The following is a 48428-nucleotide window of genomic DNA, read 5'->3' as shown; positions in this document are numbered from 1 at the left end:
CCCACTTCAAGCAAAAAATAACTGAAATGGGTATGAACAATTGCTCAATCTTGTTTATAATGTGCCGCTTGCTGCCCGGGTGGTGAAATTGGTAGACACAAGGGACTTAAAATCCCTCGGCTTTGCGGCTGTGCCGGTTCGACTCCGGCCCCGGGCACCATCAGAATACAAAAAGCCTCGATACGGAAACGTTTCGAGGCTTTTTTGTTTGCATAAAATTGGCATCAATAGCATTTCGAGTTATCTATAATATTTATTGATATTTAAATTATTGGGTTTTAAACGGGGATCTCATCGGGTTTTGGGGGGTAAATAGTAGGTAGCAATTTTGTTTTAATATATTCGATTAACGATATGGCATTTCCATTAACATCTTTATAGTAATCTGTTGCTTGATTAACTAACTGATTTAGTACCGTGGTCTCTAATTGAATTTTCCCAGTCGCTATCCCCATTAGCAAATCTACAGCGGCATTTTCTTTTCCAGATGAATTTTCATCTATTAATCTCTCTAGAATACTCGAAAATTCTTCGCTCAATACCCTATCACTGCGGTAATCCATCTCTCGGGCGTTTGAGGCTCTCCATAAACAGCTTTGTAATAGTGCATCAGTAAATCTAGTAAAGTTCTCAGGTGCTATAACTGAATGCTGGTATACATAACTAAACAAAGAGTCTTTGTCATTTTCTAAATATGGCCGCTCTCTTAAGCCTTGCAATATAGAAGAAATCGTTAAGTATACAGCCTCTGGATTTATGGCTTCTGGTTGATACACGCCCCCTTCAGACCGAAGTTCTGAGCTCTTAAAACATCCGCTCTGTCCCGCCAAAATTCCGATTCAGCTTCGAGGTTTTCAACAACAACAAGCTCTCTTTGCCAGCTATTAGCATTATCAGAATGACCTATAAAAACACATTTCCAAGCATGAAATGAATACTTCATTCCATTAGGACCATAAACCAGGCTGCTATGAAATTGCTCATAGGAAGTTTTACTTGAGGCCACTACAAAAGGTGAAATAAAGATACGATTACCTACGTGTCCAGAAATTCTGAGGTTTCTATTTAGCTTGAGCAAGGTTTGTCCACTTCCTGTTACAGGCATCACAACTACAACAGACTCATCGCCTTTAATCTCTTTTCTTGCATTATCGATGTCAATTTTTTCGAAATTATTTATTCCGTTTTGTTTTAATAGATCTTCTACTCTTTGTACCAAGGTAGTGCTTGCTTGATCGATACTTTGATAAACAAGCCAACCAACTTTTGGTGGAACGTACCAATCAACTATGTTCTTTAACCAATCATTGAACTTGTCATCATTCGAAAAATAATCATTGGAATCGATGTAAACAGAGGAAACAGGGTAATCAGAATTAATTTTTTTATTGCAGAGTATTAAATTACTACTTTTATTTGGAAATATCAGAGATGTAACAGCATTTGTTTTGTGTGCAGCCTTTATGTATACACGATTCGGTTTTTCAACTTCAGCAGTAAAATTCTCACCCCAAACTTTAACTTTTATTACAGATCCCTCAGATAAAACTTTTTTTGCTGCTCTCGATAAAGTGGCGATATTTACTAACGTTTCATCTCCAACTTTATCTTCGAGAGTTTCTGCATAGGATAACAAGGTCAGAACTTGATCATTCTCTAAAGACCACTCCTGAGCAATCTTAACTCCAAGGCTATTCGTGGTTGAAGCAGATATCAGAACCCAGACATCTTCTGTTAATTCAGGTTTTGGCCAGTTGTTTTCTATTCCTTCGTAGGAACCATAACTTTGATAAATAGCAGTTCTGCACTCAGAATTGGAAAACCTCATCCAGTAGAACAACAGTGCTTCAACAAAGGAAGAAATACTGTTTGTATCTATGTATATTCTTTTGATCGTTCTTTTTCGAGGCGCTTTTGACAGTAAACAAAATGCAATGAATTGATTCTCTGCATACCCTATCGCCAACTCACTAGCCTTAATGAACTCCTCAAATTCGTGTTTTGAGGGTTTTATGAAAACTGTACCTGATGGCGCCTGAAGAATAACCTGATCTTTTCTAGCTTTGGCTAGATTGTACAATCCTCGATCAACTATCTGTTTTCGTAATTCAATAAGATCATCACAGACCGCTGATGTTGCATTTACTGCATAAGATTTAAACTCGCCTGACTTATCAAATGCTAGGAAGGTTACTGGGATATGCTTCCCGTAACGAATAATATTTGCGTAGCACTTTCCATCGACTTTAAAAAAATCTTTGATAAGTTCATCTATATAACTTGGATATACAAATAAAACCTCCTCAGGTTTATTTGAAAAGTTTCTGAGGTTTTTTTCTAAAAGCTCGGAATAAACAATTGTGTCGCCTTCTAGTTGTCCTGAGAATATAACTAGTACTTCTTTTTCGGATTCCCCCAACTCACCTATTTTTATTGAAGATTCAAATAAATACATTATTTGTCTCCTCGCAGGCTTCTTAATGGAATAACTATGTTAAAGGTGGCTCCATCCATAAAAACGTCCCTAGTCTTAATATCCTTATTTTCGATGATAGTGTTGCCTTCTCGATGGAAAAATGACTTTTCAACAAGGGTTCTGCCTGTCCTTAGTCGAAACCAACCTTTTAAGCTTTTGAGATCAGATAGAACATTTGACAGGCCAGAACCAGATGAATCAGCTTTATCCGTTGATTTGTGTTTAGTAAAACATTCGATAATGGCTTCTTTCTCTTGCTCGATAGTGAGTTTGTCTTTATCAAGTTTGTGCCATCTGCGGGCAAACCCAGGGCCAGAGTCAACAATAGTTATATCAATGGCATGAAATTTTTGATTTCCTTCAGGTAACCATTCTGCAAAAAACTTCGTCAAAGGCCCCCCACCAGATTTCGATATTTCCTCTAATCTTTCTTTCTCTAAAGTAAGAGAATTAAAAATTAGTCCTCGAAAGTTTTTACTTATCGGGTTCCCATAAACATCTGTTCTTGCATGACGATGAGTGTTGGTAAACAGTTCCCGCAATATCTCAGATATATGAGTTATCAAGGTTGGGTCTATATCAGATAAATTTGGCTCAATAACCTGTAGGGCTTCCATGGTTAAATGATGGAATTTTTGAGCCCCAACTACTTCATGATTGTTATAAAGCGGATTATCGAACTCTCTGTCGTGGCTTCCTTTAACTAAAGCTGCTTTGATTGAGGGGATAGTCAAATACATACCTTTAAAAGCATTTTTGAAATTTTCTGCGCGTAGTTCTTTAAAAATAGGTATCGCAGGTTTCAAAGCTGTAACTAAATCAACTTCTTGCTTATTTGATAACAAAACAGAGTCAGATAAACGTAAGGCACAGAGGCCAAAAAGGTGATTGCAAAGATCACTAAAATTATCCGAGGCAGAGTTTTGTACAGAGGTATGAATAATATGATTCTCTGAATTTCTTAACCAAGTCGCAAAGAGCTGTAATACAGCACCTTCCAGGCCAAAACCTCCAGAGTGTGAAAGTTTATTTGGTATCTGCATCTTTGAAGGTTTATCAGAAATTATTTTTTTTGCTAGGTTCTCAATGTCAGAAAAATTAACATTCTTGTTAATTCTTATGTTGGTTAATTCTTCCATTCGATTGCATCCCTACTTTTTCTAAAAATAAATCATTTAATATTTTTATATCTGAGCTCTCTATTCCATTAGTGTATATAGTTTAGTCAAAATGCAAGATAAATTGATCTTTATCTAGTCCTCTCGACACTAAATTGGATAGTAAATACTAATATTAAATATCGAGCGAAATTTATAAATCAAAAGGTCTTTATTCTTGAACGCCTACTCACTCTGCGACCTGATCTGTTAATCGATAGCTAGTACTACGACCACCGCCAGCATTTTGTACAAATATACCTCTTGTCACCAGATCCTGAATATCGCGTAAAGCCGTGTCATTAGAGCATTTCGCCAGCTTGGCATACTTGGAGGTATTCATATGGCCTTCAAAGCCCTCTTTCAGCAAGCTATAACCTCAAAAACAAACTTATTCACTGCATTTTATGCGGCGAATAAAGTCATTATTCACCGCATGTGATCTTCTAATAGTTTAAAAAGCTTAAAAACACCACTTCTGATTTACCTCTGAGGTGAGTACCAACCTGCTGGACTTCAGCACACAATATTTAGTATTTAATCACTGGTCAGATATGAATCTTGAAATCCTCATGCAAAGAGATCCAATGCTCTCGTAACTTAGCTTTATGTTCATCGTCCATTGGCAAATCACTCAAAGCCTGAGGCCATGAAGCTCTTGCTTTTTCCATCACATCACCGAGATGCGGTTTTATCGTTCGCCATGGAATACCTGCTTTCGTCGCCCAATCTTCAAAATGCGCTAACGATACTTTGTACCACTCTTTTGTTTTGCCAAGGTTTAATGCAAATTTCACTTCGTCTTCCATATAAACGTTGGTGGTGACAATGTCATAAGCGGGTGAAAGCCGTGGCGTTTTTTTATCAGGGTAATAAAGGCTCCAATTCTTGAGGTGTGCATCACCGTTAGCCAGCAATATATTGACTAATAAACGCCGGGCGAATTGTTGTACATCTGTCATACCATCGCCGGAGAAACCATAGATAATCCTTCCTAGCTGCTCATAATTCGCTGATTTATATTTTTCGTGAGGATATTTCACTAATATCTGTGCAAAATCTTCCATATGAATGCGCTTATCTGTAGCCCGATCAAAGCGTTTAATTGCAAAAGCGTATTTTTCATCGGGCAATTTTATTTGGGGCAGATTATCAAGCTTATTCATTTCAACCAGTTTGATTTCTGGAATATCTAAACCCACTATCTGGGCCAGAGACATGGCGGTAAACTCATTTAATGGAACATTTTTGTGTTTTGTTGAAGGCGTTTTGATGATCCAGTCGCCAAGCTCTCCACCTTTTGTGAGGTTATAGCGTCCATCCTTCTCTTTCATGGAGAACTTTATTTGAACGCCTGCCAATGAAAACTTGTTCTCGCCTTCTTCGGTGTTAAATCCAATCGCTTTTGTTTTGCCATGCTTGTTTAGAATGCTTTCTGGAACACGATCAGGCTCCATTGGTTTGGCCACAATCGCACCGGGTAAATCATGTCCCAGAGACGAGAAAAGATGAAATTCATCATCAATATGGATTTTTTTGTTCTGTGTAATTAACTCTCTTAACGCACCTTCCGGTAACAGGTTTGATAGGGTTGGATGCAATCTTTGATGCTTGACCCACGGTTCTGAGAGGATTTTTTCAGCTGTCGGAAAAGCAGGGTGTGTAATCAAACTGAATGTTGAGCGGTTAGGGTTATGACTAAAACTATCTGCAAACGTTAATACATTTCGGCCATTTTGAAATCCGGCCAAATAACCAACAAGTTCATCATGTAAAGATAATTCCAAAACCTGAACTTCATTTACTTGATCTGACGCTCTCATAGCTCATCATCCTCAAGCAATCCTTTCCATGGATCGTCAGCAAAGGTATTGGTTTCTTTCTTTGCTGATGATTGATTGGCAACAAAGTCCTTTTCATTTTCCAGAATTGCTCTCACAGCATTGAGCTTTTCCTGCGGAATCAGCATCAATTCGCTATTGAGTCCTTTTGCGATTAGCTCCAGGGTATCTAAACGCGGATTACCTTTTGTTTCTAGGCGGTTATATTGCTGTCGGGACATTCCAACACGAAGAATCATGTCTTTCTGTTTCAGGCCGAGCGTAATCCGTCGCTGTTTAAGTTGTTTAAGTAATGCGTTCATGAGAAACACTTAAGTTGCTTTTTTAAAATATAGAAGCATATTAGTTTCTTCTTACACTAATAGCAACAGATAAGTTTCTAATCAGTTTAAAAGAAACATATTTGACTCTTTATTGTTAAGTTATACCAATAAAGCAATACATATGATTCTTTTATTTTAGATAAATTGTTGAAGTGATTGCTCATTAATACTGTTGCAAAATCTACAGCCACAAAAAAGCCCCCTTTCGGGGGCTTCTTGTTTTGCGTTATTTCAAATCTTAACGATTGCAGATGTACATCGTTACTTCGAAACCGAAACGCATGTCTGAATATTCTGGTTTAGTCCACATGATCATCACCTCTTGGTTGTTTGATTTGCTTACGGTTCCCATAATACGCCGACGCATTAAATTCCCATAAGGTGAAATGCTTGTTGGGGCTCAGGATTTTGCTTGATGTCTAGGCTTCAATAGCGACCTTTAATACCCCGTCACGCTGATGCGAAAACAAATCATAGGCCTCGGTGATATTTTCCAGTTTGTAACGGTGCGTCACCATGGCACTTAAATCCAGTCTGCCGTGAGAGATAACATCCATCAGACGGCGCATCCGTTCCTTACCACCGGGGCACAATGAGGTGATGATTTTATGATCGCCTAACCCTGCGGCAAATGCGCCCAGTGGAATTGTCAGATCCGATGAATAAACGCCAAGACTGGATAAAGTACCGCCAGGTTTCAAAACACGAAGCGCAGCTTCAAAAGTGCTTTGTTGCCCCAGTGCTTCAATGGCAACATCAACACCACGCCCACCGGTCAATTTCAATATTTCGGCGACAATATCATCCTTGCGATAATCCAAGGTCACGTCTGCGCCCATTTGTTTTGAGATCGCCAGCCGTTCATCTACACCATCCACCGCAATAATCAGACTGGCACCTTTTAAGCGTGCGCCTGCTGTTGCACATAACCCGATTGGACCTTGGGCAAACACGGCTACGATGTCACCAATTTTGATATTGCCAGCTTCAGCTCCAGCAAATCCGGTGGACATAATATCGGGACACATCAGGACCTGTTCGTCCGTTAGATTATCCGGAACAGGGGATAAATTCGCTTGCGCATCGGGGACCAGAAGATATTCCGCCTGGGCACCATCAATAGTGTTACCAAACCGCCAGCCGCCCATTGGCTTGTAGCCATGAGAATGTGAGCCGCCATCCTGTGCTGAGCAACCATCCTGACAGGCATAGGAAGTAAAGCTGGGACAAATTGCCCCCGCAATGACTCGCTGCCCTTCATGATAGCCCTGAACATTTTTGCCAAGCTTTTCAATAACGCCTACGGGTTCATGGCCAATCGTCAGGCCTTTTTCAACGGGATACTCCCCTTTGAGAATATGGACATCGGTTCCACAAATGGTGGTTGTAGTAATTTTGATAAGTGCATCGTTGTCGCCAATATCAGGGATGGGTTTATCATCGATCTCGATTCGGCCGGGCTCTACAAAAATCGCTGCTTTCATCATCGTTGCCATGATTCTTCTCCTCATAAATGCTTATGACGCTCTCATAGCTGCCATGAAAATGAGAGCAATGGGACCAGCATAGCCCCTTTAAGAGCATTAAACATTGACCCAAATCATTCCAAGTGAACTTGTTACTCAGAGAATCAGGTTCGGCTAGAGAATATTTATGACGGCAGATAAAAAATGTCAGGCCTGAGCCTGACAAAAAGACAACGAGAGAGATACTGAATTAACTAACAGAAGCTTCCTTCTGTTAAGTTCACTTATCCGCCTAAATCAACGGAAAAACCGTGAATCATTTCTGATATTTATTCATATCATTGTCGAACAAACTAAATAATGTTTGGCGTTTCACAGATTTATCAGCTCGCCTATTCAACCTGCCCTGTAGATTGCCCGCTGAACTGAATTGTTTTATCGCTACGTAGTGAACATATCTCACGCTTCATTTTGGTGCGTTCGCACCTTCTTCGACCGCAGAATGAGTCACTTTAGATCCTCTTCAGCCCCCAGTAGTCTGGGGATCATTGGTGTGTTCATGTTTTGCTGAATATTACGTTTTCTATGATAATTGGACTGCTTATTGCTTATGACTGTGGTTGGACAAAAAGAACTTATTGATCGTGTTCTGTTACGTCGCTCTACTCATGATCAATCTTTACCGAATTAAGCTTCTTTTAGTGTGTTCATAAAAATAAACACGAATTAAACAATCACCTCATAAAGGATATCGAAATGAGTGGAAACGAATCGCGCCTGACAGCCATTTCACAAATCACCAACCGCGAAAAAATCGCTGTTAAGACTCCTGAATCGTTAGATAAGATTTGGGCAACAGATGTATTCAATCTGGCCACCATGGAACAGGCATTGAATAAATCGGCCTTCAAAGCGGTTAAACAAACTGTACAAACTGGTGCCCCGCTTGCGCCAGCAGTGGCAGATGTCGTAGCAGCAGCGATGAAAAGCTGGGCTTTATCTAAAGGCGTTAAGTTCTTTTCACACATTTTCTATCCAATGACCAATATCACCGCCGAAAAACATGACGGTTTTATTGTGACCAACTCTGATGGCAACGCCATCACCGAATTCTCTGGCAGCTTGTTGATTAAAGGTGAACCGGATGGTTCATCATTCCCGAACGGTAGCCTGCGCATGACCAATGCTGCACGTGGTTACACAGCATGGGATCCAACCAGCCCAGCGTTCATCATGCATACCGAAAACGGTTCAACATTGATGATTCCAAGTGTCTTTATGTCATGGACTGGTGAAGCACTGGATAAGAAAATTCCATTACTGCGTTCTAATGCAGCGATGGATAAAGCGGCTCGCAAAGTGCTGAAATTAATGGGTGAAGAAGAAATCGCCACTCTGAATTCAAGCTGTGGCGCTGAACAGGAATATTTTCTGGTCGACAGTAACTTTGCCAATGCCCGCCCTGACTTATTGTTAGCCGGTCGTACCTTGTTTGGCGCACCGCCAGCCAAAGGTCAGCAATTTGATGATCATTACTTTGGTGCTATTCCAGAACGCGTACAGATCTTTATGCAGGATTTCGAAGACCAGCTTTATCGCCTGGGCATCCCTGCTAAAACACATCACAACGAAGTGGCTCCAGGCCAGTTCGAAATTGCCCCGTATTTTGAATCTGCCAATGTTGCTGCCGACCACCAGCAGTTAATGATGACATTGATGAAAAGCACGGCCAAAAAACATGGCTTTATGCTGCTGTTACATGAAAAACCGTTCGCTGGCGTCAATGGTTCAGGCAAACACGTTAACTGGTCTGTCGGTAATGCCACGCAAGGTAACTTACTGGATCCAGGCAGCACACCGCACGATAACCTCAACTTCTTATTGTTCTGTGGTGCCGTTATCCGTGGTGTGCATAAATTTGGTCCATTACTACGTGCGGTTATTGCTTCTGCCTCAAATGACCACCGTTTAGGTGCTAATGAAGCGCCTCCGGCCATCTTGTCTGTGTACCTTGGCGACCAACTGGAAAAAGTCTTCCAGGATATTAAAGAAGGCAAAATCGCTACATCGTCTAAGGGCGGCGAAATGGACTTAGGGTTGTCACAAATCCTGAAATTCGAACGTGATCCTGGTGATCGTAACCGTACTTCTCCATTTGCTTTCACTGGCAACCGTTTTGAATTCCGTGCTGTGGGTTCATCACAGTCCGTTTCGGGTCCATTAGTCGCGATGAACACCATCCTGGCTGATTCATTGGATTGGATTGCTGAAAAACTGGAAGCTGAACTGTCCAGTGGCAAAACTAAAACAGAAGCAGTGTTAGCAGCCTTAAAAACACTGATGGAAGAGCACGGTAACGTGGTATTTGGTGGTGATGGTTACTCTGCCGAATGGCACAGAGTCGCGGTTGAAGAACGTGGCTTGAAAAATCTGCCAACCTCAGCCGACGCACTGCCATACCTGCGTGACGAGTCTATTCGTGAGCTGTTTTCAAGAACCGGCGTGTTATCACCCGTCGAATTGGAAAGCCGCTTCGAAGTGTATGCCGAGCAGTATATTTTATCGATTGAAGTCGAAGCCAAACTGGTTATCGAAATGGCCAAAACCATGATTTACCCAGCCGCAACCCAATATCTGGCTGAGTTATCAATGGCCAATAACGGCATGGCAGAACTGGGCATTGAAATGGATAACGCCATCGCCTTATCAATCGCCAACGAAACCAACGCCATGATTGCAGCAGTCGCCGAACTTTCTTCGGCCATTAAGCAACATGACTTTGATTCAGTCGAAGCTCACATGAACTACTGCGCCCATGAAATAAGAGGGTTAATGGTGAAAGTACGTACTCACGTTGATGCTTTGGAAGTGGAAGTAGCCGATGATTTATGGCCACTGCCGAAATACCGTGAGATGCTGTTTATCAAATAAACCGCAATCTAAGTTACACGCAACAAAAAAGGGCCAGAGAATTTTCTCTGGCCCTTTTGTTTGTCATGTTGAAACAAGCTGTTTTCGCCTTTCAACCCTTTCTACAAGGTTCCACGCAATACCCCCAACGCCAATACCACTGACGTAGCAAAGGCAATAGAAAAACCGATCCACAAGAAAGACTGACAATGCATGAAAGGTTTGCCATCATTCTTTTGAAACATTTCACCATACAGCCATTGATTCCATAAAATTGGGCATAACGTAGCAAAGATAATTCCAATCATCGACGTTATTGACGGCACTGAATCAGTGTACCCAAGCGAAATTAAAGCTATGCAGAACAGTAGCTTTGTTACGGATAAATTATTTTTATATTTAGAAATTTTATGCGGTTCTAAATTCATGGGCAAACATTGAAACCTATAGAACTTGTCAGACTTGATTTGTTTCTTTAGCAGCTTCAGCCTTTAGACGTTCAACTAACCAGACTTTTATAATCGATTGCCGTGTAACACCTATGCGTGCCGCTTCACGATCCAGGGATTCGACCACCCAGGATGGAAAATCGACATTGATACGCTTTTGCACTTGGTTGATGCGACGACCACGCGAAAGATCAAGATCGTCAATAATATCTTCCTCACCCTCATCAAATTTTTTATCAAAATCTTTAGCTTTCATATAGTTCTACCTCTTTTGGTCGAGAACGCCTGACAGAGATCAAACGGACTCTTTCGTTTCTGTACGTGACCACCGCCGACCAGTGCTTAGTCGCGATACGACCAATAACAAGAAATCGGGGTTCATTGTCGGATTTGGCAGGGAATTCCAGAAGATCTGGGTCATCCCAAAGTTCCTTAGCCGCTTCGAAGTCAATCTCATGCTTTTCTAAATTGGCCTGACTCTTATGGTCATCGTACTCAAAGTCTTTCATGAGTATAAATTATTCCTTTTTTACTCATTTTTCAAGGTAGAAAATTGGATATTGAAAAGCATTAAAGAGTTTTCTCTGGCGCTTTTGTTTGTTTACTCCCTCGCTTAAATCCCTCCCATTTTTCACTGCACTGATCCCTAGCCGAAATGGCACAAATTCTGCTCATTGAAGACCTAACGACACTCTATACGACGCAGGCTGGCGCTTTATATCCAGCGAAAGCAAAGCTCTCGCACCGATAGAGTGCCGACACCTTCTTCGGAGACTAGTCAATGCCAGATATGAGTGCGTTAGATGCCTTATGGTTGTTAATTGCAGCAATGCTGGTTCTGATTATGCAGGGTGGATTCCTTTGTCTGGAGTCGGGTCTGACCCGCAGCAAAAATGCGATTAACGTAGCGCTTAAAAACGCTTTTGATTTGATCGTTACCGCCATGCTGTTCTGGCTGTTTGGTTTTGGCATCATGTTTGGTGCCCATGATGGTCTGCAACTCGATACCCACTGGTTTCTTGCCGATTTTTCCAGAGACGAATTCTGGCATGCGAGTTTTTTCTTTTTTCAATTAACCTTTTGTGCCACCGCCGCCACCATAGTCTCGGGTGCCATCGCTGAACGCAGTCGCTTTGTGGTTTATATCATCATTACCGCGCTTATCAGCCTGTTGCTCTACCCCGTGTTTGGTCATTGGGTCTGGAGTAGCGCTGTTAATGAATCTCCTGGCTGGTTGGAAGCCATGGGATTCACCGACTTTGCTGGCAGCACGGTAGTACACAGTGTTGGTGGCTGGGTAGCATTGGCCGCCGTGATTGTTGTCGGTCCTCGAAGCGGACGTTTCATTCGAGGCAAAGTACAATCCATTCCGGGTAGCAATTTGCCACTGGCGATACTTGGCATGCTGTTTTTTATGATCGGTTGGATCGGTTTCAATGGTGGCAGTACGCTGGCTTTTACCACCGCTATTGCTGGCATCATCGTCAACACCATCATCGCAGCAGCTGCCGGTGGGATCACCGCTATCCTGCTATCTAAAACGCAACCCGATAATAGCCAAACCACCTCACTCACCATTAATGGCACCCTGGCCGGATTAGTTGCGATCACTGCAGGTGCCCATGTGGTTTCAACACCGCAAGCAGCAATGATTGGCAGCCTTGGCGCGTTGGTCATGTTTCTTGCTGAAAAACAGATGCATCGACTGCAACTGGATGATGCCATTTCGGCGGTGCCGGTACATTTGGCTGCCGGTATCTGGGGCACTTTGGCAGTTGCTATTTTTGGTGATTTGCAACTGCTCGATACCGGCTTAAGCCGCGCTGGCCAATTACAGGTACAGCTGCTTGGCATATTCGCCTGTGCCATGTTTATTTTCCCGCTGTCACTAACCTTTCTCGTGTTGCTGAATCGTTACATCCCATTACGTGTCAGTTTTGAAGCCGAGCAGCAGGGGCTGAATGTTTCAGAACATGGTGCGAAAACAGAACTGAGTGACCTGCTTTCAGCCATGCAAACTCAGGAACGTAGTGGTGATCTGAAGCAGCGGGTACCGGTTGAGCCGTTTACCGAAGTCGGTCAGATAGCATCCCAGTACAACCGGGTTATTGCTAACTTGAACCGTATGGTGACACGCACCCGATTAATTGTGCGTGATATGCGTGACGGGGTTATCACCTTCTCCAGTCAGGGCATTGTGACCAGTGCCAATCCAGGGGCGGAAATTCTGTTCGGCCGACCTGCACACCAGTTGGTGGGGCAGCCAACGGACGTGTTACTCCATGAACAAAACAAACAAACTTTTACGGGCACATTACCGGAGCATTTGTTTGTCACCCTGGCCAGCAGCCAACAGCCTGGGCCTTATGAGATTGTCGCCAAAAACAGTAAGGGTAACGCCTTCACACTGGAGGTCACCACCACCGCCAGTCCAACCGATGAAGGCGTGCAATACAGCGCCATGCTCAGGGATATCAGCGAAAGAAAAAAGATGGAGGCTCGTCTGCATCGCCATTCTGAGCTTGCACAAGTCACACTGGAAGCAATCACCGAAGCAGTAGTCACCTGTGATGCTGCACATAACATCGTCTACCTTAACCCAATGGCTAGCGAACTGCTGGGACAGACATCTGAGCAGGCATTTGGGCAACCTATTGACGATGTTATTCAGATTGAAGACAGCGAAGCGACTCAAACGAAAATTACGACATTGTGTCTCGAATACTCCGAAAAATCGCCTAACTCCAGTCAAAAGCGTCTATTTGTGCTGAAAAACAAGCAAGGTGATGAGTTTGAAGTACAGCTGAATTGTGCTCCCTTACTGGATACCAACCGCCAAAATATAGGCTGGGTTGTGGCACTACAAGACATTACCCAAAACAGTCGTTTGCAAAAGATGCTGACCTTTCAGGCAGTGCACGACACTCTGACTGGCCTGATCAACCGACGTGAATTTGAAAAGCGTCTCGAATCGCTGATCTATGAAGCTCACCATGATAAAGCCGAACATCTGCTCTGCTATCTGGATCTGGATCAGTTCAAACTGGTGAATGACACCTGCGGCCATAGAGCCGGTGACGTTCTATTGAAACAACTCTCAAATCTACTGAAACCTGTACTGCGTCAGAGCGATACCCTGGCACGACTGGGGGGTGATGAATTCGGGGTGTTGCTCAGCCATTGTCCAATTGAAAAAGGCCGGGATATTGCCGAGGCACTGCGAAAAACGGTTACCGCTTTTCGTTTTTCCTGGGATGGTCAGGTGTTTTCCGTAGGTGTCAGTATCGGCCTGGTCAGTATTACAGAGGCCAGTGGCAGCCTGGATGAAGTGTTAAGTCATGCTGATGCCGCTTGCTATGCAGCCAAAGATCTAGGGCGTAACAGGGTTCATCTGTTCCAGCCGGATGACATTCAGGCACAGGAGCGCCAAGGTCAAATTCAGTGGGCAAGTCGGCTACAGGAAGCGCTCGATAAAGACCTTTTCCGGCTCTATTTTCAGACGATTGTTCCACTGGAAAACAGCGAAAGCACCATGCCGCATTATGAAATTCTTGCTCGCATGATCGGTCCACAGGGAGAAATCATTCCGCCAGGTGCCTTTATTCCGGCTGCCGAACGTTTTGGGCTGATGCCCAAGATCGATCAGTGGGTGATTCGCAACACGCTGGCCTGGATGGGCGATCAACTTCGCCAGAACAAACAGCCTGTGTTTTGCTCAATTAACCTGTCCGGTGCCTCCATTGGTCGCGAAGACTGCCTGCAGTTAATTCGGGAACAACTGGAGAAACGCAAGGTTCCAGCAAACAATATTTGCTTTGAAATCACCGAAACCGCCGCCATCGCTGATCCAGCCAATGCCAGTCGCTTCATTACCGAACTGAAACGCCTGGGCTGCCAGTTTGCGCTTGATGATTTTGGCAGTGGCCTCTCTTCATTCGGTTATCTGAAACAATTACCCGTTGATTACTTGAAAATTGACGGCTTTTTCATCCAGGAACTAGCCAATAATCGCATTGACCAGGCCATGGTCGCTTCGATTAACAACATCGGCCATATTATGGGGTTAAAGACCATTGCCGAATTTGTTGAAGATGCGGCAACGCTGGATATCCTGCGTCAGATTGGGGTGGATTATGTTCAAGGCTTTTACCTGTCACGGCCAGAACCTTTGGAATCACTCACCAGTGTTCGGGTAATGCCACGTTAAATGCAGGATTTAAGATCAAAGTCTGCCCCTTTACCTATAGATAAATACCTGGTTCCCACGGTCCTCCGTGGGAATCATGTTTATCATATCGAGTCTGACCTTCTGGTCCCGGCACCTTTGTTCAGAACTTAGTTACATACCGTAAAAATATCGTTGACATAGCGACTGTACATATTCGGTTTTTTAGGAACTTCTATTTGCAGATCATTCTCGTATAAATAGCTTTCATATTGGCTTCGCGTCATGGGCCCAGTGACTGATAGAGTTAAATCATTCAAAACCCAAAACTCCATTACGTCTCGATAAACCGAACCTTCGTTACGCTGACCGTTAATCTTTGGGCAATCTATAATTGAAACAACCATCCTAGCCACATATAAATTACCACCTTCGCGGTGTACGGAAAAAACTCCATGTGGAACAATCATTTTGTTGTTAGTCTTAGAATCGCTCTCTAAAACTATGTAACTGTAAAAATCGTCCGTCTCAATGTAACGAAATGGAGAGTTGTTTTCTTTCAACCCTAAATATATAAGTAGACCTAGAGCTACAATTATAAAAAAGAATACTGAATATGATTTTCTAAATTTGGTCATTGGCTCAAAGGGTCAGCCACTGACCGAGCTGCTAAATACATAACTTTTAGTTGCCATCTGGACAAATTTCTTGCCATAACCAAAGATGATTTTCATCAAGGATTGATTTAACGTAAGCGTCATCCTGCTCCCTCCACTGGATATCTTGGCGGCACAATTCAACACCTTTAATTTCTCCACAATGACCATCAATCACATCAAATGTTATTCCCGCACTAGTTAAAATATTTATTACTTCAGGGTTGCGATCTGACAGAAAAACCTCGTCTTTCACTTGCCCTACACTTCTCCAAGACTTTCGACAACACTTTTCTGAGCATGGAATCGTTCTGAGTTCAGAGCGTATTTTGTCAGCTTTATCTTTATCATCTTCTTTCACGCAAATCCAGGTATGTCGCGGATCAGAATTGGGATGGAAAAGTTGCTTGAATTTCCTGTCACCTTTTTTGGGAACTATATAATCAATTTTCTGAACCTCGAATTCGGACATTATTAGGTCATTTTTTAGGTCCGTTGCAACACAGTTTTCCCAGCCAATATCAGGATTACACCCCATTAATAAAGTAGCTAAAACAAAAGTAAAGACGACCTTCTCTTTTTTATAAAACATATAACACCTTCTTATGGAGGCTGAGCCTTTTTTACGAAGCCAGCTTTGCCTAGAGAAGTAAATATTAGTAGTTTTCTGGATTATTGATGAGATAAAACTTCTAATTTCCATATCAGTTCAAGCCATCAGTCCCTTTTATAAATCTTTATATTTAAGGGCAGTACCTGTCGGATCCCCACAAATGATCAAACATTACGGCCTGGCTCCCCCCGGTCCTGTGTGGGAATCAAGTGAGTAGTTCCCACGTAGAGCGCTGTCTTTTGCATTACAAGATTTTAATTGGCTTCGTTATACGTTGACTTTGTACTTGAGATCATTAACTTCGTCACCAGTCATACCGCGAAAACCCCATTGATAGGGCTGTTGCTCTTTAATGACAATTTCAATATCTACTGGCGAGATTGATAGCTTACTTTCAATCTCTTGAAACAGAGCGTGAATGAGCTTTTTCTGGGTATCAACGTGACGGCCAGCCATCATGTTAATTTCAATCACCGTGTAAGCATCTGTGCGTCCGCCCGGGTAGTAGAAATCTTCTCTTTCCATTGGGATAAACCGATGTGCTCTCTTGTCTTCCGGCATACCAAGAACCGACTGCATACACCCATGAATGACGTCAGATAACTGCGCCTTTATCGGATTTAACTCATCCTTTATTCCAAAAATCACAATCATTTTGATTCCTTACTTATGTATAACGCCTTGCTTCACTCGCAATTTTCCGGTGAGCAACAACTTGTTATACATTTACCGCTATGACAGTTGTGTTGAACCCTTCATCCGGCATGGGTGCAACAAAGTACTTTGTAACCAGCTCAAACATCTCTTCCGTATCAGTTGCCGCTCTTTCTGGTTGTTCTATGCGCCTTTTTGCGATCTGCTCTAAGCAAATCTCATTTGGCTGGTCGAGGTAGATTAGCTCATGGCGAGCCTGAATCTCTGAAAAAATGCCTTTAAACCACTCTCTTTGAGTAACCGTATTTGCCGGAAAATCCATTACCACATCAGTTCCTGTAGCCAAGATTGATTGCACCAGTCTCTTCATTTGGGGTTTAAGCCGACCAGAATATTTAATGTAATCCTCCAAGGACTCAATACTATTCGGATAGATTGATTCTAACCACTCGTCTTCAGAAAGTAGTACGGCATTTCGTTTCTGGGCAATTTCACGAGCTTTTGTAGTTTTCCCTGCTCCCATTTTTCCACAGAAAAACGTCAATACTCCTTTGTTCATTTCTTACCTCTTATTGCATAACAACAAGCAAAATATGGTCCCGCTGCATTGGATTGTTAGCTGCTCTCCTCAAAGTTGAGTAAGGCAAAAACGCTCGTGCTTCTCATTGTGTAAGTAGTCATTAATAATGACAATAGCCAAATTTGGAAAGCGAACAAGGGGGCAGCCACTGACCAACCCTCACGAAAAGATGTGGTTATACAATAGATTAAGTTGATAAATGAAGGAACTCACATGGCATTAACCGATCTGATCTATAACCTTTTTTGTAAAGTTTTCCCACATTTTAGCTTCATCCAGTTCTAGCTTAATTCTTTCAGACTCAATTCTTTTTCGCTCTTCAGCAAGCTGATCAATATAGTCCTCCAATTTTGCAATAGCTGATTTTGGAATTACAAAACGCCGAAGATCTTCTTCTGTAACAGCCGTTTGACCAGACGCTCCAGACTCGAACCTTTGAAATTGTAGTTGGCCGATTGGAGAAGCTAATAGAAAAACTAAAGCTTTTGGTGAAATTCCTCTTGGCCTCAATATAGCAACATGACTATCAACAGTGTACTCACCTTCTAATTCAAATAGTACAGACTTTCCAATGGATGTACCTCCGTCCATCGTTAAAAGAACATCGTTCTTTTTTAATACCCTGTTTGGACTCAAACTATTAAAATCCTCCTCCGAAATATATCTACAATCACCCACATTGATAGACATTTTTTGTATGCTAAGGGTATTAATAACAGGGATTCCTTCGCCTTCTTGTAAATAAACAGGTTGAGCGCCTTTCACTAACGGGTCTGGCAAAAACTCGCCCAAATAAACTGTTTCTTTGTTTTTCAGATGGTTATCTAGTTCAACGAATCTCTTCTCTGCCTGCTTGCTATCACAACGCAATGAATGCGAACGAGAAACCTCAACCAGACTTGATCGACCAACCATTGGGTATTTCTGTTTTTCAAACATTTTTAGCTCCAAACCACGTCACGCTTTATGAAATCCAGTACAACTTCTGGACTTGATGGCGAGACTTCAACCTTGTAATCCTCTTCACATAAGTGAAGGTTTTGAATCGTATCTCCAGATAAAGACACGAATCTAACGAGTTGATTTGGTCTCGGCTTTTCTTTTCTCTTGCTCAGTTTAAAGCCGACCTCATTAACGATATAGGTATGGTGCTCAGTATTGAATTTAGTTGCTGTTTTTGTGAATGCATAGCGTGCAATGTACTTTGATAGACCGGAAGAATTTAGTACCGAGTTATAATGACTCGCCGCATCCTCAACTGAGGAAAAACTTCGATCAGGGGTCATCTGTAATACCTCTGCATTCTTACCCTTTTTGTAGACCCAATCGTTCGGCTTAATAATGTTTTCCAGAGTTTTAGAAATTTTCTCTTGCAGATCTTCAGAGTTTTTAAATTTTTTAACTCCATTCTTATTCAGCGCCATTTTTGCCTTTTTTATTAACTCATTGGCACTTGTCTCATGCTTTTGCCATTCTTCATCCCATCTACTAATTTCTTCACCACTCTTTTTTTGTGCAAAAAGCAAGCTTGTAAGTGTTGGGGTGTCAATGAAAACATTTCGAGGTAGTGACACTATCGCTTTTACATGAAACATCCTATAGATAAAAATCCTTACAGACATAAGATCTACAGCATTAAAAATTGACTCCGGCAAAACTACACCCAGCCGTCCACCTGGCTTGAGAAGTTGAAATGCTCTTTCGATGAATAGCCCATCGGATGGAGTTTTATGTGAAAGCGAAAATGTTTTCGATAATGTTCTTTTTGTATCAGTTGAAAGAGTTACGCCGAAAGGCGGATTTGATAAAACGGCATCAAAAGTCTCGCAGACATCCTTATCATAAATGCTTCTTGGAATACTTCGCTCCTTATCGCCAGAAGGTCTTAGCTTCGTATCATTGTATGAGGAAAATGGTTTAAACGCGTCATACTTAAACATGTGGGCAGAGCCATCACCATGCAGCACCATATTAACTTTTGAAGTAATTGCCATAATGAATTTTGGATCGAAGCCATAAATGAAGTTTTCAGCCCAATAGTTTGGCATTTCGTCACTCATACGCGCTTTATAAAACTGAGTTTCCTCGAAATCTGAAACAAGTATGCTCGACGCCTCTTTAATTGATGACGTTATTTTGTTCATGGCATGCAACAAAAACGCACCAGACCCACATGCTGGATCAATAACATAAGGAAGCCTATTTTCAGGGTGGGTGGCATTTTTCCACGTCTTTTTAGTTAATCCTTCTAGATCCAAAGCTTCAATCATGAATCGAACCAAATTGGAGTGTGTGAAATACATGCCTTTATCTTGTTTGAATCCGGATCTAAGGATTTCTTCAAAAAAAGCACCTATCACGTCACCATGTAAAGCTGCCCCTTTTGTAATTGACAAAGACTCTAAAGCCAATACTACTGACTTTACCTTTTCCTTAGAAAATTCCTTTGGATCTATTTCATCCGGCACCCCCCCTTTTTCTATATACCTAGAGTAAGCCTCTTTATATTGATTATTAACATACTCAAATACAGATGAGGATTTTTCAGGCTTTCCATTCTTATACTTAACCTGAAAACTATACTCATCCCCTTTTTTTGTTGTTCGTTCATCATATATTTTTGCAAGCAAACATTTTACTAAATTAATAAAGAGTGCGTTATCTGGGTGTTCGCCAAAAAATTCGTTGTGAAAACTGTTGGCTACAGCTCTAAAGTCTGCTTGAGTTGTGCTTATTTTTAGATCTCGTGCACCACCATTTACAAATGGAACGTAGTTTAAATCTTGGTAGTCCTTTGGAAATGCTGTTGAATATGGTTTCCCCGCTTCTTCCCAACTTTCATATGATTTGTACTTAACATAATCTATGCACTTTAGCTCGAAATGTACTCTATCGGTATTAGGATGCACTGTCCCATAGACCAATAATTTTGGAGATCCTATTAAAGGAGCCGTGCCAAAAAGCTGAAATTTAATAGCCTTATCTTCATCTACTGAATATTTTGCAGACGATTTAAACTCCATCACAGCATATGGCAGATCATCTTCATCATATAGAATTAGATCGACCTCATCAGAGAGCGAACCAATACTGCCATGAGCGAAATACTGTTCGTGATAAAGCCTCTTAACATCGTATTCATATTCCTTACTACACAGCAAATTGATAATAGTTGCATGCACTAGTTCTTCTGGCTCGAAGGACTTCACATTAGATTCATCTGACCTTAGTTCACTTGGATAGGTTATGACTTTGTTAGATTCGTCAGCTCTTGTTAATTTTGCCTCAGAAGACAGGTTGTTGATATTTTTCACATACCACTGTATTGATTTATCGTCTAAAGACATATGCTTCCTAAATTTTCCTATTTAAAATCGTGGCCTAAGATGCAGCTAAGCCCCAGGCAATCAAGCAGCAATCAATGGTTCTGCCAACTTGATTTGCTTATTAGCCATTGAATAATGGAAAAACCACATTATTAATGAAGTTTGCCCCATTCTCTGTATGAAGCCAAAACAACCCAGCTAAATTTAGCAGAACGGTTACCCAATAAACATTTATAAATGCTTTCTTACTCGATTTATGGCGTAATTTCTTCTGGGCAACGGAGGCACCTGGCCAACCACCCATTAGAGAAATTAAATGCAGTGTGTCTTCTGGGATTCGCCATCGGCCATCTTGAGCTGCAGATTTATCCATCGCGTAAGCGATAAACGCAATTAGGCTCATTAATAGATACAAACCGACAATAACTAAAGGCAACTTTCCACTTAAGACTGAGACCAACAGTCCAATGAAAAAGATAATCGTAAAGACGCCACCAAAGCCTCTTTGGCTTTTTACTTTGTCTCGTTTTTTTGACTTAGAAATGTCACGAGCAAATTGAATATTTTCAGCCTTGTAACGATTGTTATTATCGTGAGCTATTTCATAGATAATGACTTCACCATTCACTGGTCTACGGGATGGTGGGTTAAAGGCTTTAATATGAACAAAAGCACGCTCTCCACCACCATTTGGCTCGACAAAACCAAAGCCTCGATCATCATTCCAATTTGAAATTTTCCCTTGAAGCTTCATGCCTTCCCTTGATTTCTTAGCTGCTAACATGTCTTAGCAATAACCAAATTCTTTTGCGAATATTGTTGTCCCGCACACTCCGTGGGTATTTTTGATTATCCCCAATGAGTGCCCGGGAATATCCCTTAGATTTTTCCACCATGAAGTAATTGACTTCCTTAGAGGGCAGAGAGTGTTTATAGCGCTGAAGGTTTCAATATCAAATATCTTCCAGCCGATTAGCTGACTGTGACATCACCATAATTTCATGCTCTTCAAAAGATCTGAGTTCTTCCATCAACTCTTTTGCCGGATCTATATCCGCACGATCATGCAGGTAACGATAAAGGTCAATGATCTGCTGATGTTGATGAATGATTACTTGCATAATGTCGGTGGTCGATAATTCCGCAAATGGTGCATCGCAATGATGATGTTGCACGATGGGGTTTTTATCAAAGTACTCATAGCACCAGGTATTTAATGCATGTTCGTTCCCTGTGACTTCGAATTGGTGTACAGCATGTCCGAGCTTTTCTTCATGCTCTGACAAATAGTTAAGAAGCATTTGTGCTCGCGTATTTTCAGTTTTATCGGCACCACGTTTCAAACATTCTGTCAGGTGTTGATGGAACTCGCTTGTCCAATGAAGGACATCTCTTAACGTTTCAACTTTCATAATAATTTCCAGTATTTTTGTTTGCTGCTGTTATTGGAGTAGCTTAAAAGATCAAAAGAACAGCCTCTATTCCTCGCCGATATCTTCGTTCCAGATTTCAGGATTTTGAGCAATGAAATCGCCAAGCATTTGGATACATTCCTGCGAATTAAGATCGATGACCTCTACGCCATTTTCGCGGAGCCAATCAAGGCCGCCGTCGAAATTTACTGATTCACCAACCACCACCGTGCCGAAGTTAAATTGACGCGCCAGTCCGCTGCAATACCAGCAGGGTGCAAGAGTTGTGACCATGATTTTGTCGCGATAGGTTTTTTGTCTTCCGGTCTTTCGAAAGGCATCAGTCTCGGCATGAACTGAAGGATCATTTTCCTGAATTCTGCGGTTATGGCCTGCACCAAGTAGCTCGCCATTTTTATTGAAAACCGCAGCACCGATAGGGATGCCACCCTCAGCTAAGCCCTGTCGGGCTTCATTAATCGCCACTTCCAGCATTGCCTTGTAGTCTATGGGTGTCATGCCTGTAATCCTTTCTCTGGATGTGTCCATACGATACACGATCAAAGGGATCAAAAAATATCTCTGGCCTTTTTACTTTTGACGTTCTTACGGCTTACTCAAAACGCTTGTTCAGAGAGTTCCCAAATCAAATTTCATGTTCAGCCAACCATCATCCGATTTAGTGGAAACGCTGCCTGTGGTTTGCAGTTGGTCATTGTTTAATTCACCGTTTTGTTTGATGAATTCGATCACTGCTTGCTGTCTTTGCTGAGCTAATTGCTGCAATTGAGCATCGCTGACGGATTCTGCTTCAATCAAATGTTTTTTGAGACTGTCGTTATAAGCCAGCACATCCAGTTCGCTTTCGGTCTGTTCCTCGACATTATCATTAGTCGAAAATTCTTGCTGGAGGCTTTGTAAATCAGCGCTCAGACCGGCTTCGCTATAGAGTTGTTCGAGTATTTTTTGACGTTTTACGTCCAGTGGATCGGCTGAAGCGGTTTCACTCAAACGGTTTTCAATACGTTGTTCAACTGCTGTTTTTTGCAACGATTGTCGATCGGCGGTTTCATCAAATGGAGCGGGGATCTGTAGGGCCAGTTGTGGGCGTTGCGATAAGGCTTCAACCAGCTTGTTCAGCTTTTCCTGTTCGGGTGGGGCCAAATCACTGCGCCCGGCACGAAAGCGAATTTCGTCAATCTCTTCATCGCCACTACCAATACCAATCAGGCTGCCGAGAAAGCGGAAAGGTGCGGACACAATATTACGCAGTGCATTGCCGATAGCGCCACGAATCACCGGGCCCATCGCGAATTGCGGGTCATTCACATTGCCACTGACAGGGATATTCAGTTCAATCACGCCATCACTGTTTTTGAGTAATGACACGGCCAGATCCAATGGCAGATCCAATGCATCTGGCGATTCAACACGTTCGCCTAAACGGATATCGCGGATCACAATTTTGTTGGATGCCGATAATTCGCTGTCGATAACCGCATAAGTCAGGTCAATATCACCTTTTCCTTCTGCGATCTGTCGTCCGGCAAATTTGACGGTGTAAGGACTCATTGCAGGTAAATCGAGATTACTGAATGCGAGTTTGATGGTGGTTTGACCGGTGACATTCAATGGATTCATCGCACCATTAATTTCTACCATGCCAAATTCATCAACCTGACCTTCCAGCGCGATATCTACCGGTTGTTTTGAGCTGGTCGAAAAGCCACTGATTTCGCCATTCAGTTTCTGCATAAGAGCATCAAACACAATCGGCAGATTCTGATCGGTAAAGCGCGAGCTGGCATTGTTGATCTTCACTCGACCCAGCGAAACGTCAAAACTGTTCGACGCTTCTGATTCGCTGGTCTCGGTTTGAGTAGGTGCTGATTCAGGCTGCTCTTTCATCAGCAACGCCAGATTGGTTTCACCGTTTTCGTTTATTAATACCCGGCTGTAAAGTGCGTTAACAATCACTTCTGAGATGGCCAGACGTTGCTTAGCTAGTGAAAAATCAATGCTGTTAACGGATAAGCTGTCGAGGCTTAACAGCTTTTCATCAAGCTGCTGGTTATCCAGATGCAAGTCCGTAAGCCCCAGATTGCCTTGTATGGCAAAGGGCTCTTGCTGATTGCTCGTGACACTGGCGGCAGAGTCGAGTTTGCCACTGACCATTTCGATATGAGCATAGTTATTTAAGTAGGGCTGCACAGGTATTAATGATAATCGCTCAATGCCTGTTTCGGCTTGAACGGCCAAGCTGGGGAATAACTGTAGATCCCCTTCCGCTGTGATTTCACCACCTGATTCCAGGCTGATATGCGTGGTAAATGGCATCTGCTGATCTGTTGCCAAACTGAAGTTTTGCAGACTGGCAGATAACATCAAAGCCAGATTGGCAGGTGTAGCTGGCATCTGATCTTCAATTGCCAAGGCAGTGTTGTTTATTTGGATATTGGCAATATTCAGCTGCAATGGGGGTAATTCACTTTCTGCAGGGGCTTCATCGGCCTCTGTTTCAAGCAACGGTGCAAACAACTGCAGCCAATTGAGTTCGCCCTGACTATTTTGTGTCGCAACCAGTTTGAAATCATTAAGAGCTACTTCATCAATGCTTAACTGATTCTCAGGAAACACAAAATTCCCATTGCTGACCGTCAAAGCCCCGCCCTGCAATATGGCTGCTGCTTCGCCAGGCTGATGCAGACTGAAACCGGACAGATCCAGATTGATCTCACTAATTTCAACGTTAGCAGTGTCGGCCAGATCGATAGCATAAGCCAGCTGTAAATCCAGTCGGCCCTGTTGTAATTCAAATGGCAGCTGAGCCTGAAGGTAACGATAAGGTGTTTGCAGGCTGAAATTTTGCAGATCAATTTGACCGGTAAATTGCAATGGTGACAACACCATCTTGCCGTTCAACGTCAGCTTGGCATCATTTTCCAAAGCAATAACCAAGTCCTTGTTAGCGGTTTGTCCAGCAGCGGTTGAGAAACTATCCAGATGAATATTAATCAGGCTCAACACGGTTTCAAATCGTGTCGCTGGCACATCATCACGATAAGCAATTTCACCGTCGTTATAGTGAAACTCGCCGATTTCCAATGTGAAAAAGGGTTCAGATGAATCATCGGCTTCTGCTGAGACAGCATCTGCTGTGGCGCTGGCATTCCAACTGTCCGCTAAACGGGTCAACGTATTGTCGCTGGTTGAATAACGGCGGAAAGATAGTTTTGGGGAATCTAAAGTGATTTCTTCAAGCCGCAGCTTGCGTTGGAACAACTGTAGTGGTTGCAGATTAAGATAGAGCCTGTCCCATGATGCCAGCGGTTCATTTTCTGCGTTCGACAGTTGCAGCTGCTCCACTGTCGTTTCAAAGGTATAAGGGTTGAAATGAATTGTTTCAACACTGGCCTCAACACCCAGCCTGTCATGCAATGTTTTCACTAACTGACGCTCGGCCAGCCAGGGCAGCAGAAAGAAACCTATCAAGGTATATAACAGCAGAATACTGACAACCCAGATCAGCAGGCTTCGAAATTTCAGAAAGGTGTTTTTGGCAGATTCCATTGCTGTTAGCTCATCTCAAAGGCAGAGATAAGTCAGTTTACCGAAATAATCCGCTTGGGCGTAATTGTCAGACTTAATTTCTGCCCCTTTGTTATTGGATTACACTTTTTTAAATACGTTATTTGAAGCCATTACCAGCCGAATGTTGACAGCCAATCCTCGGCTTTAACAAAACCCACTAAGCGGGGTTTACTGCCTAAAGAACGATTGATTGCAAACAGTACCGTTGCGTAATCAGGCATATCGCTGGTGGAACCCAGGTTCTTTTGAAACTCAGTTATACAGTCGCCATCCACTACAAAAACCAGATTTGTTTCTGCTCGTTTATTTTTCATTGCGGCATTTAAAAGCTGACTATCGGCGTTGCATTGAGCCAGACTTTCATCAGCTACACCTTCATGACTAAACAAGACTCGCGACGTTTCTTCAGTGCGTTGCTGTGGGCTGTAATAGATATCGGCTTTGTGCAAACCTAAAATCTGCAGATCTTCGGCCAAGGCATAGCCGATTCCAAGTGCTCTTTTGGTAATTCCATTTTCATTTTCTGTGTTCCAGCATTGAACATCGATGCCTTCACAACTTTCTAGATGGTGAATAACGGCAATCACTTCACCGTTTTCCCAACTGGATTTAAGAGACGTCACTTCTGCTTGATTGTTGTCCGACAAGTCGATGATAACGGGCTGTTGCAGCAGCAAAAGCATCAAACTGATAAAAGAAAACGGTAATAAGCTGAACAACAATACTCTTTTACAGATCAATGCTTTAGAGCGGGACAACATGAAAATTCCTTCAGCGGTGTAAATATCAAATGCGATTAATGAATCGTGCTGATCTCAACTTCAATCCGGCTAAGATCAGCTAACTTTTTAGGCGGGCAACCACAGGGCTATGGACAAGTTCAGCGTATGAAACGTGCCTTCAAAAATGCGCTATGAATCTATTTTGTTTTGCCAGAAAAAGCCGCCAAAACGCGCCAATATTACCCTTCTCCATCACTTGATGGAACGGAATACTGAAGATTCGTTTCAATGGCCCAGTATATCTGAAGTTTCAACCAGTTCAGCTTGAGGCATGCTGAAATAGGCACCTTGAGAGAAATCAATACCTAAAGCATGGACTTGTTTCTGTACCGCTTCGCAATGCACGAATTCAGCTACGGTTTTAATGCCAAGGCTGCGGGCAAACTGCACGACACCACGAGTGACTACAATGGCAGATTGGTCTTCATTGAGGTTTTTGATCAGGCTGCCGTCAATTTTGATTAAATCTACATTTAGACGCAGTAAATGCTCGAAGTTGGAATACCCAGTGCCAAAATCATCAATAGCAATTTTGCAGCCAAAGCCTTTGACCTTATCAATAAACTGACGAACCTCGTTATAGTTATCAATACCATCGGATTCAAGAATTTCGAAGATCAATCGCTCGCCGACCTTATATTCCTTGAGCTTATCAAAAATAAACTGGGTCAATTCGGTATCCAGTAAGTCCCGATAAGACAAGTTGATAGAAAACTCGTAGTCCAGTCCTGCGAATTTCTGAAACGATTTTTCCACCATTACCCGAGTCAGCAGGCTATCCAGTCGAAGTTTGCTGGCAATGGATAAAAACTGTCCTGGACTAATCACCTTACCGTCAGGGTCAATCATGCGAATAAGACATTCATACTTAGTGACCTGACCACTATGATTATCAAAAATCGGTTGGAACCACGGCACAATACGATCCTGTTGCAAAGCCAGTTTCAACTGTCTTGCCCAGAACAGGTTTTGCTCGTAGACACGTTTCACATCTTGCTCAGCATCATAAATAGAATAATTTCGTGATTTCTCACGGGCAATCCGTAATGCCGCTGTTGCCAGCCCGATCAGAGTATCTGGCAGATTTTCATCGTTCACTTCAATATTCTGCTGTTCGGCGGCACCAATGGTCGCGGTCAGGCTGATGTCCTGATCCTGCCATTTCAATTGTTGTTCCTGTAAAAAGTCGCTGAACTGTCTTAAAAATCCAGTCAAAAACTCAGTTGTCCACGACAAGCCCACCAAGACAAACTCATCACCGGATAAGCGATACAGTTTTGCACCATCAGCATGATTATAGTTTCGGCAGAATTCCGAAATATTTTCGGTCAGGCGTTGTAACACCGCATCACCACAGTCATTACCAAAGATACTGTTTAATTCACGGAATCGATCAACATTAATTAAAATCAATGTGCTGTCATGATTCTGCTCCAGATCCAACAGCAATCTCGCCCGGTTCGGTAAGCCGGTCAGCTGATCTGTGTAAGATGCCTGCAATTCCTGCATCAGCAAGGTAATGCGATAGACCAGAAAAGCGGATAACAGCAGAATGACAATACTGGTTGAAATCAGGATCCGCAGATTAACATTCCGCATCGGAGCAATAACGGCATCGATTTCATTTTTTGGCACACCCACCGTAAACAGCATCTGGGCAGGTGTTGACGCAGCATAAAGCTCATAGTCATCCCCTTCAACGGTCATGTGATAGGTTTGCGACAGTGCTTTTTGCTGGCTTGAATTAAGCTGGGTAACATCCTGATTGAAGGCAAAGCTGATAAAGTCCTGCTCCATCACTGAATCAATGATTTGCTGAGCATATTGTTGGTTATTCAGCCTGTTCAGACTGGAGAGTCTGCGTTTATTTTTATCTATCAATATGGCAAACGTGTTTGGGGTGATACTCACCTGGCTCACCAGATTGATAACCTGTTCCGCCTCCCAGTCCGTTGATGCATAACCAATCACTTGTTGCCGGTCATTAAAAATAGGCTTTATCAGTGTTAACACTGCCCTATCCGTCATTTCATTGTAATAAGCCGGTGTCCAATACACTTCATTACGCTGGGCATCTGCCTTTTCTGCAGCACTAATCCCCGCCAAGTTGAACCAGTGTTGTTGATCAAGACTTAAAAGTTGAGGGCTCGACTCCGTCAACATTTGTATGTTGCCCGCTTTATCGCGATAAGCGAATCGTGAAACGGGCTGACCTCTCTGACTGAGATGTTTGGAATTAAACCAGATACCTACCGCTGAGGTGCCCTTAAAGTCATTCAGCTTGGATTGTAAAAATTCTTCCATCCCAGCGTTAAAAGCGCGTTTATCGGCTTGAGACGCATATAAATCGCCATATAGCTTACCGATACGCGCTAAATTACTGGTGTAGTGTTCAAGTGCGCTTTGGGTCTGGGCAATTTTGTTGAGGTTATTGAAAAACGTTTCTTCAATCTGCTTTTGCCGGACATCGCTAATCAATTCCTCTGAATAATTCAGGTTAAGTGAAGACAAGACCCACATTCCTGCAATAAACAGGATGACCAGCATAAACAACATCCACCGGATGAGTTTTTTGGAAGAGTCGAGCACCAACAAACGAAACACTAATTCGCCTTTGCCGTCCTTCCAAAGACTATTAATTTTGGCTTTCAAGAATGCGATTAACTTGTTGGCGAGCGACACTGATTGCTTCAGCAGCAACCTGTTTTCGTAAACTTTCTGCCAATGCTTCTGCTTCTGCTGAACCTTGTTTTTGAGCCAATTCATACCAAATCAACGCCTGAGCTTTATCTTCTGCTAAATCACTTTTCTGAAAAATCTGACCCAATAGCAGTGCAGACTCATTATCTCCTGCCCGAACCGCTTGTATTAGCCAATTCAAACCACTCTCAACACTTGAAGGATTTTGACTCTGCTGAATCAATAAGACGCCCAGTGCATGCTTTGCCGGAATATTATTATTTGCTGCCGCACGCTGGTACCACATCATTGCCTTTTCATTACTCTTTGGCACGCCCGTACCGGTTTCATAACTCCAGGCCATTTTATATTGAGCGTCTGCATCACCATCCTCGGCAGCTTTTTCAAACCACTTGAAAGCGGTTTGATGATTTTGAGCAACACCCTGCCCCGCTGCGTAGAACTCTCCTATCAGGTAACGTGCCCGAGGCGAGTTCGGCTCTGCTTTTTTTGCCCATGCCAATGCCTGTGTATATTCACCCAGAGCTTTGTGAATGGCCACCATATTCAATTGTGAGCGTATATCACCATCATTGGCTGGTGCCATACAGGCTTGTTTAGCTTCGCGGAAATTACTTATCGTGGTGAGCAGATAACAATCATTCAATTGCTTTTTGCTTATATCGGAAATAAGGGCGGTATTGAGTGTGGATTGAATGGCTTGAGACTCTTCCGCTTCAGCCACTCTCAAGGCAAACGCTTCAACATCAGCAGGGCAGGAATAGTTATAGCCGGCTTTATAAAGAATCAATGACTCTTGCGTAAGGGGACGGCTTGTATATCTTTCAGCGATATTCCGGCAACGCGATTCTTGTTCAGCACGAACCTTGCGTAAGTGCCCTGTGCGATTTTCATCAGCAGCATATTGATTGAGATAATCAGTTAGCGGATCGATATATGGCTGCGCAAATAAGGCTTGCAGCTCATCGTCGTATTTTTTTCGGTTCTTTTCTGCTGCTTTTGCTTTAGTTACATCGCTCTGATGATCCAGATCCTCCGTCTCATCAACTAGCTGCGCAACATTTTCCTTCGACTGAGATCCACTACATCCATATAGCGAAATGCTTAACAGCAATAATAAGACAAGCTTTTGCAATTTAGGCCTTCAATAGTAAATTTAGTCTGTTTAACCTAGGTTAATATAGTTTGGATAAAAATTGTTTCTTTTTCAAAACAAACTCTAATTAATTTATCAGTAATATTCGCAAAACACTTTCACTGAGTGTTAAGCCGGCAAATCTCCGTTACCAGTCTTCCATCTCCCCAAACAACACCAGCAAAAGCTCTGCTGTTTGCTGTAATGGATTTTGATAAATATCGGTTTTAAGTAGAAATTAGCAGGATGTTTGTTGTAAAAAGACTTCATCGCCAAGTCGAATAACGGCGCTTTGTTTGATTGCACCGTAGACGCCCAGATTTTGATCAGCTTTTTGCACAATAGTTCGAAGAATGCTGCTATCCGATTCCAGCGTTTGTTGAGATCGCGTTACTGCACCACAACGTGGTGTGGCGCTGTTACATTCGATGGTGGCTCGGCCGATTCGTAGTTTATTCTCAACCCAGGCTTGTTCGACTAAACCCTCCATACCCGGCAAGGTTTCAATCACCAGATTGGGACGAAACCGCTGCACATCCCAATCGGCTTCTGGATTGAGTTGCTGCATATGGGCCAGAGTCGCAGTTGTCAGCAGATGAAATGGTGTTACCAAAAAGAATGTTCCCGGAATTGAAACAAAATCCACCGCGGCTGAAGGTAAGTCATCGAGAATTTCTGGCAACGGTTCACCATCTTCACGATCAAACGTCGCTTTTAATTCTTCCAGCCAGGTATGGTCATCTTTTTTGTGGCGACGATAGAAATCAAGTTCCGCTAATGGGCGTAGTGATTCCAAAGTCGAAGCATGACCGGTTAATTCAGATAAAGCCTGATGAATCAACGGATCATCACTGCCCATCATTCGACCATCGGGTAACAGAATATCCACTTCATCATGTGGTCCAGTCATTTGCGGGCTGCGACAACGAGCAACACAACGTAATAATTGTGGCCGGAATTTACAGCTTTGAATTTCCTGACGAGCAGTATCCTGTAATGCCCAAATCCGATCGCCTTGAAGGCCCATATCGCCAAGATGGCAATAGTTCAGACTTTCACCTGCCATTCCTTTCACCGGGTAACGCCAGATTTGTTGAACCGTTCCGACTTTAATCATGAGTACTCCTGAAATATCTCAAGGCTCAAAAGCCTGTTCAGTGTTGTTTCATGATCACGCCGTTGTAATTCACGAAATTTATTAGAAATTATGCGGCTGGGTAAAGCTGTGCTCGCCTTATTCCGGCACGCCGAAATTGTTACTGCCACTTAAGGAGCGAAGTTTGTTCACTGCCAGCGAAGCAGCTGCAGTGCGGGTTTCAACACCGAGTTTGGTAAACACATGCTCCATATGTTTATTCACGGTACGCGGACTGGTGCCGAGGATTTCACCGATACTTTTATCGGTTTTGCCTAAAATCACCCAATGCAACACTTCCGATTCACGATTAGTCAGGTTAAATATGGCCCGTAAGGCTTCAATTTGAGCGGTTTCAGATTCTTCGCGTAGCAGAATCAACCACTGCTCTTCGCTTTGCAGATCGGCAGCATTAAAAATAAGTCGGCCGGTAGGTTTATGCACAATATAAGGTCGTAAGCGACGCTCTCCACCCTGATGTAACTGCAACACCCATTCCTGCAGTGCATCAGGGGTGTCCTGAATCAACAAGTCGTCTTCGTGACTCATATATTTTTCGATCAGTTGTCTGGCCAGTGGGGTTTGCCAGACGATCTTGCCGGTTTTCGGCAATACCGCGATGGCCGCCTGACCAAACGCATCCAATGCGCCTTGGGTTTGATTGATTAAACGTGAGTTTTTAAGGTGAGTATTAATTCGGGCGATAACTTCAACCGGGCTTAACGGTTTGGTCACATAATCGATACCGCCGGCTGAAAAGCCAGCTACAACGTGTTCGGATTCAGTCAGCCCGGTCATAAAAATCACCGGAATATGCCTTGTATTCAAATCCTGCTTCAAAATACGACAGACTTCAAAACCATCCATACCTGGCATTAAGGCATCCAGCAACACGATATCCGGACTTGCTTCCAGACTGATTTTTAATGCTGATAAACCATTATCAGCTACCAGGACGGTATAACCGGATTCCACCAAAGCATCGTGTAAAAGTGCCAGGGTATCGGGTGTGTCATCGACCACCAAAACGACCGCGTTGAGCAAACTTTCAGACATCAGCTAATTTCTCTTCTATAAAGGTTTTCATGGTGCCTAATTGAAATTTTTCCGACATTTGGCGTATTTCCGCAACAAATTGCGGGCAGGCCAGTTGTTGTTCATCAATCTCTTTGATCAGTTTTCTTATCCCAACCAAATAGCCCATGTTGATCATGCCTAACAGCTCGTTCAATACTTCATGGGATGGCAACATATAGTCTGACGCAATAGCTTCAATCGCCAGATCTTCCTTGTTTTCTATCCACTCCAGATTCAGTCTTTCACCAATCCAGGTGATTAATTCAAACAAATTCACTGGTTTTAAAATGAAATCCTTGTCGGTGATACCCGAGGAGTTTTCCAGGTTTTTATCAAAGGCATTGGCAGAAATAATGCCGATTTTGACGTCGGACTTATGCACATTACGAATCAGATGGCAGGTTTCCCAACCATCCATCTCTGGCATCGCCAAATCCATAAAAATGATTTCCGGCTGAAATTCAGGATAAATTCGCAGACATTCTGCACCTGATGCCGCTTCCCTGACTTCAAACCCCAGTGGCTCAAGAATATTTAATAACAGCTCGCGATCCACCGGTTCATTATCCACTACCAGCAGTTTACGGCGCGGACCTTTGTAACCGACCGGCATTCGGGTAGACAGGATCGGTAAATCCTCTTCCACTCGTACCGATGGCAAAAACAATCTGACAAAAAATGTCGTGCCTTTGCCTACCTGACTTTCAACATGCAACACCCCGCCCATCAGCTCGGTAAGCAATTTGCTTATCGTAAGGCCTAATCCCGTACCACCAACGCCTTGGGCCGCGCTGCCACGCACAAACGGTTCAAATATTTTATCTAATTCAGTTTGTTTAATGCCCGGACCAGTGTCTTGCACCTCTATCGATAAAAACTCCCGCGCATGGGTAAAACGCAGATGAATCGAACCTTCAGAGGTATATTTCACCGCATTGCCGATGATATTGATCAAGATCTGACTTAAGCGTTTGTGATCAGCCCGCACAACTCGTGGCAGATCCGAGCTTATTTCATATTCAAATTTCAGTCCTTTATTAATCGCCTGAAGTTCAAACATGCTGATAATTTGCTGGATATATTCAGGAAAACGCAGCGATTTGATATCAAATTGCAGTTTTCCGCCTTCGATACGCGCGATGTCTAATGTACCCTCAATCAATGACAATAAATGTTCACCACTACGCAGAATAACCTTTATCGCATTCTTGTTTTCAGCGGTGACATCGGCATTGTTATCCATCAATTGAGCATAGCCCAATATACTGTTCAGCGGGGTACGTAATTCATGACTGATACCGGTGATATAGCGGCTTTTTGCTTTGTTGGCCTGCTCGGCCACCACACGGGCACGTTGTAATTCGACGTCTGTCTGTTCATGCAGCATGATTTCGCGTTGTAACAGACTGGTTTGATGATTGGATTCCTGCTGCGCCACATTTCGGCTTTGCGACGTTAAAATCAGCCACCAGACAATGATACCGCTGACCAATACTAAAGCTGCAAAGGCTTTGAGAAAGCCAATTTTGATTTCCGGCAAAATCTGCGCGGCATTGGTGGTCAATGTTAACGAGATATGCAGATAAATCAGCCCGAAGATAGACGCCAGCAATAATATCGTCATACCCATCAGCAGAATGTAATGCCCTACTCCATTCTGGATATAACCCCACAATGATTTTGGCAACAATTTGGTCATCGACGCCTGCCACTGCGAATCCAGTTTGGCATGAGGTTTACAGGCATCATTACAACGCGCATCCAGACAGCAACACAACGAACAAATCGCCCCTTGATAGGCCGGGCAATAGGCTATGTCATCAATCTCATACTCACGCTCACAAATACTGCAGGTTTCTTTGGTTTTTCCGGGATGAAACTTATATGGCTGGCGCGCCAGATAATATTTGCCTTTGGTCCACCAGGCGATTAATGGGGAAAAAATTAACGCGGTAAACATGGCAATAAAGGATGAAAACGATTGAGCTTCCAAGCCAAACACACCAACAAAGCTCAACACCGACAATAACGAGGCAATCGCCATCGCGCCAACACCAACCGGATTGATGTCATACAGATAAGCCCGACGGAATTCGACGCCTTTCGGGCTCAAGCCCAGCGGTTTATTGATGATCAGATCAGCGACCACAGCAGTGATCCAGGAAATCGCAATATTCGAATACAAGCCCAAAATTTGCTCTAAAGCCTGGAACACATCCAGCAACATCAACATGGTGGCAATCAAAACATTGAATAATAACCACACCACACGGCCAGGATGGCTGTGCGTTAAACGGGCAAAGAAGTTGGACCAGGCCAGTGAACCGGCATAAGCATTGGTGATATTGATTTTGACCTGCGACAACACCACAAAAAATACCGTGACGGCCAACAATATATCCGCGTTAGAAAACACATAACTGAATGCTACGTGATACATATAAGTGGGGTTGATGGCTTCTTCAACAGGTTTGGCTCCCATCAGCACCAGATAAGCTAATAACGCTCCGGCAAACATCTTGATCATGCCGATAAATATCCAGCCGGGACCGGCCAAAATCACCCCTAAATGCCAACGAAAGCGGTTTTTTTGCGTTTTTTCCGGCATAAATCGCAGAAAATCCACCTGCTCACCGACTTGAGGAATCAATGCCATGCCGATAGCAATGGCCGTTCCAAACATGTAAATATTAAAACCACCATCAAAACCCGAAGCACCGGCAAAACTCATCAAGCCTCTAACTGCATCAGGTTCTTTGGCAAAAATAAAAATAAATGGCAGCACCATTAAAAACAGCCATACCGGCTGTGTAATCATCTGAATTCTGCTGATTAAGGTTACCCCGTGCGTGACCAACGGAATAATCAATACTGCGGAGATCAGATACCAGACATAAATTGGCAAGTTGAAATACATGCTCATCGCATACGCCATGATCACGGCTTCAAGGGCAAACAGAATAAAGGTAAAGGTGGCGTAAACGAATGATGAAATGGTCGAACCGATATACCCAAATCCGGCACCGCGGGTCAGCAGATCCATATCCAGGCCATATTTCGCAGCGTAATAGCTGATTGGCAGGCTGGTCAGAAAGATAATCAGACTGATGGTGAGGATGGCCCAGAAGGCATTCACAAAACCAAAGTTAACCGCCAAGGCACCGCCGATAACCTCTAAAACCAGAAAGGAAATAGCACCAAGTGCAGTATTGGAGACACGAAAAATCGACCACTTTCTGAAAGAGTGAGGAGTGAAACGCAGCGCGTAGTCTTCCAGCGTTTCGTTGGCGACCCAAGTATTGTAATCACGGCGGATTTTAACAATACGTTGTGGCGCGTTATGTTCTGATGAATCCATCAAAGCGTTATTTCCCGATAAATTTAGCCCATGGCTTGATGGATCTCCGCGCTCAATAAAATTGAGTGACATTCACGTATAGCTTACTCAGTCGCATCTTAACGTATGACTGCGGGGCATTTATCTACGTAATATTGCGTATTGAGGTTTTCAACGCTAAGTCAGACGGGGGATAGCTAATGTTCCCCCGCCTAAAGCCATCTGGTTTACATGACCAATAAATAAGCACCACTAAACGTTAAGATTGCTGCAAAACCGCGTTGCACCAGCAAGCCTAATTGGTCTTTAAAACTGGCAAGGTAAACACCAGAGCTGAGCAAAATCATCGTCGCTAACAACATGCCCACCACAGCCGCCATACCATTGCCTGCAGCAACCAGCTCCTGGCCGTGAACAAAACCATGTAATACAGCAAACACGGTGGTCAACACCAACTGCCAAATACGGTTAATGGACGTGCTTAATAAAATCACCAGACCCATTGCCAGCACGCTGACCGCAATCGCCACTTCAACAAATGCCAGTCCCGGAATCATCGAACCCAACGCGACCCCACCCAACATAAACAATACAAACAGCATCGGTATCTGCCAACGTACTGCTGATTGAGACTGCCCGGCCGAATAGCCTACTGCCAACATCACAAGTAGATGATCAATCCCGGTAAAAGGGTGACTGAAACCACTGGCAAAATTCGCCATATCATGGCCGGGATGGGCAAATGCGATAGCTGGAAAAGCCAACAAACCCAACAACGTTAACATCATTTTTTTCATCTTATTTCCCTCTTAAAAAGCGTTAATTCAACATTAATCCCTGTTTTTCAATAAAGGCCACAATCTGATCCAGACCGTCTTCCTTTTTCAGGTTACTGAACACAAAAGGCCGTTCACCACGCATGCGTTTGGAATCGCGATCCATTACTTCCAGAGAAGCGCCGACCAGCGGAGCCAGATCGGTTTTATTGATCACCAGCAAATCGGATTTGGTAATACCAGGTCCACCCTTTCGTGGAATTTTCTCACCAGCAGAAACATCGATAACATAGATGGTCAGATCGGATAATTCCGGACTGAACGTCGCGGCCAGATTATCGCCACCACTTTCCACAAAGACGATATCCAACGGATCGAAGCGTTTACTCAACTGGGCAACTGCTTCCAAGTTCATTGACGCATCTTCACGAATGGCGGTATGCGGACAGCCACCCGTTTCAACCCCAATAATGCGGTCTGCTGACAGCGCTTCGTTGCGCGTTAAAAACTCGGCATCTTCTTTGGTGTAAATATCATTGGTCACCACGGCGATATTGTATTTGTCACGTAAGCGTTTACATAAGGCCAGCGTTAATGCTGTTTTACCGGATCCAACCGGGCCACCGATACCGACTCGTAAAGGTTCTTTCATCTTGCTTTTCTCTTAATTTATGAGCGAAATAAACGGGAATACTGGGTTTCATGCCGACAACCGGCAATGCTTAACGCCGGACAAAAATTCTGGATCTCATCATCTGGCAATTGCATGGCCTGCTCCACCAGCTTGGGTAAAGTCATGGCTAACTGTGACAAAATACGTTGCCCGGCTACCTGACCTAAAGGCACGGTTTTCATCACCGCACTGACCTGATTTTCCAGAAATGACCAGGCATAGGCATGCAACATTTCCTCAAGCGAGATTTCCCAGCACAACGCTGTGACCGAATAGATAGTCGGAAAAGCAGGCTGCTGCAAGCTGCCAGTTAATAAGACGACTTGAGGAGGCCAGGTGGCTAAATCCCGTTGCAGTCTTAACAATGAATATGCCATTTGACGGGTTTCGGCCAGCGCTTCGCTGCTGTCGCGTCCAGCCTGATAATACTCATCCCAATATTGAATCTGCGGGCCATCCATCTGTTGCCAGGCTTTGAATAGTCTCAGTAAAACCGGTAATTCAAAGTTGGCAAAATAAATCGACAACACATCACCAATCCACTGTTTCGACGATTCAATATCGGTCACATCACCAGTTTCAATCGCCCATTCCAGACCCTGTGAATAACTGTAGGCACCGACCGGCAACATCGGGCTGGCCAGTTGTAAGAGGCGTGACAGTGATGCTGAGCGCATTTTAGTGGCTGTGGCCGTGTTGGTGGGGATGTGCGTGGTCGTGGGAATGCGCGTCGTCATGATCATGATGGTGATGATGTCCGCCGCTACCAGCGTAGGCTCCGGATTCCGGTTCAAATGGCGCTTGCAGTTCTTCGACCTGAACATCTAAACCCAGCAGCATATCCTTCAGCACGGAATCGGTTTCCAGTTTCAACCAGCCATCACCAATTTCCAGCGGAACATGACGATTACCCAAATGATAAGCTGCTCGTGTTAAAGCTTTAGAAGTGGTAGCAGTCACTTTCATCACAGCCTGATCAGCGGCTATCACTTCAATGATTTCACCGCTATCAGCCTGCAAGAAATCACCGCCTCGCAGAATAGTACCGCGTTGCATATATAATGCAGCCTCAATACCGGATTGCAAAGTAACACGAAGGCGGCTTTTCTGGCGTAAATCAAAACTTAAGGCAACCACATCCGCAATCACGGTATCGGTGTGGATATGATCAAGTTTGGTAGAAATTGATAGCATTTTGAAACCTAGCCTAATTTAAAACTAAAACAGGAAGTAACGTTGCGCCATCGGCAATTCAGTTGCCGGTTCGCAGATTAATAATTCACCATCGGCCAGCACCTGATAGGTTTCCGGATCGACCTCGATTTTTGGTGTAGCATCGTTCAACACCATATCTTTTTTGCTGATATTTCGGCAGTTTTTTACTGCCACCAGTGTTTTTTGCAAACCCAATGCATTGACCGCCGGGTTGGATAAGGCTGCTTCGGAAACAAAGGTTAATGAGGTTTTCAAAGCTTTGCCAAAACTGCCAAACATCGGCCGATAATGTACTGGCTGTGGCGTTGGGATCGATGCGTTCGGGTCGCCCATTGCTGCTGCCGCAATCATGCCGCCTTTTAATATCAAGGTGGGTTTCACCCCAAAAAACGCCGGACGCCACAATACTAAATCAGCAAATTTACCGGCTTCAATCGAACCGACTTTATGCGAAATACCGTGAGTAATCGCCGGATTGATGGTGTATTTGGCAATATAGCGTTTGACACGGAAATTATCGGCATCGCCTTCGCCACGCTCGGCGTCTTCTTTTAAAGCGCCGCGTTGGATTTTCATTTTATGAGCGGTCTGCCAGGTACGAATCACCACTTCACCTACTCGCCCCATCGCTTGAGAGTCTGATGACATCATCGCAAAGGCACCGGTGTCATGCAGAATATCTTCTGCAGCAATGGTTTCACGGCGAATACGTGATTCGGCAAACGCCACATCTTCAGCAATGGATGGATCCAGATGATGGCAAACCATCAGCATATCCAGATGTTCATCCAGAGTATTGATGGTAAATGGCCGCGTGGGATTGGTTGAGGAAGGCAATACATTCGGAGAACCAATGGCTTTGATAATATCCGGCGCATGACCGCCACCAGCACCTTCGGTATGAAAGGTATGAATGGTGCGACCTTTAAACGCATCCAAAGTGGTTTCGACAAATCCTGATTCATTGAGAGTATCGGTATGAATCGCCACCTGAACATCCATTTCCTCTGCCACACTCAGACAATTATCGATAGCTGCTGGTGTGGTGCCCCAATCTTCATGCAATTTCAAACCGATAACACCAGCTTCAATCTGCTCTCTGGCCGGTTCGGGTTGAGAAACATTGCCTTTACCGAAAAACCCCATATTCATTGGAAATGCTTCAGCAGCTTCCAGCATCCGGTGAATATGCCAGGGTCCTGGCGTACATGTCGTCGCATAGGTGCCAGTGGCTGGACCTGTGCCACCGCCCAACATGGTAGTCACACCTGACATCAGGGCTTCTTCAATCTGTTGTGGGCAAATCCAGTGAATATGGCTGTCGATACCACCAGCAGTAAGGAGCATGCCTTCACCGGCAATGATTTCGGTACCGGCACCAATCGGAATGGTGACATTAGGTTGAATATCGGGATTACCGGCCTTACCAATCGCCCAGATATGGCCGTCTTTCAAGGCGACATCAGCTTTGATAATGCCAGTGACCGCATCAATGATCAGCGCATTGGTGATAACGGTATCGGCTACTTCGCTGGCAACTAATTGGGATTGCCCCATACCATCACGAATAACTTTACCGCCACCAAACTTGACCTCTTCACCATAGGTGGTCAGATCCTGTTCGACTTCAATCCATAATTCAGTGTCTGCCAAGCGGACTTTATCGCCCACGGTGGGACCAAACATTTCGGCATAGGCCTGCCGATCAATTTTAAGACTCATTACAAGGCTCCCATAACTCGGCCGGCAAAGCCGTAAACCTGACGTAGACCGGATAAAGCAACCAATTCGACTGTTCGGGTCTGACCGGGCTCAAACCGGACAGCCGTTCCCGGAGCAATATTCAAGCGAAATCCATAGGCCAACTGACGATCAAACTGCAGTGCATCATTGACTTCAAAAAAATGGTAGTGCGAACCAATCTGCACTGGTCGATCACCGCTGTTGGACACATCAATGGTGATCAGTTCACGATCCACATTCATTGGCAAATCGCCCGCTTTTACTCGCATTTCACCTGGAATCATCGTCTTTGTCCTCAGATAATCGGATTATGTACGGTCACCAGCTTGGTGCCATCAGGAAAGGTCGCTTCCACCTGGATTTCCGGCAGCATTTCCGCAATACCATCCATCACATCATCACGTCCCAACAAAGTTGCACCGTAATCCATCAGTTCTGCAACGGTTCGGCCATCCCGGGCGCCTTCCATAATCGCTGCAGAAATATAGGCGACGGCTTCCGGGTAATTCAGTTTCAGGCCACGATCCTTGCGCCGTTCAGCGAGCAATGCCGCAGTGAAAATCAGTAATTTATCTTTTTCTCTTGGTGTCAGTTCCATTACTTCATTACCTTGTTTATTTCTGTCTAGGTCGCCCAAATACGCGGACGAACAACGTCACGGCTGGCATACCACGGACGCAAGCAGTGCCATAATTTTTCAAAATAGATTTTAGCTTCCTGAGCACACGGCCCGATGTAACGCGCGGTAAAAATTTCCGGTAAGGCCGAAACACCAAAACTAGCCGATGACTCGACGCTGATTTGCTGACAGGCATGCAAAATCTCAGTCGGTGTATTACCAGCCGTCACCACAAAATTGCCAAACACCACATGATTGCGTAATCCGGCAATCGAACGTAACACGGCACTATCAGGTTTTAATACCACCGATTCATTCCAGATCAATTTGCCATCACGTTTAATTGATAATTGTTGCCGAAAGTTACCTTTATTCCAACGTTCCCCACTGGCCTGACGGCCCAGGCAAACCACTTCCCATCCGGCAAATACAGCGTTTTCAGCAAGATTAACCTGGGTTTTTAACGCCACATCGGCGCCATCAAACACAATATTTTCCTGCGGCAGCCATTCCAGCTGAGTATTGTCATCCAAGGTCATTTCAATATGTTGACTGGCTTGGCGACCGGCTGATTTATACCATTTCGTCGCGCCGGGAGTGGTTAGTAAAGCTGATGATTCTGTTTGCATATCTACAGTCAGCTGCAAACGGTCACCACCCGCAACACCACCAGGAGGATGAATAATCACCCCATGTGCCGGATTGTTGCCTTCAGGATAGAGAATTTTTTGAATGACTAACGGGCCATGATGCTGGCGGCGGGCCAGGATGGTTTTGTTGGAGCGGCTATCGAACATCAGTTTGAGACTGGCATCCCAGCCAGTCATCAACTGATTAATTGCAGGTTTTTCAATTTGTTGGGTTATCGGTAAAACTGGTTCTGAGCGCACATTCATGCCAACACACTCCTTCATGTTGAGCATAGAGCATCATATTTCCTAACCAATAACAATCGTTTTAGACCGTCAGATACTTTTTGATCATCGCCGCATCAACGTCAGCACGCATATCCTCGTGAATAAACTTGCCTTTTTCAATCACGATAATGCGGTCAGCGATTTCCATGGTGAAACTCAAAACCTGCTCGGAAACGATAATAGTGATTTCACGCATTTTGCGAATTTCATTAAGCACCTTGGCAATATCTTTGATGATAGATGGTTGAATACCTTCGGTCGGCTCATCCAGCAATAACACTTTTGGATTGGTCACCAGCGCTCGGGCAATCGCCAACTGTTGCTGCTGTCCACCCGACAAGTTACCGCCCTTACGATGCCGCATATCATGCAGCACCGGAAACAAGGCAAAAATCTCATCCGGGATCGATTTCATTTTAGAAACCTGCAAACCGGTTTCGATATTTTCCTGTACGGTCAGATTCGAAAAAATCATCCGGCCTTGTGGCACGTAGGCAATACCATTGGCCACACGTTGATGACTTTCCATACCACCAACACTGACCCCTTCAATACTGACTTTGTCTGCCTGACTGGGCAATATGCCCATCAAAGATTTGAATAACGTGGTTTTACCCATGCCATTGCGGCCCATAATCGCCAATGTTTCATTTTTGTCGACTTTAAAGCTGATGTCATGAATAACCTGGCTTTGGCCATAACTTACTTGTAAATTTTCTACTTCAAACATGGTTAATCTCCCAGCTTAAAATCAATGCCCAAGATAGACTTCAATGACCTTTTCATCCGCCTGCACCTTCTCCATCGTACCTTCAGCAAGGATTTTCCCTTGATGTAGTACGGTCACTTTGCGGGCGATCTTTTTGACGAATTCCATATCATGCTCAATTACTATTACCGAACGGTTTTCGCAGATTCGGTTAAGTAACTCAGCCGTTTCGTCACGTTCCTTGGCACTCATGCCGGCCACTGGCTCATCGAGCATCAATAATTCCGGATCCTGCATCAGCAACATGCCGATCTCCAGCCATTGTTTCTGACCGTGACTGAGAATCGCCGCCTCGGTATCCAGAAAATTTTCCAGCTGAATTTCCTTGGCCACTTCATTTACGCGTTTGATAACTTCATCGGTGGTTTGGAAAAACAAACTGCCGAAAACGCCACGACCTTCTGGATAAGAAACTTCCAGATTCTGATACACCGTCAGGTTTTCATAGATTGATGGTGTTTGAAATTTACGGCCAATGCCAGCCCGTACAATTTCATGTTCCGCCATTTTGGTCATTTCATTGTTTTTAAAACTGATCGAACCGGAGCTGGCCTTGGTTTTTCCGCAAATCAAATCCAGCAATGTGGTTTTACCGGCACCGTTAGGACCGATAACCACTCGCAGCTCATTTTTGTCGATATACATGGTTAATGAATCAACTGCCTTGAAGCCATCAAACGAAACCGTAAGATCTTCAATCGCCAATAAAAAATCGGTAGTGGTGGTCATGATTTGGCTCCTTCGGTTTTTTCATCAGACGTTGAAACCAAGTCTGAGGTTACTTCAGCAATAGAAACGGCAGGTGCAACCTGGGCATCCAACACTGCTTTATCCGGTATCAGATTCATCCGGCGGATAAACTTGAATCGTGGCGCATATTTATTCCAAATCCCGGCTAAGCCATTCGGGAAGAACATAACCACCGCGATAAACAGACCGCCCATAAGGAACAACCACATTTCCGGGAAGGTTTCGGAAAAGCCGGTTTTACCAAAGTTGACCAGCAAGGTGCCGTAAACCACACCGATTAATGACATGCGTCCACCGACAGCGGCAAAGATAACCATTTCAATTGACGGCACAATGCCGACAAATGACGGTGACATAAAGCCAACCTGCAAAGTGAACATCGCACCACCAATCGCTGCGATAACTGCAGATACGCAGAACACAAAGATCTTGAAGTTAGAGACGTCGTAACCGGAAAAACGTACCCGATCTTCTTTGTCTTTCATTGCCAACAGTAATTGTCCGAACTTACTGGTGAGGATGAACTTGCTCATCATAATGACGCCAAGCAAAAGCAAAGCATTAATAAAGTAGAGCGTTAACTTGGCCGAATCGGTACGAATATCCCAGCCATTCAAGGTTTTCAGGTCAGTAATACCGTTGATACCACCGGTATAACCTTGTTGACCGACGATTAACACGGTCAGAATCACCGCGATAACCTGAGTGATGATGGCAAAGTAAACCCCGCCCACCCGACGTTTAAACATCGAATAACCAATAATAAACGCAAAGATCGATGGCACCAGAATGATGGCTAACAAAGTAAAGGTGAAACTCTCAAACGGAATCCAGAACCAGGGCAATTCATATAACTGGTTCCAGTCCATAAAGTCTGGAATACCTGGTGTAGTCTGGATCTTGGTGCTTTCAGGATCGGAAGCTTCCAGTTTGAGGAACATGGCCATGGCATAACCACCCAGACCAAAGAACACGCCTTGTCCCAAACTTAAAATACCGCCGTAACCCCATAACAACACCAGACTGACGGCCGCAAAGGCGAAGGTTAAATATTTACCTACCAGATTCAACCGGAAGGCATCCAGAAACAGTGGGAAGATCACTAAAATCAGGATGGCCAGAATGGCAATGGCCACCGCCCCGTTCTTACCGCCCAAAAATCGCTCATAGACAAAATTCATGATTATCTCCTGCTAATTATTTACGAACTTTGGAAGAGAACAAACCTTCAGGGCGAATCATCAAAATGATGATCAGCGTCAGCAAAGTAATGACTTTCGCCATTGAGCTGCTGATGAAGAATTCAAGAATGGATTGTGCCTGTGCAATGGTGAACGCCGATGCAATGGTGCCAAACAAGCTGGCTGCACCACCGAATACCACAACCATGAACGTATCAACGATATATAAAGAACCAGAGGTTGGACCGGTTGAAGCAATGGTAGTAAAGGCTGCACCGGCAATCCCGGCGATACCGCAACCTAAAGCAAATGTCAGTCTATCAACCCGTTTGGTGTTGATACCTACCGCGCCACTCATCACGCGATTTTGGGTAGTGGCACGCACATTCAGCCCCCATGCAGAGCGATACATCAGCAGGAACACACCCAGCGTTACAAAGCCGGTCAGTCCCAATACAAACATCCCGTTAATCGGAATAAAGATAGAGTCTGTCGGCATCCATGAGCCCATCAGCCAGTCCGGTAAGGTTGGGCTGACTTCACGTGCGCCGAAGTAGGAACGAAATGATTGTTGCATGATCAGGCTTAAACCCCAGGTCGCCAGTAGCGTATCCAGAGGTCGTTTATAGAGATGCCTTATTAGTACATATTCTGTTAAGTAGCCGAATGCTCCCGCCACAATAAATGACGCGACGATGGCAACTAAAAAGTAGTAATTCATTAACTCAGGAAAATACGTTTGTGTCATGACTGAAAGCAGATAAGTCGTATAGGCACCCATCGCCATAAATTCGCCATGGGCCATGTTAATGACACCCATCTGCCCAAAGATAATTGCAAGACCCAGTGCCATTAACAGCAGCACACTGAACAAGCTAATCCCAACAAAGCCTTGCATGGCCAGAATTGAAGTCAATTCTTGTAATGAAAAGTCACCCATAACGGATACTCCGATGCATTTTCCGATTAATCAAAGAGTGGATTCACACTCTGTCCTTCTTTCACCCAGACAGGCTGGTCAAAATTGACCAGCCTGTGTTTAGCGAATGGTTTAGTTCGATCTATTGGTAACCTTCTGGGAATGGGTTTGGCTCAATCAGATCCGATTCAAAGACTACGGTTGCCTGACCATCACGATTCCATTGACCGATGCGGGTTTTACTCCACAAGTGGTGGTTAGGATGCAGTTTGACGTAGCCTTCTGGCGCAGTGTCCAGTTCGATTTCGCCAGTTCTGGAAACTTCAACAATTTTGTCGATATCGAAGCTGCCAGCTTTCTCAACTGCTGCTTTCCATAACCAAGGGCCAAGGTAAGCTGCTTGAGTTACGTCACCGATAACGCTGTCTGCACCGTGCATTTCTTTAAATGCTTTTACAAACTCAACGTTGTTCGGGTTATCCAGGCTTTGGAAGTACTTCATTACTGAGTAGAAACCTTCCAGGTTTTCACCGCCGATACCCAATACTTCATCTTCAGTTACCGACAGAGTCAGCAAAGTTTGGTTTTTAGAAGTGATACCTGCAGCATTCAGCTGTTTGAACCATGCAACGTTACTGCCGCCAACAACCGCAGCAAAGATAACGTCAGGTTTTCTCAGACGGATACGATTGATGATTGAACCGAACTGAGTGTCACCTAAAGGTTTGTATTCTTCACCAACCACTTGACCGCCCAGCACTTTTTCAATGTGGATACGGGCAATTTTCATTGAAGTACGTGGCCAGATATAGTCAGAACCGATCAGGAAGAATGTTTTGGCACCTTTCTCTTCAGCGACCCAATCTAAGCCTGCCAGAATCTGTTGTGTTGCTTCCTGGCCGGTATAGATAACGTTTTTGGATTGTTCCAGACCTTCATAGAAAGTCGGGTAATACAAAATGCCGTTTTCTTGTTCAAAGATAGGTAATACCGCTTTACGTGATGCTGATGTCCAGCAACCGAATACTGCAGCTACCTTGTCATTTCGCAGCAATTTGCGTGATTTTTCAGCAAATGTCGGCCAGTCACTGGCACCGTCTTCCTGAATGATTCTGATTTGACGGCCGAGGATACCGCCGCTTTCATTGATCTGTTTAATCGCCAGTTTTTCAGCTTCCTGAGCACCGGTTTCACTGATCGCCATGGTGCCGGTCAATGAATGCAAAATACCCACTGTTACTGTGTCATCGGTTACTGCCAGACCCGTGGTGTTGACTTCGGCAGTCGGATAATCCGCCGCCATTGCTGTGCTGGTAATAAAACCAGCCGCCACCATTGCACTAAGCAGTGCGCCGGTTTTGCCTAAAAATTTTCGTCGACTAAAGTAGCTCATCGTGTATCTCCTGTTAACAAATTTAGAGTGAACAGCATTGTTCCGAACGGTTTTGTTTTTTGGGGCTCAATGACCGAGCATCCAGGGTCTTGCGGTTTTCTTTGTCTGCATCATCAAGCCATTAGGGTTACTTTTGGCTTGTGCTGCCGCTTTGGATTTATCGGCTGAATCCGTTTTGCAAGTGTGTGTTCCTGAGCATCCACAGCTGGAACGTCGTACTTGTTTGGGTTCATGGGCCGATTTTTCATTGCGCTCTTTAGCCACTCGAGTGTTACGGTCCATCAGCGCGAGATAGGGTGCGGTAATAATCCGCACCGCCATCTCGCCACATTCAACACATTCGACGGAATCACCGGCTTCGCTCATTTTGCGAAGCGCGGTGAAGTCGCCACAGTGTTCACATCGGTAGTCATATATCGGCATAACGTGATATCCCGTCTTAAGATGTAGAACTTAAGTCAAAGCCCTGGGTGACAAATTGCGATGGGCCATCTGCCGTCGGGTTGATATTGAAATCAAAGATTTCTGTCGGTATCCACAATGTGGCACAAGCATTAGGGATATCTACCACACCGCTAATATGACCTTGAACCGGGGCGGTACCTAGAATCGATAGTGCCTGCTCACCTGTGTAGCCGAATTTCTTCAGATATTCGATGGCATTGAGGCAAGCCTGACGATAGGCAACATGTACATCCAGATAATGTTGTTTGCCTTGTTCATCAACCGAAATACCTTCAAACATCAGGAAGTCACTGTAAGTCGGTGTTAACGGACTGTTTTTGAACAGTGGATTTTTGATGCCGTATTTCTTCACGCCATCTTTAATCAGGCTGACTTTGATATCGAGATAGCCGGCCATTTCGATAGCACCACAGAAAGTGATTTCACCGTCACCTTGTGAAAAGTGAAGGTCGCCCATCGATAAACCGCCGTCTTTCACGTAGACCGGGAAGTAGATTTTGGAACCTTTGGTCAAGTCCTTGATATCGCAGTTACCACCATGTTCACGTGGTGGCACGGTGCGAGCACCTTCTCTTGCTGCCTTGACCGCTTCATCACCTTTTAAACGGCCCATTACTGCAGCTTGTTCGTTTGGTGGTAAGGCTAAAGGTGGCACCCGATCAGGTTCTGTTGCAATCAGCTCGGCTTCACGTTTGTTCCACTCTTCCAGCATTTCACGTGAAGGCAGGCAACCAATCAGACCAGGATGCATAATGCCGGCGAATTTAACATTCGGCACATGACGTGAAGTGGTGTAAATACCGTGGAAATCCCAGATGGATTTACGTGCTTCAGGGAAATGATCGGTTAAAAAACCACCGCCGTTCTCTCTAGAGAAAAAGGCATTAAAACCCCATTGCGAATCTTCAAAGGTGCCGACATCTAAAATGTCGACGACCATCAAATCACCGGGTTCAGCACCTTCCACCCCAATCGGACCGCTGAGGTAGTGGACTTGTAACAAGTCCACATCTCGAATGTCATTGGCGCTGTCGTTGTTACCGATCTGGCCACCAGTCCAGTCCATACATTCCACACGGAACTCATCGCCCGGTTTGACCATGGCAATCATCGGAATATCAGGATGCCAGCGATTATGGATTTGTCCGTCCTGTTCCCAGGGTTTTTTATCTAAATCAAGTTTTACTAAGGTTTTCATCTGTATCTCCTACGTTGAAGAAACG

General features: G+C 44.1%; 44 protein-coding genes and 1 tRNA gene. 3 read left to right on the top strand and 42 right to left on the bottom strand.

Annotated elements, in window-relative coordinates; translation table 11 throughout:
• The first annotated feature begins 73 nt into the window (after window positions 1–73).
• Window positions 74–160 (top strand) — tRNA-Leu (locus Q7V21_RS05085).
• A gap of 118 nt (window positions 161–278) precedes the next feature.
• Here the strand turns inward: Q7V21_RS05085 and Q7V21_RS05080 are convergent.
• The 8 genes from Q7V21_RS05080 to Q7V21_RS05045 all read right to left on the bottom strand — a co-directional run bounded on the left by Q7V21_RS05080 (window position 279) and on the right by Q7V21_RS05045 (window position 7293).
• Complete coding sequence (locus Q7V21_RS05080) at window positions 279–776, bottom strand: hypothetical protein (protein WP_304916243.1); 498 nt, start codon at window positions 774–776, stop codon at window positions 279–281.
• Window positions 755–2455, bottom strand: a complete 1701-nt coding sequence (locus Q7V21_RS05075) for a hypothetical protein (RefSeq protein WP_304916242.1) — start codon at window positions 2453–2455, stop codon at window positions 755–757. The genes Q7V21_RS05080 and Q7V21_RS05075 overlap by 22 nt, the downstream gene beginning before the upstream one ends.
• Window positions 2455–3615: a hypothetical protein gene (locus Q7V21_RS05070; protein WP_304916241.1), complete on the bottom strand. Its 1161-nt coding sequence runs from the start codon at window positions 3613–3615 to the stop codon at window positions 2455–2457. The genes Q7V21_RS05075 and Q7V21_RS05070 overlap by 1 nt, the downstream gene beginning before the upstream one ends.
• 208 nt (window positions 3616–3823) lie before the next feature.
• On the bottom strand, window positions 3824–4003 hold the full coding sequence (locus Q7V21_RS05065) for a hypothetical protein (RefSeq protein ID WP_304916240.1): 180 nt from the start codon (window positions 4001–4003) through the stop codon (window positions 3824–3826).
• Window positions 4004–4181: 178 nt separating this feature from the next.
• Window positions 4182–5456, bottom strand: a complete 1275-nt coding sequence (locus Q7V21_RS05060) for a type II toxin-antitoxin system HipA family toxin (protein WP_304916239.1) — start codon at window positions 5454–5456, stop codon at window positions 4182–4184.
• Window positions 5453–5776, bottom strand: a complete 324-nt coding sequence (locus Q7V21_RS05055) for a helix-turn-helix transcriptional regulator (protein WP_304916238.1) — start codon at window positions 5774–5776, stop codon at window positions 5453–5455. Before Q7V21_RS05055 ends, Q7V21_RS05060 begins: the two co-directional genes overlap by 4 nt.
• Before the next feature lie 259 nt (window positions 5777–6035).
• Window positions 6036–6107, bottom strand: coding sequence for a pyrroloquinoline quinone precursor peptide PqqA (gene pqqA, locus Q7V21_RS05050; RefSeq protein WP_081443609.1), 72 nt, complete (start codon window positions 6105–6107; stop codon window positions 6036–6038).
• A 109-nt stretch (window positions 6108–6216) separates the two neighbouring features.
• Window positions 6217–7293: an NAD(P)-dependent alcohol dehydrogenase gene (locus Q7V21_RS05045; RefSeq protein ID WP_304916237.1), complete on the bottom strand. Its 1077-nt coding sequence runs from the start codon at window positions 7291–7293 to the stop codon at window positions 6217–6219.
• Window positions 7294–8019: 726 nt separating this feature from the next.
• Between Q7V21_RS05045 and Q7V21_RS05040 the strand changes: the two genes are divergently transcribed.
• Window positions 8020–10194 carry a glutamine synthetase III gene (locus tag Q7V21_RS05040; RefSeq protein WP_304916236.1) on the top strand — a complete coding sequence of 725 codons (2175 nt, stop codon included), beginning with the start codon at window positions 8020–8022 and terminating at the stop codon, window positions 10192–10194.
• A 101-nt stretch (window positions 10195–10295) separates the two neighbouring features.
• Here Q7V21_RS05040 and Q7V21_RS05035 read toward each other — a convergent pair whose 3' ends face one another.
• The 3 genes from Q7V21_RS05035 to Q7V21_RS05025 all read right to left on the bottom strand — a co-directional run bounded on the left by Q7V21_RS05035 (window position 10296) and on the right by Q7V21_RS05025 (window position 11131).
• Window positions 10296–10481, bottom strand: a complete 186-nt coding sequence (locus Q7V21_RS05035; protein WP_304916235.1) for a hypothetical protein — start codon at window positions 10479–10481, stop codon at window positions 10296–10298.
• 148 nt (window positions 10482–10629) lie between these two features.
• On the bottom strand, window positions 10630–10878 hold the full coding sequence (gene brnA / locus Q7V21_RS05030; RefSeq protein ID WP_304916234.1) for a type II toxin-antitoxin system BrnA family antitoxin: 249 nt from the start codon (window positions 10876–10878) through the stop codon (window positions 10630–10632).
• Window positions 10868–11131: a BrnT family toxin gene (locus tag Q7V21_RS05025; protein ID WP_304916233.1), complete on the bottom strand. Its 264-nt coding sequence runs from the start codon at window positions 11129–11131 to the stop codon at window positions 10868–10870. Before Q7V21_RS05025 ends, brnA begins: the two co-directional genes overlap by 11 nt.
• Before the next feature lie 272 nt (window positions 11132–11403).
• Between Q7V21_RS05025 and amt the strand changes: the two genes are divergently transcribed.
• The gene (amt, locus tag Q7V21_RS05020) at window positions 11404–14829 is read left to right on the top strand and encodes an ammonium transporter (RefSeq protein ID WP_304916232.1); all 3426 of its coding nucleotides are present in this window, start codon (window positions 11404–11406) and stop codon (window positions 14827–14829) included.
• A gap of 128 nt (window positions 14830–14957) precedes the next feature.
• Here the strand turns inward: amt and Q7V21_RS05015 are convergent, their stop codons facing one another.
• The 31 genes from Q7V21_RS05015 to fmdA form a co-directional block, all read right to left on the bottom strand.
• Window positions 14958–15425 (bottom strand): hypothetical protein, encoded by a 468-nt coding sequence (locus Q7V21_RS05015; RefSeq protein ID WP_304916231.1) that lies wholly within the window; start codon window positions 15423–15425, stop codon window positions 14958–14960.
• 46 nt (window positions 15426–15471) lie between these two features.
• The gene (locus Q7V21_RS05010; RefSeq protein ID WP_304916230.1) at window positions 15472–16035 is read right to left on the bottom strand and encodes a hypothetical protein; all 564 of its coding nucleotides are present in this window, start codon (window positions 16033–16035) and stop codon (window positions 15472–15474) included.
• Window positions 16036–16323: 288 nt separating this feature from the next.
• The gene (locus tag Q7V21_RS05005; RefSeq protein WP_304916229.1) at window positions 16324–16710 is read right to left on the bottom strand and encodes a tautomerase family protein; all 387 of its coding nucleotides are present in this window, start codon (window positions 16708–16710) and stop codon (window positions 16324–16326) included.
• A 64-nt stretch (window positions 16711–16774) separates the two neighbouring features.
• Complete coding sequence (locus tag Q7V21_RS05000) at window positions 16775–17269, bottom strand: ATP-binding protein (RefSeq protein WP_304916228.1); 495 nt, start codon at window positions 17267–17269, stop codon at window positions 16775–16777.
• A gap of 240 nt (window positions 17270–17509) precedes the next feature.
• Entirely contained in the window at window positions 17510–18229 is a 720-nt protein-coding gene (locus tag Q7V21_RS04995; protein WP_304916227.1) for a hypothetical protein, read from the bottom strand.
• Between the two features lie 2 nt (window positions 18230–18231).
• Window positions 18232–20637 (bottom strand): N-6 DNA methylase, encoded by a 2406-nt coding sequence (locus Q7V21_RS04990; protein ID WP_304916226.1) that lies wholly within the window; start codon window positions 20635–20637, stop codon window positions 18232–18234.
• Window positions 20638–20737: 100 nt separating this feature from the next.
• Entirely contained in the window at window positions 20738–21400 is a 663-nt protein-coding gene (locus Q7V21_RS04985; RefSeq protein ID WP_304916225.1) for a cold shock and DUF1294 domain-containing protein, read from the bottom strand.
• Window positions 21401–21569: 169 nt separating this feature from the next.
• On the bottom strand, window positions 21570–22028 hold the full coding sequence (locus Q7V21_RS04980) for an ATPase (RefSeq protein WP_304916224.1): 459 nt from the start codon (window positions 22026–22028) through the stop codon (window positions 21570–21572).
• Window positions 22029–22094: 66 nt separating this feature from the next.
• Entirely contained in the window at window positions 22095–22547 is a 453-nt protein-coding gene (locus tag Q7V21_RS04975; protein WP_304916223.1) for a nucleoside deaminase, read from the bottom strand.
• A gap of 111 nt (window positions 22548–22658) precedes the next feature.
• Window positions 22659–25598, bottom strand: a complete 2940-nt coding sequence (locus tag Q7V21_RS04970; RefSeq protein WP_304916222.1) for a DUF748 domain-containing protein — start codon at window positions 25596–25598, stop codon at window positions 22659–22661.
• Window positions 25599–25729: 131 nt separating this feature from the next.
• Entirely contained in the window at window positions 25730–26380 is a 651-nt protein-coding gene (locus tag Q7V21_RS04965) for a hypothetical protein (RefSeq protein WP_304916221.1), read from the bottom strand.
• A gap of 246 nt (window positions 26381–26626) precedes the next feature.
• On the bottom strand, window positions 26627–29053 hold the full coding sequence (locus Q7V21_RS04960; protein ID WP_304916220.1) for an EAL domain-containing protein: 2427 nt from the start codon (window positions 29051–29053) through the stop codon (window positions 26627–26629).
• On the bottom strand, window positions 29037–30236 hold the full coding sequence (locus tag Q7V21_RS04955) for a tetratricopeptide repeat protein (RefSeq protein WP_304916219.1): 1200 nt from the start codon (window positions 30234–30236) through the stop codon (window positions 29037–29039). Before Q7V21_RS04955 ends, Q7V21_RS04960 begins: the two co-directional genes overlap by 17 nt.
• Window positions 30237–30474: 238 nt before the next feature.
• Window positions 30475–31353: an MOSC domain-containing protein gene (locus Q7V21_RS04950; RefSeq protein WP_304916218.1), complete on the bottom strand. Its 879-nt coding sequence runs from the start codon at window positions 31351–31353 to the stop codon at window positions 30475–30477.
• Window positions 31354–31470: 117 nt separating this feature from the next.
• The gene (locus Q7V21_RS04945; protein WP_304916217.1) at window positions 31471–32427 is read right to left on the bottom strand and encodes a response regulator transcription factor; all 957 of its coding nucleotides are present in this window, start codon (window positions 32425–32427) and stop codon (window positions 31471–31473) included.
• The gene (locus Q7V21_RS04940) at window positions 32420–35806 is read right to left on the bottom strand and encodes an ATP-binding protein (protein WP_304916216.1); all 3387 of its coding nucleotides are present in this window, start codon (window positions 35804–35806) and stop codon (window positions 32420–32422) included. The genes Q7V21_RS04945 and Q7V21_RS04940 overlap by 8 nt, the downstream gene beginning before the upstream one ends.
• 206 nt (window positions 35807–36012) lie before the next feature.
• Window positions 36013–36582 carry a HupE/UreJ family protein gene (locus Q7V21_RS04935; RefSeq protein ID WP_304916215.1) on the bottom strand — a complete coding sequence of 190 codons (570 nt, stop codon included), beginning with the start codon at window positions 36580–36582 and terminating at the stop codon, window positions 36013–36015.
• Between the two features lie 22 nt (window positions 36583–36604).
• Window positions 36605–37213, bottom strand: coding sequence for an urease accessory protein UreG (gene ureG / locus Q7V21_RS04930; protein ID WP_304916214.1), 609 nt, complete (start codon window positions 37211–37213; stop codon window positions 36605–36607).
• A gap of 17 nt (window positions 37214–37230) precedes the next feature.
• A complete protein-coding gene (locus Q7V21_RS04925) occupies window positions 37231–37911 on the bottom strand; it encodes an urease accessory protein UreF (protein WP_304916213.1) in 681 nt (226 codons plus the stop codon).
• A 1-nt stretch (window position 37912) separates the two neighbouring features.
• A complete protein-coding gene (gene ureE / locus Q7V21_RS04920; protein ID WP_304916212.1) occupies window positions 37913–38428 on the bottom strand; it encodes an urease accessory protein UreE in 516 nt (171 codons plus the stop codon).
• 24 nt (window positions 38429–38452) lie between these two features.
• A complete protein-coding gene (gene ureC, locus Q7V21_RS04915; protein ID WP_304916211.1) occupies window positions 38453–40171 on the bottom strand; it encodes an urease subunit alpha in 1719 nt (572 codons plus the stop codon).
• The gene (locus Q7V21_RS04910) at window positions 40171–40476 is read right to left on the bottom strand and encodes an urease subunit beta (RefSeq protein WP_304916210.1); all 306 of its coding nucleotides are present in this window, start codon (window positions 40474–40476) and stop codon (window positions 40171–40173) included. Before Q7V21_RS04910 ends, ureC begins: the two co-directional genes overlap by 1 nt.
• An 11-nt stretch (window positions 40477–40487) precedes the next feature.
• Window positions 40488–40790, bottom strand: coding sequence for an urease subunit gamma (gene ureA, locus Q7V21_RS04905; RefSeq protein WP_304916209.1), 303 nt, complete (start codon window positions 40788–40790; stop codon window positions 40488–40490).
• 26 nt (window positions 40791–40816) lie between these two features.
• Window positions 40817–41707, bottom strand: coding sequence for an urease accessory protein UreD (locus Q7V21_RS04900; protein WP_304916208.1), 891 nt, complete (start codon window positions 41705–41707; stop codon window positions 40817–40819).
• Between the two features lie 61 nt (window positions 41708–41768).
• Window positions 41769–42458 carry an urea ABC transporter ATP-binding subunit UrtE gene (gene urtE, locus Q7V21_RS04895; RefSeq protein ID WP_136554967.1) on the bottom strand — a complete coding sequence of 230 codons (690 nt, stop codon included), beginning with the start codon at window positions 42456–42458 and terminating at the stop codon, window positions 41769–41771.
• A gap of 21 nt (window positions 42459–42479) precedes the next feature.
• Window positions 42480–43226 (bottom strand): urea ABC transporter ATP-binding protein UrtD, encoded by a 747-nt coding sequence (gene urtD / locus Q7V21_RS04890; protein ID WP_304916207.1) that lies wholly within the window; start codon window positions 43224–43226, stop codon window positions 42480–42482.
• Window positions 43223–44428 (bottom strand): urea ABC transporter permease subunit UrtC, encoded by a 1206-nt coding sequence (urtC, locus tag Q7V21_RS04885; protein ID WP_304916206.1) that lies wholly within the window; start codon window positions 44426–44428, stop codon window positions 43223–43225. The genes urtD and urtC overlap by 4 nt, the downstream gene beginning before the upstream one ends.
• A 16-nt stretch (window positions 44429–44444) precedes the next feature.
• Window positions 44445–45368: an urea ABC transporter permease subunit UrtB gene (urtB, locus tag Q7V21_RS04880; RefSeq protein WP_304916205.1), complete on the bottom strand. Its 924-nt coding sequence runs from the start codon at window positions 45366–45368 to the stop codon at window positions 44445–44447.
• A gap of 121 nt (window positions 45369–45489) precedes the next feature.
• Window positions 45490–46740: an urea ABC transporter substrate-binding protein gene (gene urtA, locus Q7V21_RS04875; protein WP_304916204.1), complete on the bottom strand. Its 1251-nt coding sequence runs from the start codon at window positions 46738–46740 to the stop codon at window positions 45490–45492.
• 66 nt (window positions 46741–46806) lie between these two features.
• A complete protein-coding gene (locus Q7V21_RS04870) occupies window positions 46807–47163 on the bottom strand; it encodes a zinc ribbon domain-containing protein (RefSeq protein ID WP_304916203.1) in 357 nt (118 codons plus the stop codon).
• Between the two features lie 16 nt (window positions 47164–47179).
• A complete protein-coding gene (fmdA, locus tag Q7V21_RS04865; RefSeq protein WP_304916202.1) occupies window positions 47180–48403 on the bottom strand; it encodes a formamidase in 1224 nt (407 codons plus the stop codon).
• Between the last annotated feature and the right edge of the window lie 25 nt (window positions 48404–48428).

The sequence above is a fragment of the Methylophaga sp. genome, assembly GCF_030651745.1.
The sequence above is the reverse complement of the archived record's forward strand: the minus strand, read 5'-3'. Positions and strand labels throughout refer to the sequence as shown.

What these genes read in the sequence shown, in the direction of transcription:
- Q7V21_RS05075 (WP_304916242.1), bottom strand. Translation starts at nt 2,455, where the DNA reads ATGTATTTATTTGAATCTTCAATAAAAATAGGTGAGTTGGGGGAATCC.
- Q7V21_RS05070 (WP_304916241.1), bottom strand. Translation starts at nt 3,615, where the DNA reads ATGGAAGAATTAACCAACATAAGAATTAACAAGAATGTTAATTTTTCT.
- Q7V21_RS05060 (WP_304916239.1), bottom strand. Translation starts at nt 5,456, where the DNA reads ATGAGAGCGTCAGATCAAGTAAATGAAGTTCAGGTTTTGGAATTATCT.
- Q7V21_RS05055 (WP_304916238.1), bottom strand. Translation starts at nt 5,776, where the DNA reads ATGAACGCATTACTTAAACAACTTAAACAGCGACGGATTACGCTCGGC.
- Q7V21_RS05045 (WP_304916237.1), bottom strand. Translation starts at nt 7,293, where the DNA reads ATGGCAACGATGATGAAAGCAGCGATTTTTGTAGAGCCCGGCCGAATC.
- Q7V21_RS05040 (WP_304916236.1), top strand. Translation starts at nt 8,020, where the DNA reads ATGAGTGGAAACGAATCGCGCCTGACAGCCATTTCACAAATCACCAAC.
- Q7V21_RS05035 (WP_304916235.1), bottom strand. Translation starts at nt 10,481, where the DNA reads ATGATTGGAATTATCTTTGCTACGTTATGCCCAATTTTATGGAATCAA.
- brnA (WP_304916234.1), bottom strand. Translation starts at nt 10,878, where the DNA reads ATGAAAGCTAAAGATTTTGATAAAAAATTTGATGAGGGTGAGGAAGAT.
- Q7V21_RS05025 (WP_304916233.1), bottom strand. Translation starts at nt 11,131, where the DNA reads ATGAAAGACTTTGAGTACGATGACCATAAGAGTCAGGCCAATTTAGAA.
- amt (WP_304916232.1), top strand. Translation starts at nt 11,404, where the DNA reads ATGCCAGATATGAGTGCGTTAGATGCCTTATGGTTGTTAATTGCAGCA.
- Q7V21_RS05015 (WP_304916231.1), bottom strand. Translation starts at nt 15,425, where the DNA reads ATGACCAAATTTAGAAAATCATATTCAGTATTCTTTTTTATAATTGTA.
- Q7V21_RS05010 (WP_304916230.1), bottom strand. Translation starts at nt 16,035, where the DNA reads ATGTTTTATAAAAAAGAGAAGGTCGTCTTTACTTTTGTTTTAGCTACT.
- Q7V21_RS05005 (WP_304916229.1), bottom strand. Translation starts at nt 16,710, where the DNA reads ATGATTGTGATTTTTGGAATAAAGGATGAGTTAAATCCGATAAAGGCG.
- Q7V21_RS05000 (WP_304916228.1), bottom strand. Translation starts at nt 17,269, where the DNA reads ATGAACAAAGGAGTATTGACGTTTTTCTGTGGAAAAATGGGAGCAGGG.
- Q7V21_RS04995 (WP_304916227.1), bottom strand. Translation starts at nt 18,229, where the DNA reads ATGTTTGAAAAACAGAAATACCCAATGGTTGGTCGATCAAGTCTGGTT.
- Q7V21_RS04990 (WP_304916226.1), bottom strand. Translation starts at nt 20,637, where the DNA reads ATGTCTTTAGACGATAAATCAATACAGTGGTATGTGAAAAATATCAAC.
- Q7V21_RS04985 (WP_304916225.1), bottom strand. Translation starts at nt 21,400, where the DNA reads ATGTTAGCAGCTAAGAAATCAAGGGAAGGCATGAAGCTTCAAGGGAAA.
- Q7V21_RS04980 (WP_304916224.1), bottom strand. Translation starts at nt 22,028, where the DNA reads ATGAAAGTTGAAACGTTAAGAGATGTCCTTCATTGGACAAGCGAGTTC.
- Q7V21_RS04975 (WP_304916223.1), bottom strand. Translation starts at nt 22,547, where the DNA reads ATGACACCCATAGACTACAAGGCAATGCTGGAAGTGGCGATTAATGAA.
- Q7V21_RS04970 (WP_304916222.1), bottom strand. Translation starts at nt 25,598, where the DNA reads ATGGAATCTGCCAAAAACACCTTTCTGAAATTTCGAAGCCTGCTGATC.
- Q7V21_RS04965 (WP_304916221.1), bottom strand. Translation starts at nt 26,380, where the DNA reads ATGTTGTCCCGCTCTAAAGCATTGATCTGTAAAAGAGTATTGTTGTTC.
- Q7V21_RS04950 (WP_304916218.1), bottom strand. Translation starts at nt 31,353, where the DNA reads ATGATTAAAGTCGGAACGGTTCAACAAATCTGGCGTTACCCGGTGAAA.
- Q7V21_RS04945 (WP_304916217.1), bottom strand. Translation starts at nt 32,427, where the DNA reads ATGTCTGAAAGTTTGCTCAACGCGGTCGTTTTGGTGGTCGATGACACA.
- Q7V21_RS04940 (WP_304916216.1), bottom strand. Translation starts at nt 35,806, where the DNA reads ATGGATTCATCAGAACATAACGCGCCACAACGTATTGTTAAAATCCGC.
- Q7V21_RS04935 (WP_304916215.1), bottom strand. Translation starts at nt 36,582, where the DNA reads ATGAAAAAAATGATGTTAACGTTGTTGGGTTTGTTGGCTTTTCCAGCT.
- ureG (WP_304916214.1), bottom strand. Translation starts at nt 37,213, where the DNA reads ATGAAAGAACCTTTACGAGTCGGTATCGGTGGCCCGGTTGGATCCGGT.
- Q7V21_RS04925 (WP_304916213.1), bottom strand. Translation starts at nt 37,911, where the DNA reads ATGCGCTCAGCATCACTGTCACGCCTCTTACAACTGGCCAGCCCGATG.
- ureE (WP_304916212.1), bottom strand. Translation starts at nt 38,428, where the DNA reads ATGCTATCAATTTCTACCAAACTTGATCATATCCACACCGATACCGTG.
- ureC (WP_304916211.1), bottom strand. Translation starts at nt 40,171, where the DNA reads ATGAGTCTTAAAATTGATCGGCAGGCCTATGCCGAAATGTTTGGTCCC.
- Q7V21_RS04910 (WP_304916210.1), bottom strand. Translation starts at nt 40,476, where the DNA reads ATGATTCCAGGTGAAATGCGAGTAAAAGCGGGCGATTTGCCAATGAAT.
- ureA (WP_304916209.1), bottom strand. Translation starts at nt 40,790, where the DNA reads ATGGAACTGACACCAAGAGAAAAAGATAAATTACTGATTTTCACTGCG.
- Q7V21_RS04900 (WP_304916208.1), bottom strand. Translation starts at nt 41,707, where the DNA reads ATGAATGTGCGCTCAGAACCAGTTTTACCGATAACCCAACAAATTGAA.
- urtE (WP_136554967.1), bottom strand. Translation starts at nt 42,458, where the DNA reads ATGTTTGAAGTAGAAAATTTACAAGTAAGTTATGGCCAAAGCCAGGTT.
- urtD (WP_304916207.1), bottom strand. Translation starts at nt 43,226, where the DNA reads ATGACCACCACTACCGATTTTTTATTGGCGATTGAAGATCTTACGGTT.
- urtC (WP_304916206.1), bottom strand. Translation starts at nt 44,428, where the DNA reads ATGAATTTTGTCTATGAGCGATTTTTGGGCGGTAAGAACGGGGCGGTG.
- urtB (WP_304916205.1), bottom strand. Translation starts at nt 45,368, where the DNA reads ATGGGTGACTTTTCATTACAAGAATTGACTTCAATTCTGGCCATGCAA.
- urtA (WP_304916204.1), bottom strand. Translation starts at nt 46,740, where the DNA reads ATGAGCTACTTTAGTCGACGAAAATTTTTAGGCAAAACCGGCGCACTG.
- Q7V21_RS04870 (WP_304916203.1), bottom strand. Translation starts at nt 47,163, where the DNA reads ATGCCGATATATGACTACCGATGTGAACACTGTGGCGACTTCACCGCG.
- fmdA (WP_304916202.1), bottom strand. Translation starts at nt 48,403, where the DNA reads ATGAAAACCTTAGTAAAACTTGATTTAGATAAAAAACCCTGGGAACAG.